Origin of the sequence: Glaciimonas soli, from assembly GCF_009497155.1 — a bacterium.
GTDB classification, from domain to species: domain Bacteria; phylum Pseudomonadota; class Gammaproteobacteria; order Burkholderiales; family Burkholderiaceae_D; genus Glaciimonas; species Glaciimonas soli.
This window is the reverse complement of sequence record NZ_WINI01000007.1, coordinates 410,182-467,852: the sequence shown is the minus strand read 5'-3', so window position 1 is coordinate 467,852 and position 57,671 is coordinate 410,182. Positions and strand designations below refer to the sequence as shown.

The following is a 57,671-nucleotide window of genomic DNA, read 5'->3' as shown; positions in this document are numbered from 1 at the left end:
TCGGCCGTGCATGATCCCCATTGAGTAGTCGCCGAGGACAAGGCAAACGATTTAAAACTGACACCAAGCTTTTCGGCATATAACGGCAAACGTTCGCCGAACAAGCGCTTCGCCTCCAGCTGCAACCAGCCCAGCACACGATCTTTCAGTTGTTGTTCGCTCGCGGTTGCTGGCAGACACACGGTTAAGGTGCTCGCTGCCGCGTCGAACTGTATGCCAGCTACTTGTGCCGCATGAATGCGTAAAGTGATTTGGTTGCCCAGATAAGGCAAGGTGCCGCCATCGCGCCAATGCATCTGCGGTTGCAGACGACGCGTGGAGCGCTGGCGAAAATCGTTTAACTTGTTAAAAATCCAACGCTGCTTTTCATGAATCGCGTTTTCCACTTCGACCAGCGTCACCCATTTCGGGGCTGTCACACGCAATCCATCGTCACTAATTTGAAAGCCAATAGACCGTCGTTTGGAACGATTGAAAGTGTAATCGAGGGTCTCGGTGCCAATTTGCAGGCGCCGCTTGCCAGCAGCTAATGGCGTCGATGGCGTCGGCATCTGGTGCAACGGTTGTAATGATGGTGTTTGTACTATTTGCAATGCGTCATCCGACGCAGGGAGGTCGAACAGGTCTAACTGTCCGGAATGCGGCGTCGATTTAGGCGATCTTCTTTGCAATAGTTTCAAAGGCATAGTCGAGAAATAGATAACTTATTATTTCGTATAAACATGCGGGGAAATCACCCGCATTTCAGATTCTATCCAGGTTTCAACTTTCTCCATCAGTTGCTCACTAGTCAATCCTTCTGGCGAAATTGGTTTGCCGATTGAGACAGTGATAATGCCTGGTTTTTTGATAAATGAATTTTTCGGCCAGCATTCACCGGCATTGTGGGCAACCGGTACGACCACGGAATTGGTTTCTACCGCCAGTCGTGAACCGCCATGTTTGTACTTTCCCTTTTTACCCACTGGAATGCGGGTGCCTTCCGGGAACATGATAATCCATTGACCATCGGCCAAACGCTTACGACCTTGCGTGACCACTTGCGCGAATGCATCGCGCCCTTTGTTGCGATCAATAGGAATCATGCGCAGCATCGCAATACCCCAGCCAAAGAAGGGGATGTAAGTCAGCGATTTTTTGAAAACAAATACCAGCGGACGTGGTGTCAGGATTAACAGGAAAATCGTTTCCCATGCTGATTGGTGTTTAGAAAGCACAATCGCAGGGGCATCTGGAAAATTTTCTGCGCCTTTGACTTGATAATGAATTCCGCAAATCACCTTGGCGGACCAGATAATGAAAACGTTCCAGCGCGAAGTCCAGTAATAGCGTTTGGCGTACGGCAGTGGTGCAAACAGAAAACAAAACAAAGCCCAAATGACGGTGGCAATCGTCATGACGGTAAAGAATACCAAAGAACGTAGAAAATTGATGAAACGCGACATGCAAACTCCAGAATTTTTACTTCAGTTTTTCAACAAAAAATCGACCACAGCAGCCAAATCAGCGAACACTTTGGTACCAGGTGGCAGGCCGCCTTTTTCCAGAGTTTTTTCACCTTTGCCAGTTAACACTAGAAACGGTGTGCAACCGGCGACAAAACCTGCCTGCAAATCGCGTAGCGAATCGCCGACTACCGGGACCCCGATAGCCGAGTTTGTCGCTGAGCTGGCACGCAGATTTACGTCAAAGCGTTTGGCAATATCGTGAAACATGCCAGGTTTCGGTTTGCGGCAATCGCAATGATCGTCCGCGGCATGCGGACAAAAGAAAACAGCATCAATTTCAGCACCGACCAACTGCGCTGCGGTATGCATTTTTTGATGAATTGCATTCAGCGTTTGTATATCAAAAAATCTGCGTGCAATCCCCGATTGATTAGTCGCCACCACGACGCGATAATCCGCTTGATTCAGGCGTGCGATGGCTTCCAGCGAACCCTTGATCGGAATCCATTCCGCCGGGGATTTGATGAAAGCATCGGAGTCCTGATTAATCACACCGTCACGATCAAGGATAATGAGTTTCGTAGTTTGATTTTGACCCATGCTTGATTCCCTGTAGTTACTATTTAAGCCGCTAATTTGGAAATGTCAGCGACCTGATTCAGCATCACATGCAGATTGGATAACAAGGCCAGACGGTTGTTACGTAGTTTTTCGTCTTCAGCCATTACCATCACGTCATTGAAGAAGGCGTCGACTTGCGACCGCAACTGCGCCAACGATTTCAAGGCACTGGCGAAATCACCTTGTGCAAACGCCGCATCAACCTGTGGTTTGATCGTTGTCATCGCAGCGTACAGATTTATTTCCGCATCGTCTTGCAGCAAATCTTTTTGCACCGTGCCAATTTCAACGACATCATTCTTTTTCAGAATATTGGTAATGCGTTTGTTGGCAGCGGCCAAAGCTTCGGCTTCTGGCAAGGCAGCAAAAGCTTGCACCGCATCAAGGCGTTCGATGATGTTATTGAGAGTGTCTGGCTGTTGGGCTACAACGGCTTCGATTTCGTTCGGTGTATAACCGCGTTCTTTCAAAACGCCGCGTAAACGATCATATATGAAGGTCAATACATCAGCACTAGGGTCTTTGAAATGTGGATTGCCGGTGAACTGTTGTACGGCGGCTTCTAGCAATTGTGTCAGTGACACTGGCAAACGTTTTTCCAATAACATGCGCAACACACCCAAAGCATGGCGGCGCAATGCGAACGGATCTTTATCGCCAGTTGGCTGTAAACCGATGCCCCAAATGCCGATTAGTGTTTCCAGTTTATCTGCCAACGCAACGGCCGTGCCGGTATTTGTCGTCGGTAATGCATCTCCGGCAAAGCGTGGTTGATAATGTTCTGAAATCGCCAAAGCCACTTCATTGTCCTCGCCATCATGACGGGCGTAATACGTACCCATGATGCCTTGCAGTTCCGGGAATTCGCCGACCATGTCAGTCAACAAATCGGCCTTGGCCAATTCAGCGCCACGCGCGGCCAGTTTTGCATCACACTTCAGCAAATCAGCAATCGCCGTCGCCAGATTTTTGACGCGTTGCGTGCGTTCTAATTGACTACCAAGTTTGTTGTGATACACCACATTGGCCAGTAAAGGAATTCGACTTTCCAAGGTCTTTTTCTGATCTTGTTCAAAGAAGAATTTGGCATCGGCAAGGCGAGGGCGCACAACGCGTTCATTGCCTTCAATAATATGGCGCGGTGTATCGGTTGCCAGATTGGAGACGATCAAAAAGCGGGAACGCAATTTACCGGCAGCATCCGTTAATGCAAAATATTTCTGATTGGTTTGCATAGTCAAGATCAGACACTCTTGCGGCACGCTCAAGAATTCATCTTCAAAATGACAGGCATAAACTACCGGCCATTCCACCAACGCAGTCACTTCATCTAACAATGACTCCGGCATCAACACTTTGTCGTCGTCGGCAGTGTGCAATAAAGCGTTACGGATTTGTTCTTTGCGTTGGGTGAAACTGGCGATAACTTTGCCTTGGCTCGCCAATGTCTCGGCATAGCTGTCAGCATCTGCGATAGTGATAGCGCCATGCGACAAAAAGCGATGACCGCCAGTGATGCGGTCAGCGGCCAGACCGAGTAAAGTTAATGGCACTACGTCATCACCATGCAAAGCGACCAAACGATGCGCAGGGCGCACGAATTTGACTGTTTCGCCGGCGTTGCTGCCATGCTGACACTGATAACTCATTTGCTTAGGAATTGGCAGCTTGGCGACCGACTCTTCCAGCACGATTTGCAGGCCAGATTGCAGCGTTGCGCCTTTGGCTGTGTAATTGTAGAAATAGCTTTCGTTCTTGCCGTCAGCGCCACGTTCTAATTGATCGGGCGTGATAACGGTTACGCCGGTCTGTGCAGCTAACGCCGCCAGTTTTTTGATTAATGGTGCGGTCGGTTGACCATCCTTATCCAAGGCGACAGAAATCGGCAGTACTTTTTCGCGCATCGTTTTATCTAACGAAATATCGCGCACCTTGCTGACAGAAACTGCCAGACGACGTGGCGTGGCGTAGGTAGTGACGACGGAATCGTGCGCGAGGAAATCACGTGCTTTCAAACCGTTAAATATACCGTTGGCAAAGGCATTGCCCAGTTTTTCCAAGGCTTTTGGTGGGAGTTCTTCGGTAAAAATTTCAATTAAAAGTGTCTGACTCATACTGCCTCACTATTTTGTACACGGCGTTCTACAGTACTGGTGTACTCGTCGCCAAATTCTGCTAACAATAACGCAGCATTTTTATCGTTGATTTCCCACATCGGAAAGCCGAGTACTGCGCGCGAATCGTAATATGCTTGTGCCACTGCGCGGGACAGATTACGGATGCGTCCCATGTAGGCAGCACGTTCAGTCACGGAAATTGCGCCACGGGCATCGAGCAAATTGAAGGTATGCGCGGCTTTCAATACCATTTCGTAAGCTGGCAATGCTAACGGGACTTCTAGTAGTTTTTTGGCTTGTGCTTCGTAATTGCCAAACAATGGGAACAGGAATTCCGTGTCGGCATATTCAAAGTTATAGGTCGATTGTTCGACTTCGTTTTGATGGAATACATCGCCGTATTTCAATTGTTTTTTGACACCGTTTTCGATCCATTCAGTCCAGATCAAATCGTAAACATTTTCGACGCCTTGCAAATACATCGCCAAACGTTCGATACCGTAAGTGATTTCACCCAATACCGGTTTGCAATCGAGGCCGCCGACTTGTTGGAAATAGGTAAATTGCGTCACTTCCATGCCGTTCAGCCAAACTTCCCAACCCAGGCCCCAGGCACCCAGAGTTGGATTTTCCCAGTCATCTTCAACAAAGCGCACATCGTTTTGCTGCAAATCCAAGCCTAGCGCTTTAAGCGAGCCGAGGTATAGATCAAGAATATTTTCTGGCGCTGGCTTCAAGACCACCTGATATTGGTAGTAATGCTGTAAGCGGTTTGGGTTGTTGCCATAACGACCATCTTTCGGGCGGCGCGAAGGCTGCACATAGGCAGCACGCCAAGGCTCGGGCCCGATGGCGCGGAGAAAAGTCGCAGTATGCGAAGTGCCAGCGCCGACTTCCATGTCGTAAGGTTGCAGCAAAGCGCAGCCTTGGGCGTCCCAATAGTCTTGCAGCTTGAGGATGATTTGTTGAAATGTCAGCATGTATGTGTTCTTTATGACCAGTTGTCAGTTAAATTCGGGGTCAGTTTCTGATTCACTAAAAGCAGCGATTTTAGCGGGTTTTAGTGGTCTTTAGGGAGCGAGCTTAAGGCTGGGTTCGACGGCTGATCCACCAGCCGGCAACGAGCATCAATATTGATAATAAAAGCATCATCCAGTTACCCCATAAAATATATGGTGTCGTTCCGCTATAACCCTGTACCGAAGTGGTCAGGGTGCCAAGCGTTAAGAACGGTAATTGGCTCAGAACCTTGCCGTGCGGATCAATCACTGCAGTTGCACCGGTGTTGGTCGAGCGCAGCATAGGGCGGCCAGTTTCCAGCGCCCGCATTTGCGAAACTTGCAGATGCTGGGGTAGGGCGATGGTGTTGCCGAACCAGCCGAGATTGGAAATGTTGAGTAATAGAGTTGCCATCGGTTGATTTTTTGAACGCGCATCACCCAATTGCCCGGCGATTTCTTCCCCGAACAAATCTTCGTAACAGATATTGGGCAATACCCACTGATCTTTGACAGCGAACGGCGCCTGTACTTTCGCACCACGATTGAAATCACCGAGCGGGATGTTCATCAAATTCACAAACCAGCGAAAACCGTATGGGATGAATTCACCAAATGGCAACAGATGCTGTTTGTCGTAACGATAATCGGCTTGGTTAGTTTGTGATGGCGCTGGTGAAATTCCAAGCAAGCTGTTGGTGTAGGTGATGCCATCATTGTGCTGACTCACCAGCGGAATGCCCAGCGCAATAGTGCTGCCGCTTTTTTGCGCAAAGGATGCTAACGCAGGCAGGTAGTCAGGTGGTAACTGGGTTTGAAACAACGGCACGGCGCTTTCTGGTGTCGCAATCAGATCGGCGGGAGCCGCGGTAATCATGTTGGCATATAGCTGCAACGAGTCGTTGATATGTACCGGATCGAATTTGGTCTCTTGCGGCACATTGCCTTGCAATAGACGGACAGAGATAGCATTGCCGCTAGGGAGAGTCCACTCGACTTTATGCAGCGCTACGCCTGCGAACAAGATCAATACCGCAATAACCGTCGGTAACTTGCGTTGTAAAGTTTGTATCTGGAAGCGTAAAACCAGACAACCGGCAATGAAGGCGGAAATGGTGCCAACGCCATACACACCAAGCAGTGGAGCAAAACCGGCTAATGGACTGGCCGTATGCGCATAGCCGGAAATTAGCCATGGAAATCCCGTCAACAGCCAGCCACGCAGCCATTCACTCAGTCCCCATACCGCAGGGAAAATCAGCAATGTCAGCAGCGTAGGGGATGCTGACCAGCGCTGCCTTAACCAGACCGTCAATGCGGCAGCCAGGCTAGCGTATAAACCAACCGCCAGAGCCATCAAGCTGATTGCGCAGATGGTTATCCAGGCTGGCATGCCACCATAGTCGTGCAGGCTGATATATAGCCAATGTATGCCACCCATTGCCCAACCGAAGCCATACGCCCAGCCGAGTAGTGCACCGCGTTTAGCGGAGTCTATGCGGATTAGCAGCCAAACCAGACATGCAAGAGTCAGTATTTGAATCGGCCATAAGCCAAACGGTGCGAAAGCGAAGGCGTTGGTGGCGCCGATGAGTGCTATCAGTGGCAATAACAGGGAAAGTTTGAGAGGGGCGGAAAATATGCTGTGGCGAGCCATCATGGGATGTAGAAATTTTTAAATCCTTCTCTCGCTGACGAGAGAAGGGGGAAACCGCAAAGAGTACGGATGTTTTTTTAAGCTTCTTCTACAGATTGCACTTCTGGCAATTTTTCTACCAGCAACACATGCACCTGCCGGGGATCAGCTCGTTGCACTTCAAAATGGAAGTTTTTGATGTTGAAGGCATCGCCTTTGCGCGGTACCCGGCTTAAGTGATTGGCCACCAGGCCACCTATGGTATCGACGTCTTCATCAGAAAAATCGGTGCCGAGCATCTCATTAAACTGCTCAATCTCCGTCAAGCCTTTGATGCGCCAACGGGCACCATGAGCACCGGCTTCGATTGCCAGAATATTATCTTCTTCTTCATCGAAATCGTATTCATCTTCGATATCGCCGACAATTTGCTCCAGCACGTCTTCAATCGTGATCAAGCCAGCAACACCGCCGTACTCATCAACCACAATGGCCATGTGATTGCGATTGGCGCGGAAATCGCGCAGCAAAACATTAAGGCGTTTGGACTCAGGGATAAAGACCGCAGGGCGCAGCATGTCGCGCACATCGAAGGAGTCTTCGGCGTAATAGCGCAGCAAATCTTTGGCTAACAACACCCCGATGACTTTGTCACGCTCACCTTCAATCGCAGGGAAGCGTGAGTGCGCGGTTGATAGTACTTCCGGCATCCATTCTTCAATCGGCTTGGTGATATCGATCACATCCATTTGTGAACGCGGCACCATGATGTCGCGCGCAGACAGATCGGAGACTTGAAACACACCTTCAATCATCGACAATGCGTCGGCATCTATCAGATTGCGCTCATGCGCATCTTGCAAGACGTCGAGCAGCTCGGCACGATTTTCAGGTTCGGGGGAAATGAGGGCGGTCAAGCGTTCAAACAATGACCTGTGGGGTTTAGCGTCAAATGATTTGACGCTACTAGAGTGCTCTGGCATGGGGGCGTAAGCCGTAGGTTCGGAGTAGTTGAGACGGCAATAGGATACAACAAATATGTGAAAGGACGATGAAATGCATTTAAATTGTTATTTAAATCACATTAATTCTGTTCTTTGTAAGGATTGGCAAAACCCAAATCAGCTAACATTTCAATTTCTAATGTTTCCATTTCGTTAGCTTCTTCATCATTCTCATGATCATAACCTTGCGCATGCAGCACGCCATGCACAATCAAATGCGCGGCATGTTCAATCACAGATTTATCTTGTTCGGCCGCTTCGCGTTGTAGTACGTCGGTGCATAAAATGATATCGGCTTGTGTCGTTTCCGCGTCTTCGTCTTCGGTATAAGCAAACGTCAGTACGTTAGTGGCATAATCTTTTTCGCGATAGTCACGATTCAGTACCTGACCTTCTTGCGCATCAACAAAACGAATTGTGAGTTCGGCTGGTGCTAATAATGCAGCCTGTACCCAGCGACGAATCAACGGGCGTGTGACGAGATCCTTTAAACGTGGATCAGGATATTGCACCGATAAAGAAAGTTTATTTTTTTGCGACATTGCGGCTCCGAGCGCGTTTTGTGATGCCGGTTTCAGTTGGTACGACTGGCTTAACTGATTTTGCCGAGGTGGTTTCGATGACACCATGGGTTGAAGCAACTGGCGCTGCTTCTGCTGCCGCCTCATAGGCATCGACGATGCGCGCCACTAATGGATGACGCACTACATCCGTGCTGTTGAAGCGCGTGAAGGCAATGCCGCGCACATCTTTCATGACATTCATGGCGTCGATCAAACCGCTTTTTTGCCCGCGCTGCAAGTCAATTTGTGTGACGTCACCGGTAACCACGGCTTTGCTGCCAAAACCGATGCGGGTTAAAAACATTTTCATCTGTTCAGGCGTGGTATTTTGCGCTTCATCCAGAATAATGAACGCGTGATTCAGCGTGCGTCCGCGCATATACGCCAGCGGAGCAATTTCGATCATCTGTTTTTCAAACATTTTTTGCGTGCGGTCGAAACCTAGCAAATCATAAAGTGCATCGTATAACGGGCGTAAGTAGGGATCGACTTTTTGCGCCAGATCGCCGGGCAAAAAGCCCAGTCGTTCGCCGGCTTCGACCGCCGGACGTGTCAAGACTATGCGTTTGACCGCATCACGTTCTAACGCATCAACCGCACAAGCTACCGCCAGATAAGTTTTTCCAGTGCCTGCTGGCCCGATGCCGAGCGTGACATCATGTTCCAGAATAGCGCGGATGTAAGCACTTTGGTGCGGTGTACGGCCACGCAAATCAGTACGGCGTGTTTTGAGTACAGGACTTTCGATATCGGTGCGCGTAACGTCAAGTTCGGTTTCATTTTGGGCGCGAGTGCCAGCAGTTTTATGGGACTGCGGAGTTTGGCCAACGCGTTGCTCAACCAATGCCAACTGGATTTCATCTACTGAAATCTCTTTGTTCGCGATGGGATAAAACTGTTCCAGTATTTTGATAGCGTGTTCTGCATTATCGCCAGTAGCGATGAATTTTTCGCCACGACGAAATAGCGTTACGTCGAGCGCCGCAGAAATTTGTCGCAGATTTTCATCCAGCGGCCCGCACAAATGTGCCAATCGTGTGTTGTCGATCGGTTGTGGGGTAAAGTAGTGTGGCTGAGTAGGGGTTTTGGTTTTCAAGTGTTTTATGAATGTGAGTCGATGAATGAGTAGAGTGATAACGGTATTTTGTCACCACCTGATTCAGTTTCTAGTTCTTATCACTAATGATCATTTCACCACGCAACGTATATTTAAATGTTTCGGTGATATTGACATCGATCAATTGCCCGATCAAACGCGTACCATTCGGTCCGCCATCAAAATTGACTACGCGATTATTTTCAGTCCGACCTTGCAATTCGTCAGGATCTTTTTTGGTTGGGCCTTCGACCAGAATTCTTTGTACCGTACCAACCATTTCTGCACTGATCTTGATCGTATTTTCTTTAATCACTGCTTGCAGATGTTGCAGACGTTTGAGTTTGACATCTTCCGGGGTGTCATCTTCCAGATTCGCCGCTGGCGTGCCGGGGCGCGGGCTGAAAATGAAGCTGAAGCTGTTGTCATAACCAATTTCATGAATTAGTTTCATCAGCGCGTCAAAGTCCTCGTCTGTCTCGCCCGGGAAGCCGACAATAAAATCGCTGGAGATGCAAATATTCGGACGTACTTTCCGCAAACGACGGATCACGGATTTATATTCGAGTACGGTATAACCACGCTTCATCGCCGCCAGAATTTTGTCGGAGCCATGCTGAGCCGGCAGGTATAAATGATCGACCAGCTTAGGCACCTTTGCGTAAGTATCGATCAGGCGCTGCGTAAATTCTTTTGGGTGGCTGGTAATAAAGCGTATGCGTTCTATGCCAGGAATTTCTGCGATATATTCGATCAACAGAGCAAAGTCGGCAATTTCGCCATCCGCCATCAAGCCACGGAAAGCGTTGACGTTTTGGCCCAGCAAGCTGATTTCTTTGACGCCTTGTTCTGCCAACCCAGCGACTTCGGTCAACACATCTTCAAAGCGGCGCGAGACTTCTTCGCCGCGGGTATAGGGGACAACACAATAACTGCAATATTTGCTGCAGCCTTCCATGATGGAGACAAACGCCGTCGCACCGTCGACTTTGGCCGGTGGCATGTGATCGAATTTTTCGATTTCGGGAAAGCTGATGTCGATTTGTGAATTGCCGGTCATGCGACGCTGCTTCAACATTTCCGGCAAGCGGTGCAGCGTTTGCGGGCCGAATACCATGTCGACATACGGCGCACGCTTGACGATGGTGGCACCTTCCTGTGATGCCACGCAACCGCCGACGCCAATGATCAAATCGGGATTTTGGAACTTCAATTCACGGATACGACCAAGATCAGAAAATACCTTTTCTTGCGCCTTTTCGCGAACTGAACAGGTATTGAGCAGCACCACATCAGCATCCTCCATGCGATCAGTTTTGATCATACCTTCGGACGCGTTTAATACGTCGACCATCTTGTCAGAATCATATTCATTCATCTGACAACCGAAGGTTTTGACGAAGACTTTCTTTGGTGCTGCTGGTGCTGTTTTAGCCATCTGCTTTTCTAACAATTTTTCTATTTTCTAATACTACTTGAGATTACTACGCTGCTTTTCCACTGAAGTGCCGGATTCTTCTCGGGTCAAAATCCAGACGCGATCGACGTCACCCTGAAAATTGAGCGTGTAGTTAACCTTATAACTACTGTTTACAAACGTCGATGGAACTTGCGTTAAATTCTGTTGATTCCAAATGCGCGAACCAGGCGACAGGCGCAAATTCTGACCGTTTATCGTAATCGCAGGGTACGCCACTATCACCATCGTTCCACGTTGTGTCGTGGCAGGGAAAGTACGTTCCATCGCGGCGGCAGAAAAACTCGTCAAAGCTAACGCCGCTGTCAACCCAAACAAGAGTAAAGCCATCATTGAGCGTGGTGCTCGCCATGTCGTTCGCATAAAACTCCAAAGTTGTTGATGAAAAATCAGGTCGCAGCAGAGTGCGTTAGTGGGGGCGGATTATAACATTTGATGATGCTGGACATGAGCGCGGTGATGATGCAATTCATTTGCTATAAATGCAATTAATTGTGATGTGCGATGTTCATAAACTAAAAACGGACGCATATGCGCCCGTTTTTAGTTGTGTTGCCAATGTGAGAATTAATGCAAAAATCAATGCCGTCCCGGCGCACTATATTTTTTCTCCAAGCGCGATACCAGCGTTGCCAGGCAAATCGTCATCGTGAAATACACCACGGAGATGGTGATGTACGGTTCCCAATAACGCGAATAAGCACCCGCCACAGTACGTGCGGCGTAGGCCAGTTCTGCCAAGCCGATAGCGGATACCAGCGATGAGTCTTTGAGCAAAGTAATTGCCTCATTCCCCAGCGGTGGCAACATACGGCGAAATGCTTGAGGCAATACGACATAGCGCATGGTGGAGCGATAACCCATCCCCAGACTCAATGCAGCATTGGTTTGGCCGCGATCAATCGATTGAATACCTGCGCGGAAAATTTCTGAAATATATGCACCGGCATTTAATGACAGTGCAACGATACCGGAAATAAACGCGCCGTAATCTTGTTTGATAGTGCGCGCTAAATCGCCGGAAATGAGCAAGCCATGATCCTGATGAATCAACACTGGCATGACCGCGAAGTGAATCAACAGAATTTGGACAAACAGCGGTGTGCCACGGAAAAATGCGACATAGAAACTAGCGAGTGTTTTGACCACAAAAAATGGCCATTTCCATGGACCATGTTTTACCTCGGCTACACGCAGCATGCCCAGAAACAGGCCGAGTATCGTGCCAAGAATGATGCTGATTACAGCCACTTCTACGGTCATGAAGAAACCCTTGACGAATAAGGGGGCGTAACCTTGGATGATATCCCAGCGAAAATCCATATTTTTTATGAGGAAAAGAGTGCGGCGGATGAATAAAAAAAGCGTAACTCGCAATGAGTTACGCATTTCAGCGCATAAAAGTTAGGTGAAAATTATACAGCACTCAGGCTTTGCCGGAAAATCGGAGGCTGATTTTGTTGTCTGTTTATTATTTGTTTGCTGCGCCAAAATACTTCTCACTGATTTTCGCGAAAGTCCCATCGGCTTTGATTTCGTCCAGGCCTTTGTTGATTTGTGTGAGTAACTCAGTATTGCCTTTGCGTACAGCGATGCCGTAATACTCTTTTGGAAAGCCGGCATCGGATACCACTCGCAGGCGCGCTGACGGATTGTTGGTGATGTAATTTTTGACGACGGCATCATCAGCTACCACTGCCTCCACACCACCCGCTTCCAGTTCTTTCAATGCCAATGGCGTTGAGTCGAAGCGCTTAATGTTAGGATTGTTTTTGCCGACTAAATTTTGTATGACCTCATCGCCCGTAGTTGCGCTTTGCACCGCAATTTTCATATTTTTCAGATCATCAAGTTTCTGTATCTTGGTGTCGTCAGCAGGCACGGCGATCAATTGACTGGCTTCAAAATAGGGCTCGGAAAAATCAACAGTCTGTTTGCGTTCGTCCGTGATGGTGATAGCTGAAATCAACAAATCACGATCGCCTTGCGCCAGAAAATTGAAAAAACCTTCAAACGGTGTCGGAATGAATTTCACATCAATGCCGATCTTGTTGGCGATGGCTTTCATAACATCGATATCAAAACCAACCACTTCTTTATTTTCATTTTCTGCTGAAAACGGCGCGTAAGCAGATTCCACACCGACCAGATAAGCCGCATGTTTCTCTGCGGTTGCGCTAGCATCAGCTGCTGGTTTCGCATCTTGTTTATTACAAGCGGCTAACGTGATTAGTGCGAGTGCGGCGATGCAGACGGGAAGGTAACGACGGAGAATGTGCTTCATGGGTGTCCTTAAAAAACGCTTGTTTATTTCCTCGCCCGAAAAACGGGGAGGGAATAACTTATCCTACTTATTCGATCTTACTTGTTCGATACATCTGAAAAATATTTCGCATAAATTTTATCAGCCGTACCATCAGCTTTGATATCAGCTAAACCCTTGTTGAGCTTCGCCAGTAATTCAGTATTTCCTTTTTTGACCGCGATACCGTAATACTCTTTTGGGAACGACGGATCGCTGATGATTTTAAAATTTTTGTTACCGTTATTCCTGGTGTAGTTCACTACTACGCCATTGTCACCGACCACCGCATCAACACCGCCACCATCGAGTTCTTGAAATGCCAATGGCATGGATTCGAAGCGCTTGACGTTAGGGCTGTTTTTGCCTACCAATTTTTGTGATAACTCATCGCCGGTGGTGGCACTTTGTACGCCGATTTTCAAGTTTTTCAGATCGGCAAAACTTTCGACTTTGGAATCGTTCGGTACTGCAATCAGCTGGTTGGCTTCGAAATAAGGCTCGGTAAAATCAACGGTTTGTTTCCGCAGGTCGGTGATGGTGATACTGGAGATAAGAATGTCGCGATCACCTTGATTGAGCGCATTAAAGATGCCATCAAATGGTGTATTCACAATTTTGACTTTGATGCCAGCATGATCGGCAACGGCATTGATTATGTCGATTTCATAGCCAACGGCTTCTTTCTGTTCATTCATCGACGAAAATGGCGCATAAGCCGCATCGGTACCGACCACATATTCTGTTTGTGCGCTGTTGGCGCTAGGTGCCGGCTTTGATCCGTTCTTGCCGCATGCAGCCAAGGCTACACAGACCAAGGCCATAATCGCTAAGTTATTAATTTTCACGAGGAGCTTTCAGCTTAAAAATTTTATAAAGAATTACTTCGTAGCATTGCCAAAATACTTTTGGTAAATGGTCTGATAAGTTCCATCTGCTTTGATGGCAGCCAAACCTTTATTCACTTTTTCCAGCAACGCAGTATTTCCTTTTTTGACGGCGATACCGTAATACTCTTTCGGAAAATCAGGATCTGTAATCGCACGGAATCCCTCTGCGGAATTATTCTTGATGTAGTTGTTGACCAAGCCGGTATCCAGTACTACTGCATCAACGCCGCCTCCTTCGAGTTCTTTCAAGGTCATCATTGCAGAATCCATGCGTTTGATTTTTGGATTGCTTTTGCCCAGTAATTTTTGCACAGCTTCATCACCGGTAGTGGCGCTTTGCACGCCGACAGTGAGCGTTTTCAAGTCCGTAAATTTGGTAACTTTAGAATCTTTTGGTACCACGATGTATTGTGTGGATTCAAAATAAGGATCGGAAAAATCAACGGTTTGTTTACGTTCGTCGGTGATGGTGACGGCTGAGGCAACCAGGTCGCGGTCGCCTTGTGCCAGGAAGTTGAAAATTCCTTCGAACGGGGTATTGACGAATTTGACCTTGAAACCACCTTTGTCTGCGATGGCATGCATGATGTCGACGTCAAAACCTTCTATCTCTTTTTGCTCGTTCTGAAATTCAAACGGCGCGAAGGTTGCTTCTGCGCCGACCAGATATTCGGTTTGGCTTGGCGCGGTGGCAGTTTTCGGCTCTTGTTTGCCGCACGCGGTTAATAAACATACCGCAGCAAAAACCGTAGAGGCTATGCATAGCTGCATTTTTGACACATTTTTCATCGACATTCCTTTTGAAACCGCTGCGCGCGGATAACCCATTATTTTAATGGGGCTTTTCATCAAGATAGGAGCTAATTATCGAAAACATCATATGTTTATATCAAAACCGTTTCCTGGAATCATCTATCGGTCGGATGACATATTTTTTTGATAAATATAATTTCCCGAGGGAATTTTATTTGTTTGAAATAATCGGCGACATACCGTTTGCAGGCATAAAAAAACAGCACACATTCAAGTTGAATGTGTGCCGTTTTTTACCGATGGCAATTAGTTTTATAAATAACTATATGAGAAACAAGTTTCCCCGCCTGCATTCTTACTCATGTTTCTTATCATCTCGCTTATCGGGATGATTTTGTTGTGGCGCAGGATGCGGTGCCGGTGCCGGTGCTGGACGTGGAGCCTGCATCATCGGAGCCGGGGCAGGGCGCGGAGCTTGCATTACTGGAGCCGGTGCCGGGTGCGGCGCTTGTATTTCAGGAGCCGGTGGGCGCGGCTCGGGCCGACTGATATTCATCGGTGCTGGTGACGGTCTTGCCGCTTCTGGAGGTTGTTGACGCGTGTACTGATTCTGATTTTGGCGAACATAGTCAGGCGCTTGTGATCCTTCATTGGCGCGATGAGGTGCAAAGCTCTCAGGCTGTTGAGCAGGGTTTGGTCGCATTGGTGCGGGTGGCAACACTTGCGCTGCTGGCGCATGAGGGCGGAACGCATTTTCTTGCGGTTGGTTAGGACGTGAGAAATTTGGCGCTACTTGCCCAGGTTGTTGGCCATTTTGTTGTCCGCCAAATGGTCTGTTTTGGGTTTGAGCCTGATGGGGCACGCCGAAACCAGGCGTTGCTGTTTGGTTTGGGCGTGTTTGATTGTTGTTGACCGGATTATTTCCCAGCGCCGGATTATTTGGTGCAATATGCGCAAAATTGGGTTTGCTCATTGTGTTGAAATTGGGCTGCGTGTTGGACTGCATATGCGGCGCAGCAGGTGCATTGTTAGTGATACCAGACGTAGCAGGGCCGGCTCCGTTTGCATTAAAGTGCGGCCGATTCATATTGTTGAAATCAGGTTGATTACCATTGGATGATGGCGGCCGCATGCCGGGTGCAATATTGCCAGCGGAAGCCGGAGCACCATTTTGCTGCATGCCGTTTGGTCGCCCATTATTCATTCTGTTGGCGATACCAACTGCCGCGCCAGCACCGACGACGCCTGCTGCGATGCCAGCAGCAGCTAAACCATGATTGCCACCGTTGTTATTTTCGTTTGGCGCAAAGCGTTGGTTCGTTGTGTTGTTTTGAATGTTGACGTTGTTATTGGTGTAGTTGTTATTGTTGTAGTTGTTATTTACGTTGTTTGTATAGCGGTTAACAATCGTAGTTGAGTTCGACACATAAGTATTGTTGTTGTGAACCACCGCAGGACGATACCAACCGCCGCCGTTGCCATCAGGACGATCCCGGCCACGGTCGCCATCATGCCAATCTCCACGTCCTCCCCAGCGTACACCCCATGAATTCCAGCCCCAATTATGGTCGCTGATGACTGCGCCAACCAAAACGCCGGTACCAAATGCAATCGCACCGGCAGTGACAATTTCCCCGGTACTGTAAGCCGGAGCATATTCATAACCGGGATATACCGGTAACGGTTCACCATATACGACCTCTGGATTGTAGACGGGGACGTAGACGACATCCGGTTCGCTAGGCTCAATCGTAATCAAGTCTGGCGGAGGAGGAACGACTTCAGGGCCATCATAAACGGGAGGTTCGCCTGGCAATTGCACATAGCTGGACGGTGGAGGTGCGCCAGCATCCCCCCCATTAATGGTATAGCTCTGCCCGTTGGAAGCAATTGTCGGAGATGATTGCGGTTTGATGATGATTTTTTGATGTTTGGAATTTTTCAGATTGCCGCTTTTGGCCGCGCGTTGTCGCATCACCTGAATTGCGTTCATAACGTCGGTCGGGTCGTTCACATAAGCGTCACCTAATGCCGATGTCCAGGCAATGTTCTTGGCCATCTGATCCAACACATCAGGAAATTGTGTCAATCCTTTTACGCTGGCGTCCCACGGTTGCTGATTTACAGCATCTTGTAACGCTGCGCCTGTGAGATTCTTGTTTTGTGCTAACCAATTATCCGCCGCTGTAATTTGATCGGGATAAGTTGCACCCGCCAAGACTTGTGCGATCAACTTATCCGGGAACAATGCGATAGGGCCAACCATTTGGTATAACTGATCGGCAGTCGGCGGCGTGTAAGCGACGGCACCAGGAGCTGCAGAATTAGCAGATGCGTCTGGCGACGATGCGGTCGACGGTTCGGGTGTTTTTGTTTTATCGCAGCCAGCTAATGGCAGCATCGCTACGCCCAACAGAACACTCAATAAAAGTGGCAGGTTTTTTTTATTCTTAATCATTTTTGGCTCCCAGGTGGTCGTATTTAATCGCGTAAATACATTCTTGACGGTAACAAGTTAGCATGTACTACGGCAATCGAAACAGTGCGTTACAAACATTTGCACATCTCACAGATTATGCGCGTATGTGTTGTAACGTTTCTAAATGGGGATAGGAGGACAGCGTTGTGAACAATCTGCGTAGTTATTGCGTGCTTGTTAAGTACTGTAGTCGGGCAGTGTAGGATTATCGCGTATCTATGCCGATGATCAGCGTAATTCGGTGCTATTTCGGGGAGCGCTATTTCGATGTTAATTTATTAAAAAACACAGCGACCAGATTGCTTGGTCGCTGTGTTTTTATTGGCGCTTGTCAGTTGTATTTGGCGCAATTCACTAAGCAATACGATTTTTCGATAATGGCGGATTATGTGAAAAATATTTTTTGATGCCGGTCAAAATAGCATCGGCCATTTTGTCTTGATAGGCGTTATCGGTAAGACGCGCTTCTTCCTCTGGGTTAGAAATGAAAGCGGTTTCAATCAAAATGCTGGGGATATCCGGTGCTTTTAATACCGCAAATCCAGCTTGTTCGACAGCGCCTTTATGTAACTTATTAATCCCGCCAATTTCACCCAGAACCGCGTTGGCCAGTTTAATACTGTCACTAATTTGTGCCGTGGTCGACAGATCCATCAAGACACTGGCGAGTTGTTTGTCGTGACTTTTGATATTGACGCCACCGATTAAGTCGGCATCGTTTTCATTCTTCGCCAACCAACGCGCGGCTGTAGAGCTAGCACCTTTTTCAGAAAGCGCGAATACTGACGAACCACGTGCGGTGGGTGTGACAAAAGCATCAGCATGGATCGATACAAACAAATCTGCTTGCACAGCCCGTGCCTTTTGCACACGCATGCCGAGAGGAACGAAGAAATCCGCATCGCGCGTCATCATCACGCGCATATTTGGCTGCTTTTCCATTTTGGCTTTGAGGCGCTTGGCGATCGATAGCACGACGTCTTTTTCGCGATTACCCGCGCTTCCGGTCGCACCAGGATCTTCGCCGCCATGACCGGGATCAAGAGCGATTGTGATCATGCGATTCATTGCCGGTTGTGCAGGCTGTCGTCCAGATTTGCTATCTGGCTTTTGTTCTAGCTGAGCAAGCGGTGGTTCTTGCCTGGTCTCCGCAGTTGCCATGGGGGGTGTTGATGGCGGAGAAATGATGCCACCATCTTCTGGCAAACTCTTGCTCCAATTCCCATCTTGTATCATCGCCGCAATCGGGTCTGGCGGATTCAATGGATACAGATCGAACACCAGGCGGTATTTGTAATTTCCTACCGGTTCCAATGTAAATACTTGCGGTTTAACCTCTTCTTTCAGATCAAATACCAGGCGCACCACATTGGGTAAATTTTGGCCGACCCGTACTTGTTTGATGTAAGGATCATTGGACTGAATTTTGGCGACTAATTCTTTCAGCGCCGGATTTAGCTCAATACCTTCAATATCAACGACCATTCGGTCAGGGTTTTTGACCAAAAAATGCGAGACCTTAAGGTCAGAATCATTTTCTAGTGTGACGCGTGTATAGTCTGCTGCTGGCCATACGCGCACTGCGAGAATTTGTGCTGCTCTGGCGAATGTCGGCAGAGTTGCAGCCATGACGGAGATGATAAGCGTACCGCCAGCCTTCAATACAGTGCGGCGGGATTTTGATTTTACAGGTTTGGTACAAATTTCAGTCGGTCCAGACATTGATTGCCCTTGTCAGATGTTGCTTGTAATTTTACATCACGGCCATTGCCGGAAACACTCAAAAACACATTAATATCGGCTTTTGGTAAGACATCTGTTGCTTTTTCTGGCCATTCAACGATGCAAATAGCGTTTTCATTGAAATATTCGCGGAAGCCCGCCTCCAAAAATTCGTCCGGACTCACCATGCGATACAAGTCGAAGTGAATCACTTCGACTGTCTGTTGATGTAGTTTGATGGCATAAGGTTCCGCTAATGTATAAGTAGGGCTTTTCACGTGACCGTTATGCCCGGCTGCGTGCAATAAAGCACGGGTGAGCGCAGTTTTTCCGGCACCAAGGTCGCCATGCAAATAAATCGCCAGGCCAGGTAGCAAGGCGCGCGCCAATGCAGCACCCAATGCTGCTGTGCCTGCTTCGTCATGTAAATGAAATGTATGGTCCTGCATAAAGTAAAATAATCCTCTGAAGTTTTAGGACTTACGCAAAATTGCATCGAGTTTACTAGGACTTACGTAAAACAGGGCAAGGTATTACATTTTTCGCTCACGATCTCGTGGCGTCGGTATTGACGACAAAGTTCGGTCGATTTTCACCAATGCGCTTAATTATTTTCGTTTCGGCACTCATCTTTTTTGCGTAAGAAATGCAATACCGAGCTCTGTTTTGCGTCAGCCCCATCTATTCTCTTATTACACTATTTTCATGCTGTCACCATACACCCCCGATAATCTCGCCGAACTAGCAACCACCATCAAGGCGTGGGGGCGGGAGCTTGGCTTTGCCGATGTGGGCATAACAGATGTTGATCTGTCAGAACAGGAAGCCGATTTTGAAGATTGGTTAGCGCATGGTTATCACGGTGAGATGGATTATATGGCAGCGCACGGCAAGAAGCGCATGCGACCTGCCGAATTAGTACCCGGAACGATACGCGTGATCAGTGTACGCATGAATTATTTGCCCCGCAGCTGCAACGACAGTGACAGCAACCAGGATCATGGCGGCGACTGGAAGCAAAGAGAGTTATCACGTTTGAGCCCCAACGCCGCTGGCACCGCTACGATTTCAATTTATGCGCGCGGCCGTGATTATCATAAGGTGCTGCGTGCACGACTGCAGCAATTGGCTGATCGTATTACGGCAGAAATTGGGGAGTTTGGTTATCGTGTTTTTACTGATTCTGCTCCAGTGAAAGAAGTCGCGTTAGCGCAAAAAGCAGGTTTGGGTTGGCGTGGCAAGCACACTTTGCTTCTTAGCCGCGAGGCAGGCTCGCTATTTTTTCTTGGTGAAATTCTGGTTGATATTCCGTTGCCCGTCGATGCTGCGACCAGTTCCCATTGCGGACAGTGCCACGCATGCATCACCGTTTGCCCGACACAGGCCATCATCGCTCCTTACACTTTGGATGCACGGCGTTGTATTTCTTATTTGACAATAGAGCTCAAGGGGAGTATTCCCTTGGAATTACGACCATTAATCGGTAATCGTGTTTATGGTTGTGATGATTGTCAGTTGTTTTGCCCGTGGAACAAATTCGCGCAATCCTCCACGATTGATGACTTTGATGTGCGTAACGGTTTAGATAGTGCCACCTTGGTTGAATTGTTTAGTTGGAGCGAAGCGCAATTTAACCTGCGTCTGCAAGGCAGTCCTATTCGCCGTATCGGCCATCAGCGATGGTTGCGTAATATTGCAGTGGGTTTAGGGAATGCGGCAGGCAAGTACGGTTCGACGCAGGCCGAGATTATTTCAGCGCTGCAGGCACGTGCAGATGATCCTTCAGAATTAGTGCGAGAGCATGTGGATTGGGCGCTACGCCAGCACAAAGTTAAGCATGGCATTTAAGTATTTGTTATCTTCTGAAAAAATATTGCATTGTTATCACTTTCCTAGTGAGGCAAGATTAGGCGGATATTTGACTCATGGGTAACAATTACTTATCAGATTGAGCAGAAATTGCCAAATAAAAATGAGCCCATATCAATAGTGTGGTTTTAGATGAAAACTATGCAAAATTACGTAATTGATTCATTAAAATGATTTGTTAATTTTGCTTAACACCTGTTAAAGTTCCACTCCAGCAAAGAATGTTATTTGCTTATGAGTGAATTAACTATAACTTTGTTACAGATTTTATTTCTCAGTATGCTGGTGGAAGGATCGCCAAAAGCGCTGAATCAGGTTTAAAGGTGGTGGTGCATAATAACGGTATTGATACCGGGGATACTGAGGAGACTTGTGTTTCACATGAGCTGTTTAAACAGCCGGGAACACATTAGAGAAGCATTTTAAGGCGCGTCTAAAAATTTAGACGCGCCTTTTTTATTTCTGATGGCCAGTTTGCCTAGGCGTCGTAAAAGGAATTGATCGCATGGAAAAAAACATGAAACCTCAGCTCAATGATATTTTTTCGGCCGTTGTAGCCGTGCCGTTCGGGGCGATGGGAATTCGTACGGATGGGCAGGTAATTCGAGAGCTGGTTTATTTGCCTAAATCGTTTGCTGAAAAAGATCCCGCAGATGCGATTGCAGAACGCGCTATGCTGCAGATTACGCAGTATTTTCAGCAAGAGGATTTTCAATTTGACTTGCCGTTGGCCGATATAGGAACGCCGTTTCAGCGCAAAGTGTGGGCGCAGATTGCGGCGATTCCACGGGGTGATGTATTGACGTATGGTGAGGTTGCGCGGCTGGTGCAATCAGCGCCGCGCGCGGTGGGGCAAGCTTGTGGGGCGAACTGGTTTCCTTTGGTGATTCCTTGTCACCGGGTTACGGCCGCTGGCGGGTTAGGCGGATTTTCTCATCATGATGAAGTTGACGGTTTTCATTTGGGCGTCAAACGTTGGTTATTGGCGCGAGAGGGTGTGACGGATCTGTGATTAAGCAAAGTCTACAAAAAACATCTGAAGCGATAGCGGCCGGTGACGGCAATAATGGTCCGGAGGAGGAGCAGGCCAGACTGTCTTTAACTCCAGCCAACCAGAGCGCTATTGATGAATTTTGCGATACCTTATGGCTGGAAGACGGCTTGGCTAAAAATTCGCTGGAAGCCTATCGCAGCGATTTGACGCTGTTTGCCTTGTGGTTGCAAGCGCAGCCTGCTGATGCAGCGCAATCATTGTACGCGGTTGTAGCAAACGATCTGACTGCTTATATCGCGGCAAAACACGAAGAGAGCAAAGCAACCTCTGCCAATCGTCGTCTGGCAGCATTCAAACGTTTTTATTTTCTAGCGCTGCGCCAAAACCGTATCAGCGCGGATCCTTGCTTGCGTATCGCCTCTGCGAAGCAAGCACCCCGCATGCTCGATACTTTATCCGAAGGACAGGTAGAGGCATTGTTGGCGGCGCCTGATATACATACGCCATTGGGTTTGCGTGACCGGACGATGTTGGAATTGATCTATGCCAGCGGCTTGCGCGTATCCGAATTAGTCCTCATCAAGACGGTGGAAGTGGGTATGGGTGAGGGCGTATTACGGATTACCGGTAAAGGTAATAAAACACGCTTGATACCGTTCGGTGAAGAAGCGCGTAGCTGGATCGTTCGTTATATGGCTGAGGCGCGACCACTCATCTTATCTGGCAAGATCGCAGATGCCTTGTTCGTGACGGCGCGCGGTGGTCCGATGACGCGTCAGATGTTTTGGGTGTTGATTAAAAAATATGCAGCACAGGCGCAGATTAATGGTGCCGCCGCGCTGTCACCGCATAAATTGCGCCATGCCTTTGCCACGCATCTGCTCAATCACGGTGCCGATTTGCGCGTAGTGCAGCTGTTGTTGGGACATGCTGACATTTCGACCACACAAATTTATACGCACGTTGCGCGTGAACGCCTGAAAGCGTTGCATGCGGAGCATCATCCCAGGGGGAAAGCTTAATTGCTGATGCTGTGTTTCTTCATCTCACCGACAAGCGGAGCGGAAGGGGATCGGTAAGTGATGGCAGAGGCGGCTTTCTGCTGTATCCTGTGACCATTATTTATAGGGGATTTAACGTGGCAAAACCGAATTTTCAGTACGAGAAGCGTCAAAAAGAATTAGAAAAGAAACGAAAAAAAGAAGAAAAGCTAAAACGTAAAGCAGAAAAAGGAAACGATGCTGCGGACGACGCAGCGGATGGGACCGACCAGGATGCCGATCAGGATAGTGACGCAGAGACTCCGCCATCGGAAGCACCGCCACCACTTTAAGCGTGGCTATGGACCGCAGCATGGCTAAAAAAGAACATATTTCGGTTACTCCTGCGACACAGTTTTTGCGTCAGCACGGCGTAGTTTTCTCCGAACATCCCTATCCCTACGAAGAGCACGGCGGAACTGCGGTTTCAAGCCGTGCTTTGGGAGTGGAAGAACATCACGTAGTGAAAACCTTGATCATGCAAGACGAAATGGCTAGCCCATGCATCGTCTTAATGCATGGTGATCGCAAAGTGTCGACCAAAAATTTAGCGCGACAAATCGGCTGCAAGTCGATTTCGCCATGCAAACCAGAAGTTGCGCAACGTCATTCCGGCTATCTGATTGGCGGGACTTCACCGTTTGGGACGCGCAAGGCCATGCCTGTATATATAGAGCAGAGCATTTTGCAGTTGCCGCAGATTTACATCAATGGCGGCCGACGCGGTTATCTGATTGGCGTTGCACCACAGGTGATTGTCGATGTGTTGCAGGCAAAGGAAGTGCAGTGTGCGATAGACGAAGGTAACTCAATACACGTCTAAACAGACCTATCTATATATAGATAGGTCTTGCGTCGTCCCGCTTTCGTGGGAATGACGGTAATTTTGAAATTGTTTATGCGGCTTTGCTTAGATTGAATCCACAGAAAATCTCAACTAACTAAAAACTAAATACAGGATTAGATTAATGAACACACTTTTATTTACTGTTGCTGCGTATTTGATTGGTTCAATGTCGTTTGCGGTTGTCGTCAGCAAATTATTCGGTCTGGGTGATCCACGTACCTATGGATCGAAAAATCCCGGCGCAACCAATGTCCTGCGTAGCGGTAATAAAGCAGCGGCGGCGGTGACGTTGTTAGGTGATGGTTTTAAAGGATGGCTGGCGGTGTGGCTGGCACAAAAATATGGTGCGCAATACGGGATAGATGACACTGGCATTGCCTTGGTTTGCCTCGCCGTTTTTCTTGGGCATTTGTGGCCAGTATTTTTCCGTTTTGTTGGTGGTAAAGGGGTGGCGACGATGTTTGGTGTATTGCTCGGCATTAATCCCTGGTTAGGTCTGGCAACCTTGGTAACTTGGGCAGTGATTGCTTATGCGTTTCGTTACTCATCATTGGCCGCGCTCATTGCGAGTATATTTGCGCCATTTTTTTATGCTTTGATGGAAGGCGCTGATGTGATTTTATTGGCGATTGTGATCATGAGCGCTTTACTGATTTATCGGCATGCCAAAAACATCGGTAATTTGTTGGCGGGCAAAGAAAGTCGCATTGGAAGCAAAAAGAATGATCATAAAACCAAAGCAGGATAATTTTTACTGTATTTGATTAATCTGCTTGAGCAAGGTTTTTTCATTTTTCGTAATTAAATTAGCAACATCTACAATATTTCCACATTTTATTTGCTACTCATTCGGCACATTTTTCTCTAAATGGTGTCATTTCTGTGATGCATTGTTGCGGTGCATCATAGATTGCTTCCCGCACCTTACTCTCATTTACCCCTAAGTAATTTTTAAATAATTAAGAAAATGCAAATTTTCAAGAAGCTAATGCTGCTCTGCCGCACGCAATTTCATAATATGAAATTACATATCGCTATTTGAAAGTCTAAAACTCTCTGCTAAAATTTGCCACCTCACCAGATGAGTCTGTTTTTACACGCACAAATGAATATTATTTTTGCAATGTTAGGCGAATCGCCTTGCATCAGATGTTTTTGCTGATCGGTGTAAAGTGCGTAATAAAAAGTGAATTAGCAGGTCAATATCAGTAAGTCGGTAAGTAAGCGAATAAGTAAGCTAGTAAAGCAAACAACTTAAGTACTCAGGAGATTTTCTATGTCAGCCCAACTCGACCAGATTATGGCGCAAGCCGCTAACGATCCCGATGTGATTGAAACGAAAGAATGGCTAGATGCGCTCGAAGCCGTGATTGAAACGGAAGGCCCCGATCGCGCACATTATTTGATGGAACGCATGATGGATCTGGCGCGTCGTCGTGGCGCGAAAATCCCTTTTTCCAGTAATACCGCTTACGTTAATACGATCCCTGCAGAAGAGGATGTCCAGTTTCCTGGCAACATAGAGCACGAAGAGCGCTTGCGTTCATGGATGCGCTGGAATGCGATGGCAATGGTGGTTAAAGCCAATCGGGTTGATGGCGATCTGGGCGGTCACTTGTCGAGTTTTGCTTCGCTGGCCAATATGCTGGGTATCGGCTTTAACCATTTCTGGCACGCACCGACTGAAGAACATGGTGGCGATTTACTGTATATCCAAGGTCACTCATCACCAGGTGTTTATGCTCGCGCCTTCCTGGAAGGTCGCTTGAGCGAAGACCAATTGCTGCATTTCCGTCGTGAAGTCGATGGTGGCGGTTTATCGTCATACCCGCATCCAAAATTGATGCCGGAATTTTGGCAGTTCCCGACGGTTTCCATGGGTTTGGGCCCATTAATGGCTATTTATCAGGCGCGTTTCCTGAAATATCTGCATGCTCGCGGTATCGCTGATACAGAAAAGCGCAAAGTCTGGGCGTTCTGCGGTGACGGCGAAATGGACGAGCCAGAATCAATGGGTGCGATCGGCATGGCTGGCCGTGAAAAGTTGGACAATCTGGTGATCGTCGTCAACTGTAACTTGCAACGTCTGGATGGCCCAGTGCGCGGCAACGGCAAGATCATTCAAGAGCTGGAATCGGACTTCCGCGGCGCTGGCTGGAATGTCGTCAAAGTGATTTGGGGCAGTGGTTGGGATGCATTGTTGGAACGTGACAAAGATGGCATTTTGCAGAGCGTAATGATGTCTACCGTTGACGGTGAATATCAAAATTACAAAGCCAAAGATGGCGCTTATGTGCGTGAACATTTCTTCGGTAAACATCCTAAATTGCTGGAATTGGTTAGCAAGATGTCCGACGAAGAAATCTGGGCATTGACGCGTGGTGGCCATGATCCACACAAAATTTACACCGCATTTAAAGCTGCACAAGACAACAAAGGTCAACCGACCGTCATTTTGGCGAAGAGTATCAAAGGTTACGGTTACGGTAAATCTGGTGAAGCGCGCAATACTGCGCACAACACCAAAAAATTGGATGATGAAGCGATCAAGGCGATGCGCGATCGTTTTCAATTGCCGATTTCTGATGAGCAATTGCCATCGATCCCATTCTTCAAGCCATCTGACGACACGCCAGAAATGAAGTACTTGCACGAGCGTCGTGCGGCTTTGGGCGGCTATCTGCCACAACGTCGCGTGAAGGCTGATGAAGTATTGGTTGTGCCGCCATTGGATACTTTCAAGGCAGTACTGGAACCAACTGCTGAAGGCCGTGAAATCTCCACCACGCAAGCTTATGTCCGTATTTTGACGACACTGTTGCGCGATCCTAGTTTGGGTCAGCGCGTGGTACCTATCATGGTCGATGAATCACGTACGTTCGGTATGGAAGGCTTGTTCCGCCAAATCGGTATTTTCAGTCAGGTCGGTCAGTTATACGAACCAGTCGATAAAGACCAGGTGATGTACTACCGTGAAGACAAAGCGGGTCAGATTCTGCAAGAAGGTATTAACGAAGCGGGCGGGATGAGTTCATGGATTGCTGCGGCGACTTCGTACTCCACCAACAATCGTGTGATGATTCCGTTCTATACCTATTACTCGATGTTCGGTTTCCAACGTATCGGTGATCTGGCATGGGCCGCGGGCGACATGCGTGCACGTGGTTTCCTGATCGGCGGTACTGCGGGCCGTACTACTTTGAACGGTGAAGGTTTGCAACATGAAGACGGTCACAGTCATTTGATCGCTTCGACGATACCAAACTGTGTTCCTTACGATCCAACCTTCTCACACGAAGTTGCGGTCATCATGCACGATGGTTTACGTCGCATGATCACGAATCAGGAAGACGTGTTCTATTACCTGACATTGATGAACGAAAACTACAGCCATCCAGGTTTGAAGCCAGGCACTGAAGAGAACATCATTAAAGGTCTGTATTTGCTGCAAGAAGGTGGCAAGAAAAATACAAACAAAGTGCAGTTGATGGGTTCTGGCACAATCTTGCGTGAAGTGATCGAAGGTGCTGCGTTGCTGGAAAAAGATTGGGGCGTTGATGCCGATATCTGGTCAGCACCGTCGTTCACGTTACTGGCGCGCGATGGTCAGGATGTCGAACGCTGGAACATGTTGCACCCAACTGACACACCACGTCTGGCGCATATCACGGCTTGTTTGAAAGACACTACCGGCCCGATCATCGTATCGACCGATTACATGCGTACTTACGCTGAACAAGTTCGTGCTTTCGTGCCAAATGGCCGCACTTATAAAGTCTTGGGTACAGATGGTTTCGGCCGTTCCGATACTCGTGCTAAATTACGTGAGTTCTTTGAAGTTGATCGTTACTTTGTCACCGTTGCAGCGCTGAAGGCATTGGCTGATGAAGGCAAGATCAAGACTTCTGTTGTTGCAGAGGCAATTGCTAAGTACGGTATCAATCCTGAAAAATTGAATCCGGTAACACAATAATTAAGTAATAACTAAGCAATAATTTCTCAGCAATTGGAAAGTTTCATAGGGATGCGCTTGGCGTATCTCTATGCGACAGCCAAAGATCAAAAATGACGTTGCGTTCGATTATGTGCCTGCTGCATAAAGCATGCGATTTGATCATGATTGAACAACGCGTAAAAGAATGGAGCTAGCATGAAAATGGAGCTAAGCATGAACATAGTGGAAGTGAAAGTCCCTGATATTGGCGACGTTAAAGACGTTGAAGTGATCGAGGTTTTGGTCAAGGTCGGCGAGGCTATCAAAGTCGACCAATCACTGGCAACGTTGGAAACCGACAAAGCCAGTATGGAAATTCCATCGACGCAAGCGGGCGTCATCAAAGAATTAAAAATTAAAGTCGGTGACAAAGTTAGCGAAGGTACGTTGATTTTGATACTGGAAGCCGAAGGCGCAGGCAGCTCTGCCGCCCCAACTACACCGACAGCAACGGCTGCACCAGCACCTGCTGTTGTAGCTCCAGCCGCGCCGGTAGCGGCTGCCGCATCTGCGCCAGCAGGCTTGGTCGATATTAAAGTCCCTGATATCGGTGACGTCAAAGATGTCGAAGTGATCGAGGTCATGGTTAAGGTCGGCGATACGATCAAGGTTGACCAATCACTGGCAACTTTGGAAACCGACAAAGCCAGCATGGAAATTCCATCGACGCAGGCCGGTGTCGTGAAAGAAGTAAAAATCAAAGTTGGCGACAAGGTCAGCGAAGGCACATTGATACTGGTAGTCGAAGCCGTTGGTGCTGCGGCGCCGGTGGCAACAGCCGCCGCAGCTGCGCCAGCTCCTGCAGCGGTATCGGCAGCGCCTGTAGCAGCCCCCGTTGCCGTTGCGGCAGCACCAGTCGCTGCGCCTGCAAACGCAGCTGGGACGCTGTCTCACGCATCACCATCAGTACGCAAATTCGCACGTGAATTAGGCGTCGATTTAAGTCGTGTCGTCGGTACCGGACCTAAAGCACGGATTCTGCAAGAAGATATTCAGAATTACGTCAAAGGTGTGGTGGCCGGTACGATTGCTAGCCCTGGCGCAGCAAGCGCACCAGCCAAAAATGGTAGCGGCGTCGGCTTGGATTTATTGCCATGGCCATCGCTTGATTTCAGCAAATTCGGCACGACTGAACTGCAACCACTATCCCGTATCAAGAAACTCAGCGGCCCGAATCTGCATCGCAACTGGGTCATGATTCCACATGTGACGCAATTCGATGAAGCCGATGTCACTGATCTGGAAGAGTTCCGCAAAGAAGCTAACGCCGCATTTGCCAAATCCAAATCGACAGTCAAACTGACGATGCTGGCATTTGTCATCAAGGCTAGCGTTGCGGCATTGAAGAAATTCCCTGCGTTTAATGCATCGCTCGATGCTAACGGCGAAAACCTGATCTTGAAGCAGTATTACAACATTGGCTTTGCTGCCGATACGCCAAATGGCTTGGTCGTACCGGTCATTAAAAATGCGGATCAAAAAGGTATCGCACAGATCGCCGAAGAAATGGGCACGTTGTCTGCTCTGGCACGTGATGGCAAATTAAAAGGTCCTGATATGCAAGGCGCCAGCTTCACTATTTCTTCATTGGGTGGCATCGGCGGTACGGCATTTACACCGATTATCAATGCACCGGAAGTAGCGATTCTTGGCCTGTCCAAAGCATCGATCAAGCCAGTGTGGGATGGCAAGCAATTCGTGCCACGTTTGATGATGGGCACGTCATTGTCTTACGATCATCGCGTGGTCGATGGGGCAATGGGCGCACGTTTCAGTGTGTATCTGGCTGAAGTATTGGCCGATATGCGCAAAACATTGCTATAAGCTGCGCTGTAATTGTAATTCGGCGTATTCCCTGTCTCTTAAATCAAGCGGGACAGGGAATATAAGTTGCATACCGTGTGACTTAATGATGGAGAACAGTTATGACTACCTGCGTCGTCGTCAAAAAAGGCAATCAAATCGCTATTGCTTCAGATTCGCTGGTCACCTTCGGCGATACGCGCTTATCGCATGCTTATGAAGTGAATGACAAAATCGTTCAAATCGGCGATTCGTTCGTGACGTTGGCGGGAACTGCGGCACATTTTCCGGTGATGCGTAAGTTGTTGTTGGGAATGGGGGATGAGTGCAAATTAAAGAACAAAGACGAGGTGTTTGAAACCTTTTCTCGCGTTCACACCATTCTTAAAGAACAGTATTTTCTCAATACCAAAGAAGATGAGGATGATCCTTACGAGTCATCGCAAATTACTGCTTTGATCGCTAATCCTCATGGCATTTTCGGTGTTTATTCTTACCGGGAAGTGTTTAGTTTTGACCGTTTTTGGGGATTGGGTAGTGGCCGCAGTTTTGCCTTAGGTGCGATGTACGCAGTATACGAACAGTCACTTTCAGCGCATCAGATTGCAGAGATCGGGATTAAGGCTGGCGTGGAATTTGATAAAAGCTCGGATATGCCGATGCGGGTTCATAGTTTTGCGATGGCATAGGCCCTGAGCCGCACAAAGACAACAGACGTCTAACGGAAGCAACGTAATTTTCATCCGCGCAGCGGAAATAAAATGGAGTAACCCTATGAGTATGGTCGACGTAAAAGTACCTGATATCGGTGATGTCAAAGAAGTAGAAGTGATCGAGTTGCTGGTCAAAGTAGGTGACACCGTCAAAGTGGATCAATCGTTGATCACGGTCGAATCCGACAAAGCCAGTATGGAAATTCCTTCTAGCAGCGCTGGTGTCATCAAAGAAATCAAAATCAAAGTAGGCGATAAAGTCTCGGAAGGCTCCGTCATTCTGGCATTGGAAGCAACAGCTGGCGCTAGCGCCGCAGCTGCACCGGTGGCGGCTGCACCTGCACCATCAGCGGCCCCGACCGTTGCGCCAACTGCCGCCAGCTTTTCTGGCGATGTCGATTTTGAATGCGACACCATGGTTCTCGGCTCTGGCCCCGGTGGCTATACCGCCGCTTTTCGCGCAGCCGATCTGGGACAAAAAGTCATTATGGTCGAGCGTTTCCCGAACCTTGGTGGGGTTTGCCTGAACGTTGGCTGTATTCCGTCAAAAGCTTTGTTACACGCGGCTAAAGTGATTACCGAAGCGGAAGAGATGGAGCATTTCGGTGTCAAGATGTCGGCACCAGAAATTGATATCGACGCACTTCGCGGTTGGAAAGATAGCGTCGTTAAAAAATTGACTGGCGGTCTGGTCGGTTTGGCTAAAGCACGTAAAGTGCAAGTGGTTACTGGTAATGGTGAATTCAGCTCTGCCAACACCATCAATGTGCAAACTGCAGACGGCGTCAAAAAAATTCATTTTAAAAATGCGATCATTGCAGCGGGTTCGTCGGTCTCGCGCATCCCTGGTTTCCCTTACGATGATCCACGAGTGATCGATTCGACTGGTGCATTGGAATTGCGCCAGATTCCCAAGAAATTACTGGTCATCGGCGGCGGCATTATTGGTTTGGAGATGGCCTGCGTTTATGATGCGCTGGGATCCAAGGTAACGGTGGTCGAATTTGCCGATGGCTTGATTCCAGCGGCTGATCGCGATATCGTCAAACCGCTGCACAAACGTATCGAAAAACGCTACGAAGCGATTTACCTCAAAACGAAAGTCACTAAACTGGAAGCATTACCAGAAGGTTTGCGTGCGACGTTTGAAGGTGTTGACGGCAGCAGCCCGGTTGAACCGCAACTGTACGATATGGTCTTGATGGCAGTTGGCCGTCGTCCTAATGGTAAAGAAATTGGCGCCGAAAAAGCCGGTGTGATCGTCAATGAACGTGGTTTCATTTCTGCTGATAAGCAGCAGCGTACCAACGTTGCCCATATTTACGCGATTGGCGACATTTGCGGCGATCCAATGCTGGCACACAAAGCGACTAACGAAGCCAAAATTGCCGCTGAAGTTATCGCCGGTCATAAAGTATTTTTCGATGCGATGACGATTCCATCGGTGGCTTACACCGATCCAGAAATCGCATGGATGGGCACTACCGAAACAGAAGCCAAAGCGAAGGGCATTCCTTTCGAAAAAGCTAGTTTCCCATGGGCGGCCAGCGGCCGGGCATTGGCAATGGGACGTGATGATGGCATCACTAAATTGCTATGGGATCCGACGACCAAACGTATCATTGGTGCCAGCATTGTTGGCGTCAATGCTGGTGAACTGTTGGCAGAAACTGTGCTGGCAATGGAAATGGGCGCTGATCTGGAAGATCTGGCATTAACGGTCCACGCTCATCCAACGTTATCGGAAACATCGATGTTTGCTGCCGAGATGGGATTGGGTAGTATTACTGACTTGTATATCCCGCAGAAAAAGAAGTAAGTTGACACTGAACGTCACTGCATAAAAAAAACCGGAGTTCGCCTCCGGTTTTTTTGTGTCTATGGCACTCTTTGTTCTCAATCAAAATACCGTCGTGCCTGTTCAAACCGCTGCGCGTAATACTTGTTATCCAGCTTATCAATCCGCACCTTGCCATTGGTTGACGGCGCATCGACAAAACGACCATCACCGATATACACGCCGACATGCGAAGCAGGGCGATGCATGGTGTTGAAAAATACCAAATCACCGGGCCGCAAATCTTTGTTCGATACTACTCTTCCTAACTTCGCCATCATCGCCGCGCTGCCAGTCAATTTGATGTCAGCTGCATGTTGATAGACATAACTGACCATGCCGCTGCAATCCAATCCCGCCTCGGGATTCTTTCCGCCGAATTTATAACTGGTGTCAATTAAACCGAGTGCGTAGATGACAATGTCATTGCCTTTGTCGCTGGGTTCACCGGTGGACTCAGACCACCAGCCTTCGCGCGATAGTGTGGTATCGCGTACCACTGGTGCGCTGCCGCAGGCCACCAAAAATAAGGTGCAGCAACAGATAGCAAACGTTTTAAACGTCATGGTACGTCCCTCAATATTGCGTTTTTGGATATGCGTGTTATTTGTTTTGTTTCTCAATGCGAGTCAACACTTCTGACAACATCGCAATCATCTGATCAATTTCCTCTATTGTCAGATTCAGCGCCGGCATAAACCGTAACAAATTAGGACGCGGTGAATTAAGCAGCAAGCCAACCGGTCCCATATCACGTGCCATATCAACGATTTGCGGGCCGATGTCTTTGCCTAATTTAAGCGCGCGTAACAAGCCCTCACCACGTTCGCCATCGAGGCCATGTTTTTCGCTCAGTTTAGTTAATGCTGCACTGAGGTAAGCACTTTTCTCTTTGATCGTATCCATAAAGCCCGGCGCGAGCAAAGTTTTCAAGACGGCAAGCCCAACCGCTGTCATCAATGGGTTGCCGGTGTAGGTGCCGCCCTGATCGCCAGCTTCAAAACAGGCGACTTCTTCACGCGCCAGCATTGCCGATAAAGGCACACCGCCACCGATACCTTTGGCTAGCGTCATGATGTCCGGTTCGATGCCGGCCAGTTGATACGCAAACAACTCACCGGTACGTCCCATGCCAGTTTGTACTTCATCGACAATTAGCAGAAGGTTGTGCTTTTTTGTGAGCGCACGTAACGCTTGCATGAATTCGCGCGTAGCGGGAACAACACCGCTTTCACCTTGCACCGGTTCCAGCATTACGGCGACGGTATGTTCGTTGATGAGACTTTCTACGCTAGCAATATCATTCAATTCAGCTTTAGGAAAGCCCGGCACCTGAGGTGCGAAAATCGTATCCCAGCCCGGTTTGCCGCTAGCCGACATGGTGGCGATAGTGCGGCCATGGAAACCATGATTGAAGGTGATGATTTCAAAACGATTTTGACCTGCTTTATTTTTGTTGAGCTTGCCCCATTTACGTGCCAGCTTGATGGCGCCTTCATTGGCTTCGGCTCCGCTACTGCCGAAAAATACACGATCGAAGCAGGAGTTGGCTGTCAATAATGCCGCCAGCTCAGCCGATGGCGCGTTGTAAAAAGCCGGTGAAGGGTTAATGATTTTTTTTGCCTGGATAGTCAAGGCATCTTGTATGCATTGCGGCGAATGTCCCAAGGAATTGACCGCCCAACCTTGCAAGTAATCCAGATAGCGCTTGCCGGTATGATCAGTCATCCACATGCCACTACCTTCGGTGAACACCAATTCAGGCCGAGGGGTTACATACATCAAATCTTGGACGGGGTATTGCTTGAATTCCTTGTGTGACATGTCTGACTCCGGTTGGGCGCGGCGGCGCAGGGTAAAAATAAGTGGAAATAGCAAAAAAAAACCACAGGCACGGGCCTGTGGCTTCTTGATCAGGAAACGCTTAAGCGCACTGAATGCCAGGCTGGCCGGATGATGGCAGCGGGATACGGCGTCGCAATTGTCTATTAATCAGTTTCATTTTGTGAATAGTAGGGCGTTTTGCGCAATGCGTCAAAAAGTTTTTTAACTGAAATAGCGTTTGCGCAACGGATTGGCCAAATAGGGTTAAGCCAAATCCGCTTCCGAGGTAAACGCATCGGCATAAAATTCTTCAGCCGGCAGTTTGCACAAGGCAATAAAGTCACGTTGCGCTGATTCCACCACTATTGGTGCACCACAGGCGTATACCTGATGATTAGACAAATCTGCAAAATCGTCGACTACCGCCTGATGGACAAAGCCAGTACGGCCAGTCCAGTGGTCGGCATCATTGGCATCTGAAATCACCGGTACATATGTAAAGTTGGGAATCGTACGCGCCCATTCTTCGCATAGCGCATGCATATACAAATCTTGCGGCCGGCGACCACCCCAGTACAGCGTCATGGCTCGTTTGGAATCGTTATGGATAACTTGTTCGACCAAGGCCTTGATAGGCGCAAAACCTGTTCCTGATGCTAGCAACACGATAGGTTTATCGGAGTCTTCTCGTAAAAAGAAAGTACCCAGCGGTCCTTCAAAGCGCAGAATATCGCGTTCTTTCAGCGTGTTAAATACCTGGTCAGTAAACAATCCGCCTGGCATATGCCGAATATGCAACGTGATGTGCTCATCCTTATGAGGGGCGTTGGCCATGCTATAACTACGGCGTTTGCCATCGCGCAGCAAGAATTCAACATATTGCCCAGCCAGATATTGAAGTCGTTCGGAAGCAGGTAATTGAAGAGAGATGACGACAACGTCATCGGCCACTTTGTCGATTTTGGCGATACGAGTAGGCATTTTTCGGATTGGAAACTCACCGACTCCAGTGACTTCGCGCGCTTCGATGGTGACATCGGAATGTGGCGTCGCGCAGCAGAACAGCGAAAATCCTAACTCCTCTTCTTTGACCGGTAAGGCCTTTTCCTGATGTGCGCCATGAGTGACCTTGCCAGAAACAAGCTTACCTTTGCAAGAACTACACGCGCCATTTTTACAGCCATAAGGCAATCCAACACCAGCGCGGATGGCAGCATTGAGGATGGTTTCACCCTCATCGCATACAAATTGTCGGCCACTCGGCTGAACTGTTACCTGGAAACTCATACAATCCTGTTTGTTAAGTTATTTATAAAATACGTCATCGACAAACTGCTATGCAAAATATAAAGAAAAAATTCCACAAACCACGCTTGTTGATACTTGGCTGCGGCGATGTCGGCATGCGTTTGTTACCGATGTTGCAACAACGTTTTCGTGTTTTCGCTGTCACCAGTCAGGCTGCACGTTGCGCTGAGTTGCGCGCAGCTGGCGCCATTCCTGTCATAGCTGATTTGGATCAGCCAGCAACGTTGGCACGTTTGGCGCAACTCGCACATATCGTTGTGCATTTGGCACCGCCACAATCGACTGGCCATCAAGACCAGCGCACACGTAATCTGGTCGCCATTTTACCCGAGGGAGCGACACTTGTTTATATCAGCACCACGGGTGTTTATGGCGATTGCGGTGGTGAGCTGGTTGATGAGACCCGGTGTGTGCATCCGCTAAATGCGCGTGCCTATCGACGTGTCGATGCAGAGCAAGTGCTGCGTGCATGGGCCAGGCGACGCGGATCTCGATTGGCGATTTTACGGGTGCCAGGTATTTACGCGGCCAACCGTTTGCCGATAGAGCGCTTGCAAAAAGGTACGCCGGCACTACGGCGAGAGGATGATGTCTACACCAACCACATTCATGCCGATGATTTGGCACGGATTATTTTCGCAGCCATCTTCAGAGCATCGCCGTTGCGGGTGTATCACGCAGTCGATGATAGTGCGTTGAAAATGGGGGACTATTTTGATGCTGTGGCAGCCGCTTTTTCTCTACCATTGCCACCGCGTTTGCCGCGCGCTGAACTAGAAAGGAATGTTTCGCCGATGTTGTTATCGTTCATGTCGGAATCCCGGCGTTTGACGAATCGACGCATCAAAACGGAATTGGGGGTAAGTTTGCGTTATGCAGATGTGCGAGTGGGACTGTTGGAAATGGGTGTTCAGATTTAGGCAAGTTAATAAAAATAATATTTAGTCAATATTGTTTTCTATTTGCCATCAAGGTTTGTTTTTTTCCATGGAATCTATGGAAAAGGCGTGGCACAAGAAAATTTAATCTTGTCGTACCCCTGCTAGGATTGCCAGTTGCAAGAAGTGGTAAAAAACCATAAGCAATGTGCGTTATTTATCGCCATATCATGACGATAAAATTGCATGAAATAACAAAGCAACTACGCAGAATCAACCATAAGACAGATGAAAGGTAGGCCATGTATATACGGACCAAACTCATGATAGGAATGTTGGCGGCGCTTCCAGCGTTGGCAATGGCGCAGGAGACACAAGTAGTGAAGATCGGATTCAGCAGCCCGCTGACCGGTCCACAAGCTTCAGCTGGCAATGACAATAAAGGTGGCCTGGAAATGGCTATCGATAAATTGAATGCACAAGGCTTGGTGATTGGCGGGAAAAAGATCAAGTTTGAAGCCGTGATGGAAGATGATCAGGGAGATCCTAAATCAGGCGTCGGCGTCGCGCAAAAGCTGAGCGACATGCATGTTAAAGCGATTGTCGGTCCATACAATTCGGGCGTAACGATTCCAGCATCACGTGTGTATAACGACGCGGGTATCGTCATGGGTACAGTCGCATCGAACCCAAAAATCACACAACAAGGTTTTGCCAATGTGTTCCGGGTTGCCGCTAGCGATAGTCAGTTGGGTGGCAAGATGGCGTTGTATGCCGCTAAAGAATTGAAACTCAAGACTGTTGCGGTTATTGATGATCGTACTGCGTATGGTCAAGGCTTGGCTGAAGAGTTTTCTAAAGTAGCCAAAGCTAACGGTATCAAAATCGTCAGCAACGATTACACCAATGACAAAGCAACGGATTTCACCGCTATTCTGACCAGTATCAAGTCCAAGAAACCTGATGCGATTTTCTACGGCGGTTATTCTCCACAAGGTGGACCGATGACGCGTCAGATGAAGCAATTGGGTCTGAATAATATGTTGTTGTTGGGTGGTGATGGAATTTGCGCCCCGGAAATGGGACGTTTAGGCGGTGACGCGATTACTGATCAAGTGTATTGCACGCAAGGTGGTGCGATGCTGGATAAATTATCTGAAGGCAAAGTATTTTCTGCTGAATATCAAAAACGTTTTAATCGTCCAGCAGAAACGTATGCCGCTTCGTTCTACGACGGTATGATGGTGATTGCGGCAGCAATGAAAGCGGCAAATTCGGTAGAGCCGAAAGTATATATTTCAGCGCTGTCAAAAATTCAGTACAAAGGTGTCGCGGGCGAATATTCATTTGATGCCAAGCATGACTTGAAAGAATCCCCAGTCACTGTATTCCGCTTTAAAGGTGGCCTGCCAGTAGCGTTGACTAGCTACTAAAAGCACTTAAAAAATGTCGTTTCCATGAAAATGGGGCCGACATTTTTTTTGTGGCAAATATTGTTTTTAAGGTAATTAAAAAGGAAATTTTTCATGCTCAGCTATACCCGAACCATTCACACAGTTGATGCGCACACCGGAGGCGAACCTCTGCGCATCGTGATTTCTGGTTTGCCGCCAGTACCGGGGAAAACTATCTTAGAGCGTCGTTCATGGCTGAAAAAAGAGCGCGACGATCTACGCCAATTTTTGATGAACGAGCCGCGTGGCCATGCTGATATGTATGGTGCTTACTTGCTGCCGCCGACAACCGACGCTGCCGATTTCGGGGTAATTTTTATCCACAATGAAGGCTATAGCGATATGTGCGGTCACGGCATCATCGCGTTGGGAAAAACACTGGTTGAACTCAATCATGTAGAGCGCACAATACCGCTGACACGTATTGGTTTTGATACCCCGGCCGGTTTTATTGAAGCCCATGTTGAGTGGGATGGTGTCCGCGCCGGTAATGTCACTTTCCGTAATGTGCCTGCATTTATCTACCAGCGCGATGTAGAGGTTGATACACCAAGTTTTGGCAAGATGATCGGTGACATTGTGTTTGGCGGCGCATTCTATTACTACATGAATGTAGAACAAGCCGGACTACAAGTAAAACCAGAGCAAGTGCGCAGCTTAATACAGCTGGGTGCAGAAACCAAAGCGGCGGTCAAAGCCAAAGTGCAAATACAGCACCCTTTGGAGCCCGGCCTGAATACGCTATACGGCACCATAGTTGACGGCTTGCCCAACAACCCGGCCGCAGATCAAGTCAACGTCTGTATTTTCGCTGACCGCGAAGTGGACCGATCTCCAACGGGCACCGGCACTTCCGGTCGTGCGGCACAATTATTCCTTCGCCAAAAATTGGCGATGAATCAGCCGTTAATCAATGAAAGCATCGTTGGCAGCTGTTTCACAGTGCGCGTGATCGCCACTACCAAAGTGGGCGAGTTCGATGCCGCGATTACTGAAGTCACAGGCAATGCGCACATCATGAGCTTTAACCAATGGGTACTGGAAGAGTCAGATCCGTTTCCGCAAGGTTTTTTCTTGCGTTAATCGATTAGGTATTACAAAAAACAGATCAAGAAAAAGCTGTTCACCCGGAATAGTTGCATAAAATATCTTAACCTCGCCGAGATGGGTGTTTTTGACTTTGACTTTGACGTTGATTTTGAATTTCGCATCGGACGTTGCCACATTTGGGAACCCGCCAACGGCGGGCAACGGCTCTGCGATCGCCTTCTTTTGCTTACTTTTCTTGGCGAAGCAAGAAAAGTGAGTAGCTGTCGGGCTACCCCCGACATTGCCTTCACCACGGAGTGACGCTTTAATCATGATAGCTGGTCTGAACGGCATCACCCCCTAAATAAATTTAACCAATAAAAACAATAACAACACGGAGCAAAACAATGCAAATTCTGAACGCGCAACAAACCGCCGCAGCATTACCGTATTCCGCTTTAGTCCCAGCCATTGCACTGGCCGCGCAACAATTACGCGCAAATGAAATCAATGCGCCAGAACGGATGGTAGTCGAGATTGACAACGCCAGCGTGCTGCTGTGCATGCCCGCCGTTGCAGATGATCTGAGCGTGACCAAACTGATTACGGTTCATGCAAACAATGCACAACATCACTTGCCGGCGATTCAAGGTGAAGTGGTGGTCTTTGAAACACATACCGGACGTCGTCTGGCACTGCTAGATGGACCAGTAGTATCGGCACGGCGTACCGCAGCGGTCACATTGCTGGGGATACAGACGTTGTTACCACGCAAACCAACGTCAGTATTGTTGATTGGTACCGGCGTACAAGCACTGGCGCACGTAGAAGCGCTGGTGGAGTATTTTGGGATCAGCAACGTTTGGATTGCGGCACGTGATGTGGCGAAAACACAGTTGTTTTGCGATACGTTAAAACAGCGTTATCCTCAGTTGACGGCGCAAGCCATTTCTTCTCATCAGTTAGAAGTTGATGCTCCCAAAGTTGATGTCGTGATCGCGTTGACGACTTCACGCACAGCCGTGATACCTGCAAATATTGCTGCCGATACCTTGGCCATTGGCGTCGGTGCTTTCAAGCCGGACATGGTGGAGTTTCCTGCCCAGTTACTGACTGGTCCACATGCACGTACCGTGATTGTCGATTATTTGTCAGGTGCCAAACATGAAGCGGGCGATTTGTTGCAGGCCCCGGTAGATTGGAGTCAGGTACGCGAATTGCAGGATGTGCTGGCGTTACCGTTGTCGTCGGCACCAGTGCTGCCAGTGTTTAAAACAGTAGGGCGTGCAGCATGGGATTTAGCGGCTGCTCGGGTAGCAGTGGCATCGTTGGGATTGAAATAGCAGCGCTGGTTTCAGCCGGTTTTCATTGCGAAAGTCCTGCAGAGAGTCGTTTTAACTGACATGATGTAAATAGTTGGTTCTGTACAGCACGCGCCATTTAGGCGCAATATAGAACATACTAAATTTATTTTTAAGTGTTTCTTTTTTAAGGTTAGTAATGAACATCAGCACCTTCGATTTATTCAAAGTTGGCATCGGCCCATCGAGTTCGCATACGGTTGGGCCAATGATTGCAGCCAGCCGTTTTGCCGGGTATTTGCAAGAAGCGGGTATGTTGGAGCAAGTGTGTTCTGTGCGCTCAGAATTGTATGGCTCACTTGGTGCGACCGGGAAAGGTCACGGAACAGATAAAGCGGTGCTACTAGGTTTAGAAGGGCATGTTCCGGATCAACTTGATCCGGATTTGGTGGAACCGCGTTTAGCTGAAATGCGATTGAGCAAACAAATGCTGCTCAATGGTACGCATAAGATTACGCTCAACGAAAAGGATCATTTATTGTTCTTCCGTCGTGAATCATTGCCACAACATCCTAATGGCATGCGTTTTTTTGCTATGGATGTAAATGGCAATGTTTTGGCAGAAAAAGAATATTACTCGGTCGGCGGTGGTTTTGTTGTGAGTCAGGACGGCTTGCGCGTTAATGGTACGCCTAGTACGCCAGGTGATTGCGTTCCGCATCCATTCCACTCTGGTGATCAACTGCTACGTGCGTGTGCTGACAGCGGTTTGACGATTGCGCAGCTGATGCTGGAAAACGAAAAATACTGGCGTAGCGCGGAAGAAGTGCGCATCAAATTGTTGAGTATTTGGGATGTCATGGCGGCCACGATCAAGCGCGGTTGTGCGACAGATGGAGAATTGCCCGGACCAATGCGTGTCAAGCGTCGCGCCCACGAATTGTCGCAACAGCTACGTAATCGTACCGAAGAATCATTTAACGATCCGCTCGCCATGCTCGATTGGGTCAACCTGTACGCGATGGCAGTGAATGAAGAAAATGCCGCTGGTGGTCGCATCGTCACAGCGCCGACGAATGGTGCTGCCGGCGTGATTCCTGCCGTGCTGCAGTACTACAATAAATTTGTCCCAGGGGCGAATCAAGATGGCGTCGTCACTTTCTTGTTGACGGCAGCCGCGATTGGCTTGATCTATAAAGAAAATGCGTCTATCTCCGGCGCGGAAGTTGGTTGTCAGGGTGAGGTCGGTGTTGCCTGCTCAATGGCGGCCGGTGCGTTGGCTGCAGTTCTTGGCGGCAGTAACGAACAGATAGAAAATGCCGCAGAAATCGGTATGGAGCACAACCTTGGCATGACCTGTGACCCGGTCGGTGGTTTAGTGCAAATACCCTGTATAGAACGTAACGCGATGGGAGCAGTCAAAGCCATTAACGCGGCGCGGATTGCTTTACGTGGTAACGGTAAACATTATGTCTCGCTCGATAAAGTAATTAAAACCATGATGCAAACGGGCGCCGATATGAAGACTAAGTACAAAGAAACATCACGAGGTGGTTTGGCAGTAAACGTGATTGAGTGTTGAGAAAAGTTTACGCAAATTTGCCCAGCTTTGATTAATTTGTTTGGGAGACAATTTTGCGTAAATCTTCGATATATGGCTGCTTATATAACTGCCACACAATTGGGCGCGCACCTGTATCGTTAAATTTTGATAAGATGGGACTTATAGCAAGGATTCTTTTTTAAAAAGCCTGCACGTTTGCAGGCTTTTTTGCATTTCAGTAACGTATTGATAGTTGCATTTACTGTTACTCGCTAGAGTTCAGTAGATTTTTTAAGACGAATTTGGAGACCCACCATGAGCACAAACGATAAGACATTGTCCGCTGCCGAACAGGCGCTACGCGATGCCGCATTGGAATATCACCGCAGCCCGAGTCGCGGGAAGATTAAAGTCGTTCCGACTAAACCGCTTTCCAATCAACGCGATTTATCCCTGGCTTACTCACCGGGCGTCGCTTACGCTTGTCTGGATATTGAAGCCAATCCTGAACTGGCAGTTGATTACACCTCGCGTGCTAATTTGGTTGGTGTTGTCACCAACGGAACGGCAGTGCTTGGCCTGGGCAATATTGGGCCGCTGGCGAGCAAACCAGTGATGGAAGGTAAAGCTTGTTTATTCCAGAATTTTGCTGGTATCGACGTATTTGATATCGAACTGGCTGAAAACGATCCAGACAAATTGGTAGAAATCATCGCTGCGTTGGAGCCGACATTGGGCGGAGTCAATCTGGAAGACATCAAAGCGCCGGAATGTTTTTATATCGAAAAGAAATTGCGCGAACGGATGAACATCCCGGTTTTTCACGATGATCAACATGGCACGGCGATTATTTCGGCGGCAGCGTTGCTGAACGGTCTGGAGCTGGTCAAAAAAACCATCTCTGAAATCAAACTGGTGGCATCCGGAGCTGGTGCTGCAGCGATCGCTTGTCTCGATTTGATGGTGGAACTGGGCGTCAAGCGCGAAAACATCTTCGTTTGTGATTCACGTGGTGTGATTCACAATGAACGCGAAGACAAACTGGATGAGTCCAAACAACGTTATCAGCAAAAAACCAGCGCGCGCACTTTAGCCGATGCGATTAAAGATGCGGATGTATTTTTGGGTTGCTCGGCTGCCGGCGTGTTGACCGCTGAAATGGTGAAGACCATGGCGGTGCAGCCAGTGATCTTGGCACTCGCCAATCCTGAACCGGAAATTCGTCCTGAATTGGCTTTGGCAGCACGACCTGATTGTATTATTGCAACCGGTCGTTCGGACTATCCGAATCAAGTTAACAACGTGTTGTGCTTCCCCTATATTTTCCGCGGTGCTTTAGATTGCGGCGCAACCCGGATTACCGAAGCGATGAAAGTTGCTTGTGTGCGCGAAATTGCAGATCTGGCAAAAGCGGAAATCAGTGAAGAAGTCGCTTCTGCATACGCCGGACAGGAATTACATTTTGGCCCTGAATACATTATTCCTAAGCCATTTGATTCACGTCTGATCTTGCGTATCGCACCTGCAGTAGCAAAAGCGGCGGAAGAGTCTGGCGTGGCAACTCGTCCGATCAAGGATCTGGAAGCGTATCGTCAGTCATTGACGCGTTTCGTCAGCCATACCGGCATGTTCATGCGTCCAGTCTTCACTGCAGCACGGGTTGCGCCACAACGCATCGTGTACGCAGAAGGTGAAGACGAGCGTGTATTGCGCGCGGTGCAAATTGCATTAGATGAGAAACTGGTTAGGCCTATTCTGATCGGCCGCCCTGCAGTGATTGAAGCACGTATAGCACGGGCTGGCTTGCGCCTGCAAGCGGGGCGTGATTTTGAATTGGTGAATCCGGAAGATGATGCGCGTTTCCGTCAATATTGGGAGGAATACCACAACATCAAAGCACGTGATGGCGTGACGCCGGAAATGGCCAAAGCGATGATGCGCCGCTCTCACACGGCGATTGCTGCCATGCTGGTGAAGTTGGGTGATGCCGACGGTATGTTGTGTGGTCTGGTCGGCAAGTTTGATAGTCATCTGGAGCACGTCAGCGACATTATCGGATTGCGCACCGGTGCAAAGGGTTTCGCCACGTTAAATGGTTTGGTGCTGGATCAACATACCTTGTTTATTGCAGACACTTTCGTTAATGACAATCCTGACGCGGAGCAATTAGCAGATATTGCAGCGATGGCGGTGGAAGAAGTACGCCGTTTTGGTCTGCCGCCTAAGGTTGCGTTCTTGTCACACTCCATGTTCGGATCCAGCAGCCGACCATCTGCGAAAAAAATGCGCGCAGCACGCGATCTGTTTGTAGAGCGTATGCCAGATGTGGAAGCCGACGGTGAAATGCATGGCGATGCTGCGTTGAGCGCAGAAGTCCGCATGAAGTACTTGCCGAAATCGACTCTGACCGGCGACGCTAATGTGCTGATGATGCCGAATCTGGACGCTGCAAATATTTTGTTTAACGTTCTTAAAATGACTGGCGGCCAAGGCGTGACGGTGGGGCCAGTGTTGCTGGGAGCCGCAGCAGCAGTGCATGTGTTGACGCCGTCTGCTACGGTACGTCGTGTGGTTAATATGACAGCATTGGTCGTAGCACACGCAATTTCTAATCAATCTCGTTGAACATCTGATTGAACAAATGCGTTGATCTAGGTAAGCTCTGGCTGCGACGTTGCTCTCATAAGGAGCAATGTCGTAAGCTAAGCAGTTGAAGTACATTTACCAAATGGAAGAGATCATGCAAATTAAAAATAAATGTTTTTTGATTACCGGTGGCGGTTCGGGATTGGGTGCAGCAACTGCACGCATGATCGTTGCCGAAGGTGGCCAGGTTGTTATAGCGGATGTGAATAAAGAAGCTGGCGCCGCATTGGCGACAGAACTCGGAAAGCAGGCGCATTTCGTTGCTACCGACGTAGCCAGCGAAGCCAGTGGCAAAGCGGCAGTCGATGCTGCGATCAAGGTGTTTGGCGGGTTACACGGCTTGATCAATTGTGCGGGCGTAGCGCCGGCAAAAAAAGTGCTCGGCAAAGAGGGCGTGCACAGCTTTGACGATTTCAATCGTGTGATTCAAATCAATTTGATTGGCACTTTCAATATGCTGCGTTTAGCCGCAGAGGCGATTAGCACGGGCGAGCCGAATGCCGATGGCGAACGCGGTGTCATCATCAACACAGCGTCGGTTGCCGCTTTCGACGGCCAGATTGGACAAGCGGCCTATGCTTCCTCCAAAGGCGGTGTCGTAGCGCTGACTCTGCCGGTATCGCGCGAATTGGCGCGCTTCGGCATTCGTGTCATGACGATAGCGCCAGGGATTATGGAAACGCCAATGTTGTTAGGCATGCCTGCCGAAGTGCAGGAAGCTTTAGGTAAAACAGTACCATTCCCAGCTCGTATGGGGAAACCGGCTGAATTTGCGGGCTTGGTGAAAACCATCCTGGAAAACAGCTACCTCAATGGCGAAGTAATCCGCCTGGATGGTGGTATTCGGATGACAGCGAAATAAATAGCGTATCCAATAAAAAATGCCTGCGATTGCAGGCATTTTTTATTTTGACGAAGCTTGAATTATGCTTTGAAATTTTCTGCAGCGAAATCCCAGTTCACCAAATTCCAGAATGCAGCCAGGTAATTTGGACGTGAATTGCGATAATCGATGTAGTAAGCATGTTCCCACACATCGACTGTCAACAATGGTTTAGCATCGGTAGTCAATGGCGTAGCAGCGTTGGAAGTTGAAACCAGAGCTAGTGAGCCGTCAGCATTTTTTACCAACCATGCCCAGCCAGAACCGAAAGTGCCAGCAGCGACTTTGTTCAGTTCGGCTTTGAATTCATCGAACGAACCCCATTTTGCATTGATTGCATCAGCCAAAGCACCGGTTGGAGCGCCGCCACCTTGTGGTGACAAGCTTTTCCAGTAAAACGTGTGATTCCAGATTTGCGCAGCGTTATTGAAGATGCCGCCGGAAGATGTTTTAACGATTTTTTCTAACGATGCTTCATCAGAGCCCATATCTGCAACCAGATTGTTCAGGTTGGTCACATAAGTCTGATGATGTTTGCCGTAGTGGTATTCCAAAGTCTCTTTTGAGATATGTGGAGCCAATGCGTCAAGTGCATAAGGAAGAGCGGGAAGAGTGTATGCCATGGTGAGTCCTTTCTAGGTTTTATTTAGCTACTAAAAATACTGATGGAAACTGGTCAGCAGATTCTAAGCTCGTTATTGTAAAGCGCTTAGCGCTCTCCTGCATGAATAAGGTGTATTTCAGCAGGCAGAACACATGGCCACTTATCTGGAAGTCGAAATGGTAAAAACATAAATGCTAAACTAAGTGAGTCCCTACTACGATGAGAACCCATCTTGAAAGCTTTTTACAGCGACCATTTTGTTCTGCCTTTGCCAGCCGGCCATCGGTTTCCGATGCAAAAATACCGTTTAATTCATGAAGGCGTACAAGCGCACATTCCTGGTGTGTCCATGCACGAAGCGCCTACCATCAATGATGCTGTTTTAGCATTGGTGCATCATCGGCGCTATATTGATGCGGTCTCCCACGGCACATTGTCGTTGGCAGAACAGAAAGAAATCGGTTTCCCGTGGTCGGAGAAAATGGTGGAACGTTCGCGCCGCTCCAGCGGTGCGACGATAGAGGCATGCCGTACGGCGCTGACGTCCAGCGATCAGATTGCGGTGAACCTGGCTGGCGGGACGCATCATGCCTATGCCGATCATGGCGGCGGATTTTGTGTGTTTAATGACGCGGCTATCGCCGCCCGTTTGATGCAAGTAGAGCAGCGCGTACAGCGAGTGGCAATTGTCGATCTGGATGTTCATCAAGGCAACGGCACGGCGTCGATTTTGGCGCACGACGATAGTATTTTCACTTTGTCATTGCATGGGGCAGAGAATTATCCATTTAGTAAAGAAACCAGCGATATTGATATCGGGCTGCCTGACGGTACCGGTGATGATGCTTATCTGGCAGCATTGCGAGAAGCTTTGGATGATATGTTGCAACGCTTCGAGCCGCATCTCATCATTTATTTGGCCGGTGCCGATCCGCACGAAGGCGATCGACTGGGGCGTTTGAAGCTCACGTTTGATGGTTTGGCACGCCGCGATGCAATGGTGCTTGCTACCGCAGCTCAACATGCCATTCCAGTTGCCGTAGCGATGGCGGGTGGCTACGGTAAGAACATTGCAGATACCGTGACCATCCATTTGCAAACCATCGCTTTGGCAGCACAGCATGCTAGTCGGCAGGTGCTGCAGCTGGCATCGGGTAAGTAAGGCCGCATAAGTATTTATACGTTGTTGCCTCCGCCTTGCCATACAGTTGTACTGTCTGCGCCGGGGCGCCTAGTCTAAATACTTATGTGGCCTTACTTAACAACGTAATCAATTTCAATTCAGATCTGTGCGTTACGCGCAAGTTAACTTGTTGATAGCACAGCAAGCCACGCGAAGGATGATGAAAACGGCGTTCGCCGCCTTCTTTTTCGACAACGTCGTGTAAACTCCAGGCTAACTTGAATGCAGCACTGTCAGCGCACAGTCGTTCTACTATGGCAGTGATCTGAACATCATCCAGATACATGCCGCAATCGGCGCGAAATTCTGCGACCAGGCGGCGTGCCCGTTGCTCCCAATCGCTAATGAAAGTGGCAGCGCTGGGATCGCAAAAAGTATAGTGCAGCAGGTTTTTGACGCTGGATTTTTGGTCTAGCCAGCCGGTAAACAATGCTTGCGCCGGACGATTGCTTGCAACGACATTCCAATAGCGATCCAATAGATAAGCTGGTGCTTTGATATTGGATACTAGCGCGACGATTTCCGCAGGAATGGGGGAGGCGACCAGATCCGGTATATGGGGGTCTTTTTTACCGGATAACTCAAACAAATAGGCGCGTTTGGCCCGAGATAATTGCAAGGCATCAGCAATCCTTGCCAACGCCGATGGCGATACGGAAACCGTCCGACCTTGTTCTATCCATGTGTACCAGGTCACGCTGATACCGCATAGCTGCGCAATTTCTTCACGTCGTAAGCCGGGTGTGCGGCGACGCATTTTTACGCCTGCACTGGCAGCAATACCATGCGTGATCGGAGGAGTTTGTGTACGTTGCGTTTTGATGAACTCACCGAGTGCTTTTCGTTTTGCCTGCTCATCCACTTGTTTTTCCTTTCATCTTTTCGCATTAGCCTGTTGTTATTAGTAATAGTATAAACACTAGTCTTGTAACAGGATATATAGTCGATAAACTGATACTTGAGAAAATCCGGATCGGTTATTTCGTATTAGCTACTTTTAATCTTTTCCAGTTAGAAAGAATCAAATGGATCAGTTGCATTGGAAGAGAAATTTAGCCGTTTGTTTTTTCGGCTCGTTCATCAATATTGTGGCAATGACCTTGTTGTTGCCTTTTTTGCCGCTGTATGTTGAACAATTAGGAGTGACTGACCACGCTGCCATTGTGCAATGGTCTGGCATCGCTTACGGTGCCACTTTTTTTGCGGCCGCTCTTGTCGCGCCATTATGGGGCAGGGTATCTGATCGTTACGGTTGCAAGCCCAATTTGATACGGGCAAGTGCCGGTATGGTAGTTAGCATGTGCCTGATTGGAATGGCGCAGAATATTTGGCAATTGGTGGCATTGCGCTTACTGGTCGGCTTGGCGGGCGGCTATACCTCTGGCGCCTATATCCTTGTCGCGACTCAGACGCCCAAGGAAAAATCGGGTTGGGCGTTGGGCATGCTGTCGTCTGGAATTATGGCCGGCAGTTTGATCGGCCCTTTGATTGGTGGTCTGTTGCCAGGACTGGTTGGGATTCGAGATACTTTCTTTTTAGCCAGTGCCTGTATTTTTTTGAATTTGCTTGCGACCAGTTTTCTTATCAGGGAAAAGAAAAAACCGGCACAGTCGGCCCAAGCTGCCAAAGCTGCGCCTGCCGATGTCAGCTTATGGTCAACTGCCTATGCGCCTAAATTAGTCTTCTCCATGTTTGCGACTGCCGCACTGTTAATGGTGGCGAATATGTCGATAGAACCCATCATTACCGTGTATGTGCAACAGTTGCTGACAGACGCAAGTAAAGTCACGCTGATCTCCGGGATCGTAATGTCTGCCGCGGCCTTGGGCAGTGTTTTGTCGGCTTCGCATCTGGGTAAATTAGCCGACCGGATAGGGGGCTTGAATGTAGTGGTGCTGTGCTTGACGGTCGCGGCCTGTTTGTTGATTCCGCAAGCATTTGTCACTCAGGCATGGCAGTTAATTTTGCTCAGATTTTTCATGGGACTATCGTTGGGCGGTTTGTTACCATCTTTAGTCGCGCTGATCCGTCATAATGTGCCGAGTCAGATTGTGGGAAGAGCGTTAGGTTATTCCACAGCATCGCAATATGCGGGACAAGTTATCGGTCCTTTGATGGGCGGATTTGTCGGAGGGCATTTCAGCATGCGAGCGGTGTTTATCATCACTAGCGTTATGTTGTTTTGCGCCGCTGGATATAACAAGTTTCTTCTTGGGGCAACTAGAACAGAAGCGATGAAATAATAGCTATCTTCAATAAAATTAGGGCAAAACATGAATACAGATATCACGATCTACCATAACCCTCGCTGTACAAAATCCCGGGAAGCTCTTGCATTGCTGGAGCAATATAGTGCGCAAAATAAATTGCAATTGCATGTTATCGATTATCAAAAGACACCGCTTACGTTAGCGCAATTACAGGCGATACAAAGTCAATTAGCAACTACTGTCAGCAGCATGGTGCGCGATAACGAAGCTGAGTATGCTGAGTTGAATCTTGCGCAAGCGGATGATGTTGCATTACTCGACGCAATTGCTGCGCATCCGAAATTATTACAGCGTCCTATCGTGGTCTATCGCAATCGTGCCGTGATTGGTCGGCCACCTGAATTGGTGCATGCATTATTTGACTAAGTAATTCAGCGTAATCAATTTTAAAAATCCGTCATCCTCGGGAACGCGAGGATCCATGTTGCCGCAAGATGGATTCCCGCGTCCGCGGGAATGACGGCGATGTTTTTTACTCTTCATTTTTTAAAATAATTGCGGCGCTTTACTTAATGTTGTTTGATCGTGCTTTTTAAAAGGCGCAGTTACATGCATTAAGCATTTTTTACTTTTCACGGTTTTTAACAAAAAACAGGCGCACTAAAATTGCAGTAATGATATATTTTTCGAAAATTTAGATTTTTGCTAATGCATGATGATAGAAATATGTTTAATAATGTGATCTAAGCCCTTAATTCTCTTGCGAATTTTGTGCAAATTACCTAAACTTTGCGCAGTTATTTGTTTTTCGAATTGGGAGCCAATATGGGCAAATCCGCATTAGTTATTTTTATGTCATTATTTATTGCGTTTGCAACTACGTCGGCTTCTGCTAAAGAAACGAAAGCGCAAAAAGCTGCAGCCAGTAAATCAAGCAAAACTGCCAAACATACGGGAACTAGCGCTAAAAGCGCTAAAACACCGCCAACTACTAAACAAGCAGCTGGTAAAAAAAATAGCAAAACTGCTATTGCCAGCCGCGAATCCACAAAGTCTAGTCGCTCAAACAAACTTGCCGCAACAGAATCGCGCGGGAAAACGGCCCGGAGAGTGTCTTACACAAGTAATTCTCGTAAAGCCACAATTCAACGCGTAACTTATACCCCGCGAGTAGTTGCTGCCCCGGTAATTTCTGCTGGTGAATTGGCTGGTTTGAATTTGACGCATGATCCGCTGGATTTGAAATCAAACGCAGCATTGGTGCTTGATCAGTCAAATGGTCAAATCTTATTTGATAAGAATTCACAAATTGCTTTGCCGATTGCTTCACTCACCAAGCTCATGACCAGCATGGTGGTAGTAGAAGCGCGTCAGAATATGAGTGAAGTCTTAACCGTGACCGATGACGACGTCGATCGCGAAAAACACAGTAGTTCGCGCTTGCGTGTTGGTTCGGAACTGAGCCGCACTGACATGCTTCACATCGCGCTGATGAGTTCTGAAAATCGTGCGGCATCAGCGTTGGGGCGTAATTATCCAGGCGGCCTGCCAGCATTTGTTGCTGCGATGAATGCTAAAGCCCGGTCATTAGGTATGGTTGACACGCATTACGTCGATTCAACCGGTTTATCCAGTCAAAATGTGGCGAGCGCGCGTGATCTGGCGAAATTGGTTGCCGCAGCATATCAACAGCCGCTGATTCGTGAATATTCGACTGACTCTAAATATGTGGTGGAACCGAACGGCCACCCATTGCAATATGCAACCTCGAATTATTTGGTTGAAAATCCGGATTGGCAAATTGGCTTGCAAAAGACCGGCTATATTAATGAAGCCGGTAATTGCTTAGTCATGCAGAGTAATGTGAATGGCCGTCCAGTGATCATGGTATTCCTTGATTCTCACGGTAAGTATTCGCGTCAGGCTGATGCCAGTCGTGTTCGTAAATGGTTGGTGGAAAACTCATCGCCCAGTCTGACACGCAGCAAAGTTGCTGATCGTCAAACTTAAAAGTAAAATAAAAAACGCCCAAGCAATTGGGCGTTTTTTATTTTGTAGTTGCAAAAATTTCCTTAGCGCATTTATCTGTTTTTTGGATACAGTGTAAATTCCGGCTTGTAAATACTATTTACTTAGCTCTTGTATTGTTCAGTTTTTTTGATCGCTATTCGCTGTGTCACGTACTCTTCTCATTCCACTGATTGTTGCTTGCGCCTTGTTCATGGAGAACATGGATGCCACAGTAATCGCCACTTCCTTGCCTGCGCTTGCGCATGACTTGGGTCAGAATCCGCTAACTTTGAAACTGGCCTTGACTTCGTATGTCATTGGCCTGGGCGTATTTATTCCTATTTGTGGCTGGGTTGCGGATCGTTTCGGTACGCGTACAACATTCCGTGCAGCGATTGCGATTTTTATGATCGGCTCGATTTTGTGCGCAGTGTCGAGTTCGTTATTTGTTTTTGTTGCAGCACGCTTTTTACAAGGTGTCGGCGGGGCGATGATGGTGCCGGTTGGCCGCATTATTATTTTCCGTGCCGTGCCACGCAGCGATTTGGTGAAGGCTATTAGTTATCTGGCACTGCCATCGCAATTGGGGCCAGTTATCGGCCCGCCATTGGGCGGATTTATCACCACATATTTTCATTGGCGCTGGATTTTTGTGATCAATGTGCCGATAAGTATTTTGGGGATGTATCTGGCGACGCGTTTTGTCGAAGACATTCGCGCCGATGAGCTCAAGCCATTGGATAGAACAGGTTTTGTCTTGTCCGCTGTGGGTAGCACTTTATTTATGCTGGGTTTGTCGATGATGGATGGCGAATTGATTTCGTCTAAATATGCATTGATGATGTTCCTGGTCGGCGTGCTGGGATTGTACGGATACTTGCGTCATGCAAATCGAGAGCCGTTTCCTTTACTCGATTTACGTTTGTTGAAGATTCCAACATTTCGCGCCAGTGTGCTAGGTGGTTCATTATTCCGTATCGGGCTTGGCGCAGTGCCATTTTTATTGCCGTTGTCATTACAGGTTGGCCTTGGCATGAGTGCTTTTCACGCAGGAGCAATTACCTGTGCATCAGCGGTTGGTGCGATTTTCATGAAAACGATAGGTACTGGCATATTGCGTCGTTATGGATTTCGTTCTGTGTTGATCTGGAACGCGCTCTTGGCAGGTTTGGCGCTTTCATCGTACGGCTTGTTTACCCCATCGACCTCTACGACAGTGATGGTGGCCGTTGTCCTGCTGGGCGGATTTTTCCCTTCCATGCAATTTACTTGTTTAAATTCCATGGCTTATGCTGATCTGGAAGATACCGATGTCAGCCGTGCCACTAGTCTGGCTAGCGTAGTGCAACAAATCTCGTTGGGTTTAGGAGTGACGATAGGTGGTTTGACGGTTCATTTTTCCAGCCAGTTGCAAGGGCACTCCACCATTGTTGCTGCAGATTTCTGGCCCGCATTTATCGTGATTGGCTTATTTTCAGTAGCCTCAATTCCATTTACGCGTAAATTAGCACCCGATGCAGGTGCAATCATGACTGGTCATAAGCACAAGCCAGCATAATTTAACTGCTGCGCAGTAAACGCAGTAAGTTATGATGGCGCTTGATGGTGAATTTTCATCATCAAGTCTCAGGTATTCCTCCTGTTTTGCCATGCGCTTCATCCATCCCATCCATGCCCCATGTTAGGAAAGTCTGCCCATGCCTGAAGTCGAAATATTTATCCAAGATATGGCAGCGATCATGCTGGTCGCTGGCGTCGTCACCGTATTGTTTAATCGGTTTAAACAGCCAGTGGTGCTTGGTTATATTGTCGCTGGCATTATTCTTGGGCCTTATACGCCACCATTCAAGCTGATTAAAGACGAACACACGATTCATATTTTGTCCGAACTGGGCGTGATATTTTTGTTGTTCTCATTGGGACTGGAATTCAGCTTAAAGAAACTGAGCAAGGTCGGTGCTACCGGGATGTTGGTGGCCGCTGCAGAAATCAGTTTAATGTTCTGGGTGGGCTATGAAATTGGCACGTTCTTTGGTTGGAAAACCATGGATGCGATTTTTCTGGGCGCCATGTTAGCGGTTTCGTCCACGACCATCATTGTCAAAGCTTTGTCTGAACTTGGCATGAAGCAGGAAAAATTTGCACAACTGATTTTTGGCATTCTGATTATTGAAGACATTCTTGCCATTGGCATGATTGCTCTGTTGTCTGGGATTGCTACCAGCGGTTCGGTCAGTATGGGCGAAGTTGGCTCAACCATCGGGCGCTTGTTGTTGTTCATGATCGTGGCGCTGGTGTTAGGCATTTTGATCGTGCCGCGCTTGTTGGCTTATGTCGGAAAATTCAAAAATAAAGAAGTGTTTCTGGTCACGGTATTAGGGCTGTGTTTCGGCTTCTGTCTGTTGGTGATGAAGCTTAATTACAGTGTCGCCCTGGGTGCTTTTATTATTGGTGCCGTGATGGCGGAATCACGCCACTTACATCAGATAGAGCGTCTGATTGAGCCGATACGCGATATGTTTAGCGCGGTCTTTTTCGTCACGATCGGTCTGTTGGTGAATCCGCATGTATTGGCCGAATATTGGTTGCCGATACTGGTGATTACTGTGGCGGTGGTATTGGGTAAAGTGATCAGCTGTGGTCTTGCTACTTTTTTATCCGGCCACAGTGGCCGTACGTCTATGCGTGTAGGCATGGGCTTGGCGCAGATTGGTGAATTTTCTTTCATCATCGCTGCGCTTGGGGTTAGCCTCAAAGTAACTAGTGATTTTCTTTATCCGACTGTCGTTGCCGTCTCGGTGATAACGACTTTGCTGACGCCCTACTTGATTCGACTGGCTGATCCGTTATCGCGCAAGATGGCTGATGTCATGCCGAATAAATTATCGTCGGTGTTTAACCTGTATACAAACTGGTTGGAGCATTTACAGCCGCATGGTGATCGTGCTGCAATCTCAAAAATCATACGCCGTATTTTGTTGCAAGTGATCGTCAATCTGGCGTTGGTGGCGGCGATCTTTATCGCTGGCGGCTACTTCGCCGAAAGTTTAGGTCATAGCATGGCTGGCTGGATTGCCGACAGACAGATGCAAACGGCAATAGTGTGGGGCGGAGCACTATTATTATCGCTGCCATGTTTAATTGCCGTATATCGCAAATTACAAGCACTCAGCATGATAGTGGCGGAAATGGCTGTGCAACCGGAACGTGCCGGAGCCTATACCGAAAAAGTACGCAAAGTGATTGCCGAAGTGATTCCAGCGGTTTCTATCATCGGTATCATGTTCTTGATCGTGGTATTGAGTAGTCGAATCTTACCGCCGATGAACTTGCTTATTTTTGTATTGATTGCTGTCGCAGCGGTAGCGTTTTTATTGTGGCAGAAATTTGTGCGCTTGCATTCCCGGTTGCAGATTGCTTTGTTTGAAACCTTGGATGAACAACCGGATGAGAAGCATTAGATAACTGATGCTACGCAGAGCGCATGATCTACCAAATAACGTCATTTCCGCGCAGGCGGGAATGACTGTGGTGAGATTATCGATGCCGGTAACATCTGATCGGTTTTTTGTGGCTGCTTAATATGTGTAAATAGTTCGAAAATCTTCATTTTCACTTTCACAGAAAAACCAGATAACGCGAGTCTAGTAAAATAGCGCCTTTCCCTTTCTCTACAAGTAAATATCATGGCAATGACACAAGATGAATTGAAGCAGGCAGTCGCACGTGAGGCGATTAAATACGTGGTGGATGGGGAAATTGTCGGCGTCGGCACCGGATCCACCGCAAATTTTTTCATTGATGAATTAGCCAAAATCAAAGATAGCATTAAAGGCGCCGTTGCCTCATCTGAAGCGACGGCAGAACGTTTGCGTGGCCATGGCATTGATGTTTTTGAACTTAATCAAGTTGCAAGAATGTCGGTATATATCGATGGCGCTGATGAAATTACAGCGCAGGGCGCAATGATCAAAGGCGGCGGTGGTGCATTGACGCGCGAGAAAATCGTTGCTTCTGTTGCCGAAAAATTTATTTGTATCGCCGATGCATCGAAATTGGTCAAAACGCTGGGTAAATTCCCGTTACCGGTAGAGGTCATCCCGATGGCACAATCCGCGGTCGCACGTCAGCTAATGAAACTGAATCTGGGACCGGATTGCGAAATAGAATTGCGATTTAAAGACGGTAAGCCATTCATCACCGACAACGGCTGCATCATCCTGGACATCATCGGTTTGAAAATTGCGGATCCGGTTGCATTGGAAGCGCAAATCAATCAAATTACCGGTGTCGTGTCGGTGGGATTGTTTGCCAAGCAAGGCGCGAATGTCTGTCTTTTGGGTGCGCCAGATGGCGTGAAGACAATGAATTTTTAACAATAAGCATAATATTGTTGAAGCCGGTAAGCAACGGCATAAATAAAAAAGCCTGCAATCGATAAGATTGCAGGCTTTTTGTTTAGCGGCCAATTGAGATGTTACTTGCCAGGTTTATTGGGTTGATTGATCTTGCTTTCATCTCGAGCAACCACCACGCTGATTTTGGCCGGATCTATCCACTTGCGGAAGGCTGCATTGACTTGATCTAACGTCAGCGCGCTGATGTTGTCTTCCATTTTTTTACTCCACGCATAAGTTCTGTCCACATCCAGCAATCTGACCCAACCGGCGCTGAGCGCTGAGTCTTGCGCACGGGCTTGCAGACGTTCTTGCAAGATGCCCGACTTGGCACGCGCCAGTTCTTCTGCAGTGAAACCATCTTTGATGGCTTTGGCTAACTCATCTTTCACGGCAAGATCAACCTTGGTCAGATTTTGTGGTGCGGAGATGGCGCCAATGTTGAAACTGGAAGCGCGGCTGATCGAGCCGACATTCAGTGACGATCCAACACCATAAGACAAGCCTTCTTTTTGACGCACACGATCCGCCAGTCGTGATTTCAAACTGCCACCACCAAACAGATAATTTGCCACCATCAATGCCGGATAATCAGCATCATCGTCACGCATGTCCAGATTCTGGCGTGCGACGTAACTGCCATTTTCTTTGCCGGGCGTGTTGATCGCTTCCTGCAGTGGTGCGACATCGAAATTTTTCCGAATCACACGTTCGTACGGCGTTGCATTTTGCCAGTCACCAAAGTTATCTTGAATCGCTTTGGTGGTTGCGGCAACGTCGAAATCGCCAACCACCGCTAGCTCGCCATGCGAAGCGCCATAGAACTCTTTGTAGAAGGCTTTGATATCTGCCAGAGTCACCGCTTTGACATCAGCGATCTGTTGATCCAGAGTTTGCGCAGCTAACCAATCTCCACGCGGGTATTTGTTGTAATGCAGTGAGATCGCTTCGCTTGCGAGTCGGCTTGGATCATTGCGCGATGACTCTAAGCCAACTAGCACTTCTTTACGCAGGCGTTCAAGTTCTGTCTCATCAAAGCGCGGTTCTTTATAGACACTCGCAATCAGTTTTAGCGCCGCAGGCAAATTGTCGCGGGTAGTCTGGAACTGTGATGGCCCACCGTTAATGTTGAGCTTAGAAAAAGCATCTGACAATTGTTCGCGATTGAGAGTAGTCGTGCCGCGCGTCAGCATCGCATCAGTCAAGGCGGAGATGGTTTGTTTTCCGAACAAGGATTTCTCGGTTCCCCAATCGAAATTGAGCGCTACGTTGACCGTTTCACCACGCGTTTTCTTAGGCAATAGCGCGACCTTCAGACCGCCGATGGTGCTGTGTTGCGTGCGGGCGTCAATGTTAGCTTGTGACGGGTCAAATTTTTCGCCCTCAGCTATACCTTGTTGCGGTTTGTATTCTGCCAGCACCGTCGCCAATGCCGGGGCCGCCGGGATCTCTGCGCGTTGTGGGTTATCGTCAGGAATAAAGGTGCCGACTGTGCGATTGTCACGTTTGAAATAATGCTCTGCTACGGAAGAGACTCGCGCCGCCGTCATTTGACTGGCTTGATCACGACCTAAGAATAACAAGCGCCAATCGCCCAGTGCAATCGCATTCGACATGGCGACGCCGGTTTGTTGCGGATCGTTCAACATGTTTTTGTAATCGTTGGCGATACTTAGCTTGGTGCGTTCCATTTCTTCGGCAGTCGGCGGCGTCTTGGCAAAACTCTCAATGCCTTCAATCAGTGCTGCACGTACCGGTTCGATCGGCTCGCCTTTTTTGACTATAGCGCCGATGATGAGCAAGCCGGGCGCATAACCGGACATTTGGAATTGAAATACGCCGCTTGCCTTGCCAGTATCGACTAAGGCTTTATGCAAGCGACCACTTGGCGTGTCCGCCAGGATGGTGCCGGCAAAGGTGAGCGCCGTGCTGTCGTCATGTAAATCACTTGGGATGTGATAAGCAACAGCGACAATTTGCACATCGCCGGGACGACGAATAGTGAAGGATCGATCGCCATCTTTAGTTGGCTCTACGGTCCAAAATTCCGGCAATTTACGCGTTGGCTTAGGTAATTTGCCAAATGCTTGATTGACGAGCGTCAGTGCTTTGACCGGATCAAATTTGCCCGCGATCAGCAGTACGGCATTATCCGGTTGATAGTATTTGTGATAAAACGCCTGTAGATTTTCGATCTT

Annotated in this window: 49 protein-coding genes (2 of these 49 only partly in view); 24 read left to right on the top strand and 25 right to left on the bottom strand. The window is 48.3% G+C overall.

Features of this window, described 5'->3' with window-relative positions:
- The 18 genes from GEV47_RS14320 to tsaE all read right to left on the bottom strand — a co-directional run.
- Positions 1–680, bottom strand: the 5' portion of a protein-coding gene (locus tag GEV47_RS14320) for a M48 family metallopeptidase (RefSeq protein WP_407646248.1). Its footprint begins 202 nt before the window's first position; 680 of the gene's 882 nt are visible here — the first part of the coding sequence; it begins with the start codon at positions 678–680; its stop codon lies beyond the left edge, outside the window.
- Between the two features lie 27 nt (positions 681–707).
- A complete protein-coding gene (locus tag GEV47_RS14315; protein ID WP_153235423.1) occupies positions 708–1,445 on the bottom strand; it encodes a lysophospholipid acyltransferase family protein in 738 nt (245 codons plus the stop codon).
- A gap of 21 nt (positions 1,446–1,466) precedes the next feature.
- The gene (gene gmhB / locus GEV47_RS14310) at positions 1,467–2,048 is read right to left on the bottom strand and encodes a D-glycero-beta-D-manno-heptose 1,7-bisphosphate 7-phosphatase (protein WP_153235422.1); all 582 of its coding nucleotides are present in this window, start codon (positions 2,046–2,048) and stop codon (positions 1,467–1,469) included.
- A gap of 23 nt (positions 2,049–2,071) precedes the next feature.
- Positions 2,072–4,183 carry a glycine--tRNA ligase subunit beta gene (gene glyS / locus GEV47_RS14305; RefSeq protein WP_153235421.1) on the bottom strand — a complete coding sequence of 704 codons (2,112 nt, stop codon included), beginning with the start codon at positions 4,181–4,183 and terminating at the stop codon, positions 2,072–2,074.
- Positions 4,180–5,166, bottom strand: coding sequence for a glycine--tRNA ligase subunit alpha (gene glyQ, locus GEV47_RS14300; protein ID WP_153235420.1), 987 nt, complete (start codon positions 5,164–5,166; stop codon positions 4,180–4,182). Before glyQ ends, glyS begins: the two co-directional genes overlap by 4 nt.
- A gap of 103 nt (positions 5,167–5,269) precedes the next feature.
- Positions 5,270–6,844 (bottom strand): apolipoprotein N-acyltransferase, encoded by a 1,575-nt coding sequence (gene lnt / locus GEV47_RS14295; protein ID WP_153235419.1) that lies wholly within the window; start codon positions 6,842–6,844, stop codon positions 5,270–5,272.
- 74 nt (positions 6,845–6,918) lie between these two features.
- Positions 6,919–7,803: an HlyC/CorC family transporter gene (locus tag GEV47_RS14290; RefSeq protein ID WP_153235418.1), complete on the bottom strand. Its 885-nt coding sequence runs from the start codon at positions 7,801–7,803 to the stop codon at positions 6,919–6,921.
- A 101-nt stretch (positions 7,804–7,904) separates the two neighbouring features.
- Positions 7,905–8,366 carry an rRNA maturation RNase YbeY gene (gene ybeY, locus GEV47_RS14285; protein WP_153235417.1) on the bottom strand — a complete coding sequence of 154 codons (462 nt, stop codon included), beginning with the start codon at positions 8,364–8,366 and terminating at the stop codon, positions 7,905–7,907.
- Positions 8,350–9,483, bottom strand: coding sequence for a PhoH family protein (locus tag GEV47_RS14280; RefSeq protein WP_153235416.1), 1,134 nt, complete (start codon positions 9,481–9,483; stop codon positions 8,350–8,352). Before GEV47_RS14280 ends, ybeY begins: the two co-directional genes overlap by 17 nt.
- 70 nt (positions 9,484–9,553) lie before the next feature.
- Positions 9,554–10,921, bottom strand: coding sequence for a tRNA (N6-isopentenyl adenosine(37)-C2)-methylthiotransferase MiaB (gene miaB, locus GEV47_RS14275; protein WP_153235415.1), 1,368 nt, complete (start codon positions 10,919–10,921; stop codon positions 9,554–9,556).
- A 33-nt stretch (positions 10,922–10,954) separates the two neighbouring features.
- The gene (locus tag GEV47_RS14270) at positions 10,955–11,323 is read right to left on the bottom strand and encodes a hypothetical protein (RefSeq protein WP_153235414.1); all 369 of its coding nucleotides are present in this window, start codon (positions 11,321–11,323) and stop codon (positions 10,955–10,957) included.
- Positions 11,324–11,539: 216 nt separating this feature from the next.
- The gene (locus GEV47_RS14265; RefSeq protein ID WP_153235413.1) at positions 11,540–12,283 is read right to left on the bottom strand and encodes an amino acid ABC transporter permease; all 744 of its coding nucleotides are present in this window, start codon (positions 12,281–12,283) and stop codon (positions 11,540–11,542) included.
- 148 nt (positions 12,284–12,431) lie between these two features.
- The gene (locus GEV47_RS14260) at positions 12,432–13,244 is read right to left on the bottom strand and encodes a basic amino acid ABC transporter substrate-binding protein (protein ID WP_153235412.1); all 813 of its coding nucleotides are present in this window, start codon (positions 13,242–13,244) and stop codon (positions 12,432–12,434) included.
- Between the two features lie 77 nt (positions 13,245–13,321).
- Complete coding sequence (locus tag GEV47_RS14255) at positions 13,322–14,086, bottom strand: basic amino acid ABC transporter substrate-binding protein (RefSeq protein WP_153235669.1); 765 nt, start codon at positions 14,084–14,086, stop codon at positions 13,322–13,324.
- A 57-nt stretch (positions 14,087–14,143) separates the two neighbouring features.
- Positions 14,144–14,941 (bottom strand): basic amino acid ABC transporter substrate-binding protein, encoded by a 798-nt coding sequence (locus GEV47_RS14250; protein WP_153235411.1) that lies wholly within the window; start codon positions 14,939–14,941, stop codon positions 14,144–14,146.
- A 319-nt stretch (positions 14,942–15,260) separates the two neighbouring features.
- The gene (locus tag GEV47_RS19730; protein WP_265588510.1) at positions 15,261–17,363 is read right to left on the bottom strand and encodes a DUF3300 domain-containing protein; all 2,103 of its coding nucleotides are present in this window, start codon (positions 17,361–17,363) and stop codon (positions 15,261–15,263) included.
- Positions 17,364–17,738: 375 nt separating this feature from the next.
- Positions 17,739–19,106 (bottom strand): N-acetylmuramoyl-L-alanine amidase, encoded by a 1,368-nt coding sequence (locus GEV47_RS14240; protein ID WP_153235410.1) that lies wholly within the window; start codon positions 19,104–19,106, stop codon positions 17,739–17,741.
- Positions 19,070–19,555 carry a tRNA (adenosine(37)-N6)-threonylcarbamoyltransferase complex ATPase subunit type 1 TsaE gene (tsaE, locus tag GEV47_RS14235; RefSeq protein WP_153235409.1) on the bottom strand — a complete coding sequence of 162 codons (486 nt, stop codon included), beginning with the start codon at positions 19,553–19,555 and terminating at the stop codon, positions 19,070–19,072. The genes GEV47_RS14240 and tsaE overlap by 37 nt, the downstream gene beginning before the upstream one ends.
- Before the next feature lie 256 nt (positions 19,556–19,811).
- Between tsaE and queG the strand changes: the two genes are divergently transcribed.
- The 10 genes from queG to lpdA all read left to right on the top strand — a co-directional run bounded on the left by queG (position 19,812) and on the right by lpdA (position 32,185).
- Positions 19,812–20,954 carry a tRNA epoxyqueuosine(34) reductase QueG gene (queG, locus tag GEV47_RS14230; RefSeq protein ID WP_153235408.1) on the top strand — a complete coding sequence of 381 codons (1,143 nt, stop codon included), beginning with the start codon at positions 19,812–19,814 and terminating at the stop codon, positions 20,952–20,954.
- A 538-nt stretch (positions 20,955–21,492) separates the two neighbouring features.
- Positions 21,493–21,987 carry a methylated-DNA--[protein]-cysteine S-methyltransferase gene (locus tag GEV47_RS14225; protein WP_153235407.1) on the top strand — a complete coding sequence of 165 codons (495 nt, stop codon included), beginning with the start codon at positions 21,493–21,495 and terminating at the stop codon, positions 21,985–21,987.
- Complete coding sequence (gene xerD, locus GEV47_RS14220; RefSeq protein ID WP_407646260.1) at positions 21,987–22,991, top strand: site-specific tyrosine recombinase XerD; 1,005 nt, start codon at positions 21,987–21,989, stop codon at positions 22,989–22,991. Before GEV47_RS14225 ends, xerD begins: the two co-directional genes overlap by 1 nt.
- Positions 22,992–23,107: 116 nt before the next feature.
- Positions 23,108–23,302 carry a hypothetical protein gene (locus GEV47_RS14215; protein ID WP_322741650.1) on the top strand — a complete coding sequence of 65 codons (195 nt, stop codon included), beginning with the start codon at positions 23,108–23,110 and terminating at the stop codon, positions 23,300–23,302.
- Between the two features lie 20 nt (positions 23,303–23,322).
- A complete protein-coding gene (gene ybaK / locus GEV47_RS14210) occupies positions 23,323–23,832 on the top strand; it encodes a Cys-tRNA(Pro) deacylase (protein ID WP_153235406.1) in 510 nt (169 codons plus the stop codon).
- Between the two features lie 145 nt (positions 23,833–23,977).
- Entirely contained in the window at positions 23,978–24,604 is a 627-nt protein-coding gene (gene plsY / locus GEV47_RS14205; protein ID WP_153235405.1) for a glycerol-3-phosphate 1-O-acyltransferase PlsY, read from the top strand.
- A gap of 528 nt (positions 24,605–25,132) precedes the next feature.
- Positions 25,133–27,829, top strand: coding sequence for a pyruvate dehydrogenase (acetyl-transferring), homodimeric type (gene aceE, locus GEV47_RS14200; protein ID WP_153235404.1), 2,697 nt, complete (start codon positions 25,133–25,135; stop codon positions 27,827–27,829).
- A 195-nt stretch (positions 27,830–28,024) separates the two neighbouring features.
- The gene (gene aceF / locus GEV47_RS14195) at positions 28,025–29,674 is read left to right on the top strand and encodes a dihydrolipoyllysine-residue acetyltransferase (RefSeq protein ID WP_153235403.1); all 1,650 of its coding nucleotides are present in this window, start codon (positions 28,025–28,027) and stop codon (positions 29,672–29,674) included.
- A 101-nt stretch (positions 29,675–29,775) separates the two neighbouring features.
- On the top strand, positions 29,776–30,342 hold the full coding sequence (locus GEV47_RS14190; protein WP_153235402.1) for an Ntn hydrolase family protein: 567 nt from the start codon (positions 29,776–29,778) through the stop codon (positions 30,340–30,342).
- A gap of 85 nt (positions 30,343–30,427) precedes the next feature.
- Positions 30,428–32,185 (top strand): dihydrolipoyl dehydrogenase, encoded by a 1,758-nt coding sequence (gene lpdA, locus GEV47_RS14185; protein ID WP_153235401.1) that lies wholly within the window; start codon positions 30,428–30,430, stop codon positions 32,183–32,185.
- A 77-nt stretch (positions 32,186–32,262) separates the two neighbouring features.
- Here the strand turns inward: lpdA and GEV47_RS14180 are convergent, their stop codons facing one another.
- The 3 genes from GEV47_RS14180 to GEV47_RS14170 form a co-directional block, all read right to left on the bottom strand.
- A complete protein-coding gene (locus GEV47_RS14180; protein WP_153235400.1) occupies positions 32,263–32,769 on the bottom strand; it encodes a C40 family peptidase in 507 nt (168 codons plus the stop codon).
- Between the two features lie 37 nt (positions 32,770–32,806).
- Positions 32,807–34,027 (bottom strand): acetylornithine transaminase, encoded by a 1,221-nt coding sequence (locus GEV47_RS14175; RefSeq protein WP_153235399.1) that lies wholly within the window; start codon positions 34,025–34,027, stop codon positions 32,807–32,809.
- A 264-nt stretch (positions 34,028–34,291) separates the two neighbouring features.
- The gene (locus tag GEV47_RS14170) at positions 34,292–35,314 is read right to left on the bottom strand and encodes a CDP-6-deoxy-delta-3,4-glucoseen reductase (RefSeq protein WP_153235398.1); all 1,023 of its coding nucleotides are present in this window, start codon (positions 35,312–35,314) and stop codon (positions 34,292–34,294) included.
- Positions 35,315–35,364: 50 nt separating this feature from the next.
- Between GEV47_RS14170 and GEV47_RS14165 the strand changes: the two genes are divergently transcribed.
- The 3 genes from GEV47_RS14165 to lhpH all read left to right on the top strand — a co-directional run bounded on the left by GEV47_RS14165 (position 35,365) and on the right by lhpH (position 38,750).
- Entirely contained in the window at positions 35,365–36,255 is an 891-nt protein-coding gene (locus GEV47_RS14165) for an SDR family oxidoreductase (RefSeq protein ID WP_153235397.1), read from the top strand.
- A gap of 260 nt (positions 36,256–36,515) precedes the next feature.
- Positions 36,516–37,646 carry a branched-chain amino acid ABC transporter substrate-binding protein gene (locus GEV47_RS14160; protein ID WP_153235396.1) on the top strand — a complete coding sequence of 377 codons (1,131 nt, stop codon included), beginning with the start codon at positions 36,516–36,518 and terminating at the stop codon, positions 37,644–37,646.
- A 93-nt stretch (positions 37,647–37,739) separates the two neighbouring features.
- The gene (gene lhpH, locus GEV47_RS14155; RefSeq protein ID WP_153235395.1) at positions 37,740–38,750 is read left to right on the top strand and encodes a trans-3-hydroxy-L-proline dehydratase; all 1,011 of its coding nucleotides are present in this window, start codon (positions 37,740–37,742) and stop codon (positions 38,748–38,750) included.
- On the opposite strand, the gene GEV47_RS14150 is transcribed toward lhpH, so the two are convergent.
- On the bottom strand, positions 38,715–39,029 hold the full coding sequence (locus GEV47_RS14150; RefSeq protein ID WP_153235394.1) for a hypothetical protein: 315 nt from the start codon (positions 39,027–39,029) through the stop codon (positions 38,715–38,717). The genes lhpH and GEV47_RS14150 overlap by 36 nt on opposite strands.
- Before the next feature lie 74 nt (positions 39,030–39,103).
- Between GEV47_RS14150 and GEV47_RS14145 the strand changes: the two genes are divergently transcribed.
- From GEV47_RS14145 to GEV47_RS14130, 4 genes are all read left to right on the top strand, one after another.
- On the top strand, positions 39,104–40,039 hold the full coding sequence (locus tag GEV47_RS14145; protein ID WP_153235393.1) for a delta(1)-pyrroline-2-carboxylate reductase family protein: 936 nt from the start codon (positions 39,104–39,106) through the stop codon (positions 40,037–40,039).
- A gap of 157 nt (positions 40,040–40,196) precedes the next feature.
- Entirely contained in the window at positions 40,197–41,579 is a 1,383-nt protein-coding gene (locus GEV47_RS14140; protein WP_153235392.1) for an L-serine ammonia-lyase, read from the top strand.
- A 276-nt stretch (positions 41,580–41,855) separates the two neighbouring features.
- Positions 41,856–44,165 carry an NADP-dependent malic enzyme gene (locus GEV47_RS14135; RefSeq protein WP_153235391.1) on the top strand — a complete coding sequence of 770 codons (2,310 nt, stop codon included), beginning with the start codon at positions 41,856–41,858 and terminating at the stop codon, positions 44,163–44,165.
- Between the two features lie 115 nt (positions 44,166–44,280).
- On the top strand, positions 44,281–45,048 hold the full coding sequence (locus GEV47_RS14130) for a 3-hydroxyacyl-CoA dehydrogenase (protein ID WP_153235390.1): 768 nt from the start codon (positions 44,281–44,283) through the stop codon (positions 45,046–45,048).
- A gap of 62 nt (positions 45,049–45,110) precedes the next feature.
- On the opposite strand, the gene GEV47_RS14125 is transcribed toward GEV47_RS14130, so the two are convergent.
- On the bottom strand, positions 45,111–45,692 hold the full coding sequence (locus GEV47_RS14125) for a superoxide dismutase (protein WP_153235389.1): 582 nt from the start codon (positions 45,690–45,692) through the stop codon (positions 45,111–45,113).
- 213 nt (positions 45,693–45,905) lie between these two features.
- On the opposite strand from GEV47_RS14125, the gene GEV47_RS14120 reads away from it, so the two are divergent.
- On the top strand, positions 45,906–46,835 hold the full coding sequence (locus tag GEV47_RS14120; protein WP_153235388.1) for a histone deacetylase family protein: 930 nt from the start codon (positions 45,906–45,908) through the stop codon (positions 46,833–46,835).
- Between the two features lie 82 nt (positions 46,836–46,917).
- Here GEV47_RS14120 and GEV47_RS14115 read toward each other — a convergent pair whose 3' ends face one another.
- Complete coding sequence (locus tag GEV47_RS14115; RefSeq protein ID WP_322741649.1) at positions 46,918–47,718, bottom strand: helix-turn-helix transcriptional regulator; 801 nt, start codon at positions 47,716–47,718, stop codon at positions 46,918–46,920.
- A 163-nt stretch (positions 47,719–47,881) separates the two neighbouring features.
- Here GEV47_RS14115 and GEV47_RS14110 point away from each other — a divergent pair, with 163 nt between their 5' ends.
- The 6 genes from GEV47_RS14110 to rpiA all read left to right on the top strand — a co-directional run bounded on the left by GEV47_RS14110 (position 47,882) and on the right by rpiA (position 55,452).
- Positions 47,882–49,099, top strand: a complete 1,218-nt coding sequence (locus GEV47_RS14110) for an MFS transporter (protein WP_153235387.1) — start codon at positions 47,882–47,884, stop codon at positions 49,097–49,099.
- A gap of 30 nt (positions 49,100–49,129) precedes the next feature.
- On the top strand, positions 49,130–49,492 hold the full coding sequence (gene arsC / locus GEV47_RS14105; RefSeq protein ID WP_153235386.1) for an arsenate reductase (glutaredoxin): 363 nt from the start codon (positions 49,130–49,132) through the stop codon (positions 49,490–49,492).
- Positions 49,493–49,891: 399 nt separating this feature from the next.
- Complete coding sequence (gene pbpG / locus GEV47_RS14100; protein WP_153235385.1) at positions 49,892–51,076, top strand: D-alanyl-D-alanine endopeptidase; 1,185 nt, start codon at positions 49,892–49,894, stop codon at positions 51,074–51,076.
- 163 nt (positions 51,077–51,239) lie between these two features.
- A complete protein-coding gene (locus tag GEV47_RS14095; protein WP_322741648.1) occupies positions 51,240–52,634 on the top strand; it encodes an MFS transporter in 1,395 nt (464 codons plus the stop codon).
- A 139-nt stretch (positions 52,635–52,773) separates the two neighbouring features.
- The gene (locus GEV47_RS14090; RefSeq protein ID WP_153235384.1) at positions 52,774–54,537 is read left to right on the top strand and encodes a cation:proton antiporter; all 1,764 of its coding nucleotides are present in this window, start codon (positions 52,774–52,776) and stop codon (positions 54,535–54,537) included.
- Between the two features lie 231 nt (positions 54,538–54,768).
- Positions 54,769–55,452, top strand: a complete 684-nt coding sequence (gene rpiA, locus GEV47_RS14085; RefSeq protein ID WP_153235664.1) for a ribose-5-phosphate isomerase RpiA — start codon at positions 54,769–54,771, stop codon at positions 55,450–55,452.
- 101 nt (positions 55,453–55,553) lie between these two features.
- Here the strand turns inward: rpiA and GEV47_RS14080 are convergent, their stop codons facing one another.
- On the bottom strand, positions 55,554–57,671 hold the 3' portion of the coding sequence (locus GEV47_RS14080) for a M16 family metallopeptidase (RefSeq protein WP_153235383.1). It continues 681 nt past the right edge of the window; the window shows 2,118 of its 2,799 coding nt (coding positions 682–2,799); its start codon lies off the right edge, out of view; the stop codon is at positions 55,554–55,556.

Bases quoted from the DNA above. Each gene is read 5' to 3' on its own strand.
- GEV47_RS14315 (WP_153235423.1), bottom strand. From the start codon at position 1,445: ATGTCGCGTTTCATCAATTTTCTACGTTCTTTGGTATTCTTTACCGTC.
- gmhB (WP_153235422.1), bottom strand. From the start codon at position 2,048: ATGGGTCAAAATCAAACTACGAAACTCATTATCCTTGATCGTGACGGT.
- glyS (WP_153235421.1), bottom strand. From the start codon at position 4,183: ATGAGTCAGACACTTTTAATTGAAATTTTTACCGAAGAACTCCCACCA.
- glyQ (WP_153235420.1), bottom strand. From the start codon at position 5,166: ATGCTGACATTTCAACAAATCATCCTCAAGCTGCAAGACTATTGGGAC.
- lnt (WP_153235419.1), bottom strand. From the start codon at position 6,844: ATGATGGCTCGCCACAGCATATTTTCCGCCCCTCTCAAACTTTCCCTG.
- GEV47_RS14290 (WP_153235418.1), bottom strand. From the start codon at position 7,803: ATGCCAGAGCACTCTAGTAGCGTCAAATCATTTGACGCTAAACCCCAC.
- ybeY (WP_153235417.1), bottom strand. From the start codon at position 8,366: ATGTCGCAAAAAAATAAACTTTCTTTATCGGTGCAATATCCTGATCCA.
- miaB (WP_153235415.1), bottom strand. From the start codon at position 10,921: ATGGCTAAAACAGCACCAGCAGCACCAAAGAAAGTCTTCGTCAAAACC.
- GEV47_RS14270 (WP_153235414.1), bottom strand. From the start codon at position 11,323: ATGCGAACGACATGGCGAGCACCACGCTCAATGATGGCTTTACTCTTG.
- GEV47_RS14265 (WP_153235413.1), bottom strand. From the start codon at position 12,283: ATGGATTTTCGCTGGGATATCATCCAAGGTTACGCCCCCTTATTCGTC.
- GEV47_RS14260 (WP_153235412.1), bottom strand. From the start codon at position 13,244: ATGAAGCACATTCTCCGTCGTTACCTTCCCGTCTGCATCGCCGCACTC.
- GEV47_RS14255 (WP_153235669.1), bottom strand. From the start codon at position 14,086: ATGGCCTTGGTCTGTGTAGCCTTGGCTGCATGCGGCAAGAACGGATCA.
- GEV47_RS14250 (WP_153235411.1), bottom strand. From the start codon at position 14,941: ATGAAAAATGTGTCAAAAATGCAGCTATGCATAGCCTCTACGGTTTTT.
- GEV47_RS19730 (WP_265588510.1), bottom strand. From the start codon at position 17,363: ATGATTAAGAATAAAAAAAACCTGCCACTTTTATTGAGTGTTCTGTTG.
- GEV47_RS14240 (WP_153235410.1), bottom strand. From the start codon at position 19,106: ATGTCTGGACCGACTGAAATTTGTACCAAACCTGTAAAATCAAAATCC.
- tsaE (WP_153235409.1), bottom strand. From the start codon at position 19,555: ATGCAGGACCATACATTTCATTTACATGACGAAGCAGGCACAGCAGCA.
- queG (WP_153235408.1), top strand. From the start codon at position 19,812: ATGCTGTCACCATACACCCCCGATAATCTCGCCGAACTAGCAACCACC.
- GEV47_RS14225 (WP_153235407.1), top strand. From the start codon at position 21,493: ATGAAACCTCAGCTCAATGATATTTTTTCGGCCGTTGTAGCCGTGCCG.
- ybaK (WP_153235406.1), top strand. From the start codon at position 23,323: ATGGCTAAAAAAGAACATATTTCGGTTACTCCTGCGACACAGTTTTTG.
- plsY (WP_153235405.1), top strand. From the start codon at position 23,978: ATGAACACACTTTTATTTACTGTTGCTGCGTATTTGATTGGTTCAATG.
- aceE (WP_153235404.1), top strand. From the start codon at position 25,133: ATGTCAGCCCAACTCGACCAGATTATGGCGCAAGCCGCTAACGATCCC.
- aceF (WP_153235403.1), top strand. From the start codon at position 28,025: ATGAACATAGTGGAAGTGAAAGTCCCTGATATTGGCGACGTTAAAGAC.
- GEV47_RS14190 (WP_153235402.1), top strand. From the start codon at position 29,776: ATGACTACCTGCGTCGTCGTCAAAAAAGGCAATCAAATCGCTATTGCT.
- lpdA (WP_153235401.1), top strand. From the start codon at position 30,428: ATGAGTATGGTCGACGTAAAAGTACCTGATATCGGTGATGTCAAAGAA.
- GEV47_RS14180 (WP_153235400.1), bottom strand. From the start codon at position 32,769: ATGACGTTTAAAACGTTTGCTATCTGTTGCTGCACCTTATTTTTGGTG.
- GEV47_RS14175 (WP_153235399.1), bottom strand. From the start codon at position 34,027: ATGTCACACAAGGAATTCAAGCAATACCCCGTCCAAGATTTGATGTAT.
- GEV47_RS14170 (WP_153235398.1), bottom strand. From the start codon at position 35,314: ATGAGTTTCCAGGTAACAGTTCAGCCGAGTGGCCGACAATTTGTATGC.
- GEV47_RS14165 (WP_153235397.1), top strand. From the start codon at position 35,365: ATGCAAAATATAAAGAAAAAATTCCACAAACCACGCTTGTTGATACTT.
- GEV47_RS14160 (WP_153235396.1), top strand. From the start codon at position 36,516: ATGTATATACGGACCAAACTCATGATAGGAATGTTGGCGGCGCTTCCA.
- lhpH (WP_153235395.1), top strand. From the start codon at position 37,740: ATGCTCAGCTATACCCGAACCATTCACACAGTTGATGCGCACACCGGA.
- GEV47_RS14150 (WP_153235394.1), bottom strand. From the start codon at position 39,029: ATGATTAAAGCGTCACTCCGTGGTGAAGGCAATGTCGGGGGTAGCCCG.
- GEV47_RS14145 (WP_153235393.1), top strand. From the start codon at position 39,104: ATGCAAATTCTGAACGCGCAACAAACCGCCGCAGCATTACCGTATTCC.
- GEV47_RS14140 (WP_153235392.1), top strand. From the start codon at position 40,197: ATGAACATCAGCACCTTCGATTTATTCAAAGTTGGCATCGGCCCATCG.
- GEV47_RS14135 (WP_153235391.1), top strand. From the start codon at position 41,856: ATGAGCACAAACGATAAGACATTGTCCGCTGCCGAACAGGCGCTACGC.
- GEV47_RS14130 (WP_153235390.1), top strand. From the start codon at position 44,281: ATGCAAATTAAAAATAAATGTTTTTTGATTACCGGTGGCGGTTCGGGA.
- GEV47_RS14125 (WP_153235389.1), bottom strand. From the start codon at position 45,692: ATGGCATACACTCTTCCCGCTCTTCCTTATGCACTTGACGCATTGGCT.
- GEV47_RS14110 (WP_153235387.1), top strand. From the start codon at position 47,882: ATGGATCAGTTGCATTGGAAGAGAAATTTAGCCGTTTGTTTTTTCGGC.
- arsC (WP_153235386.1), top strand. From the start codon at position 49,130: ATGAATACAGATATCACGATCTACCATAACCCTCGCTGTACAAAATCC.
- pbpG (WP_153235385.1), top strand. From the start codon at position 49,892: ATGGGCAAATCCGCATTAGTTATTTTTATGTCATTATTTATTGCGTTT.
- GEV47_RS14090 (WP_153235384.1), top strand. From the start codon at position 52,774: ATGCCTGAAGTCGAAATATTTATCCAAGATATGGCAGCGATCATGCTG.
- rpiA (WP_153235664.1), top strand. From the start codon at position 54,769: ATGACACAAGATGAATTGAAGCAGGCAGTCGCACGTGAGGCGATTAAA.